38 protein-coding genes and 1 rRNA gene (1 of these 39 only partly in view) are annotated in these 41,819 nt (G+C 74.7%); 26 read left to right on the top strand and 13 right to left on the bottom strand.

Annotated features, from left to right (window positions below; genetic code table 11):
• Positions 1 to 3: 3 nt before the first annotated feature.
• Positions 4 to 120 (top strand): 5S ribosomal RNA (rrf, locus tag ACI8AX_RS13330).
• A 144-nt stretch (positions 121 to 264) separates the two neighbouring features.
• Here the strand turns inward: rrf and ACI8AX_RS13325 are convergent.
• Both ACI8AX_RS13325 and ACI8AX_RS13320 read right to left on the bottom strand, forming a co-directional pair.
• The gene (locus tag ACI8AX_RS13325) at positions 265 to 930 is read right to left on the bottom strand and encodes a DUF2461 domain-containing protein (protein WP_456550307.1); all 666 of its coding nucleotides are present in this window, start codon (positions 928 to 930) and stop codon (positions 265 to 267) included.
• Positions 927 to 1,514 carry an N-acetyltransferase family protein gene (locus ACI8AX_RS13320; protein WP_456550306.1) on the bottom strand — a complete coding sequence of 196 codons (588 nt, stop codon included), beginning with the start codon at positions 1,512 to 1,514 and terminating at the stop codon, positions 927 to 929. Before ACI8AX_RS13320 ends, ACI8AX_RS13325 begins: the two co-directional genes overlap by 4 nt.
• Before the next feature lie 62 nt (positions 1,515 to 1,576).
• On the opposite strand from ACI8AX_RS13320, the gene ACI8AX_RS13315 reads away from it, so the two are divergent.
• A complete protein-coding gene (locus ACI8AX_RS13315; RefSeq protein ID WP_456550305.1) occupies positions 1,577 to 2,797 on the top strand; it encodes a winged helix-turn-helix domain-containing protein in 1,221 nt (406 codons plus the stop codon).
• Here the strand turns inward: ACI8AX_RS13315 and ACI8AX_RS13310 are convergent.
• Positions 2,787 to 3,197, bottom strand: a complete 411-nt coding sequence (locus ACI8AX_RS13310) for a YkvA family protein (RefSeq protein ID WP_456550304.1) — start codon at positions 3,195 to 3,197, stop codon at positions 2,787 to 2,789. The genes ACI8AX_RS13315 and ACI8AX_RS13310 overlap by 11 nt on opposite strands.
• A gap of 46 nt (positions 3,198 to 3,243) precedes the next feature.
• Here ACI8AX_RS13310 and ACI8AX_RS13305 point away from each other — a divergent pair, with 46 nt between their 5' ends.
• Genes ACI8AX_RS13305 through ACI8AX_RS13290 form a run of 4 tightly spaced genes read left to right on the top strand, consistent with a single transcriptional unit; the run spans position 3,244 to position 7,202 of the window.
• Positions 3,244 to 4,062 carry a thymidylate synthase gene (locus tag ACI8AX_RS13305; protein ID WP_456550303.1) on the top strand — a complete coding sequence of 273 codons (819 nt, stop codon included), beginning with the start codon at positions 3,244 to 3,246 and terminating at the stop codon, positions 4,060 to 4,062.
• A gap of 9 nt (positions 4,063 to 4,071) precedes the next feature.
• Positions 4,072 to 4,557 (top strand): dihydrofolate reductase, encoded by a 486-nt coding sequence (locus ACI8AX_RS13300; protein ID WP_456550302.1) that lies wholly within the window; start codon positions 4,072 to 4,074, stop codon positions 4,555 to 4,557.
• Positions 4,558 to 4,605: 48 nt separating this feature from the next.
• The gene (dapA, locus tag ACI8AX_RS13295) at positions 4,606 to 5,502 is read left to right on the top strand and encodes a 4-hydroxy-tetrahydrodipicolinate synthase (RefSeq protein ID WP_456550301.1); all 897 of its coding nucleotides are present in this window, start codon (positions 4,606 to 4,608) and stop codon (positions 5,500 to 5,502) included.
• Positions 5,499 to 7,202, top strand: a complete 1,704-nt coding sequence (locus tag ACI8AX_RS13290; RefSeq protein ID WP_456550300.1) for a ribonuclease J — start codon at positions 5,499 to 5,501, stop codon at positions 7,200 to 7,202. The genes dapA and ACI8AX_RS13290 overlap by 4 nt, the downstream gene beginning before the upstream one ends.
• A 42-nt stretch (positions 7,203 to 7,244) precedes the next feature.
• Here the strand turns inward: ACI8AX_RS13290 and ACI8AX_RS13285 are convergent, their stop codons facing one another.
• Positions 7,245 to 9,203: a prolyl oligopeptidase family serine peptidase gene (locus ACI8AX_RS13285; RefSeq protein WP_456550299.1), complete on the bottom strand. Its 1,959-nt coding sequence runs from the start codon at positions 9,201 to 9,203 to the stop codon at positions 7,245 to 7,247.
• A 74-nt stretch (positions 9,204 to 9,277) separates the two neighbouring features.
• Between ACI8AX_RS13285 and ACI8AX_RS13280 the strand changes: the two genes are divergently transcribed.
• From ACI8AX_RS13280 to ACI8AX_RS13235, 10 genes are all read left to right on the top strand, one after another.
• On the top strand, positions 9,278 to 11,857 hold the full coding sequence (locus ACI8AX_RS13280) for a DNA translocase FtsK (RefSeq protein ID WP_456550298.1): 2,580 nt from the start codon (positions 9,278 to 9,280) through the stop codon (positions 11,855 to 11,857).
• 130 nt (positions 11,858 to 11,987) lie between these two features.
• Positions 11,988 to 13,433, top strand: a complete 1,446-nt coding sequence (rimO, locus tag ACI8AX_RS13275) for a 30S ribosomal protein S12 methylthiotransferase RimO (RefSeq protein WP_456550297.1) — start codon at positions 11,988 to 11,990, stop codon at positions 13,431 to 13,433.
• On the top strand, positions 13,430 to 14,098 hold the full coding sequence (pgsA, locus tag ACI8AX_RS13270; RefSeq protein ID WP_456550296.1) for a CDP-diacylglycerol--glycerol-3-phosphate 3-phosphatidyltransferase: 669 nt from the start codon (positions 13,430 to 13,432) through the stop codon (positions 14,096 to 14,098). Before rimO ends, pgsA begins: the two co-directional genes overlap by 4 nt.
• A 162-nt stretch (positions 14,099 to 14,260) precedes the next feature.
• On the top strand, positions 14,261 to 14,662 hold the full coding sequence (locus tag ACI8AX_RS13265) for a helix-turn-helix domain-containing protein (protein WP_456550295.1): 402 nt from the start codon (positions 14,261 to 14,263) through the stop codon (positions 14,660 to 14,662).
• 37 nt (positions 14,663 to 14,699) lie between these two features.
• On the top strand, positions 14,700 to 15,200 hold the full coding sequence (locus tag ACI8AX_RS13260; RefSeq protein WP_456550294.1) for a TetR family transcriptional regulator: 501 nt from the start codon (positions 14,700 to 14,702) through the stop codon (positions 15,198 to 15,200).
• Between the two features lie 107 nt (positions 15,201 to 15,307).
• Positions 15,308 to 16,537, top strand: a complete 1,230-nt coding sequence (locus ACI8AX_RS13255) for a DUF4032 domain-containing protein (RefSeq protein ID WP_456550293.1) — start codon at positions 15,308 to 15,310, stop codon at positions 16,535 to 16,537.
• Between the two features lie 165 nt (positions 16,538 to 16,702).
• The gene (locus ACI8AX_RS13250) at positions 16,703 to 17,959 is read left to right on the top strand and encodes an extracellular solute-binding protein (protein WP_456550292.1); all 1,257 of its coding nucleotides are present in this window, start codon (positions 16,703 to 16,705) and stop codon (positions 17,957 to 17,959) included.
• Positions 17,956 to 18,915 (top strand): carbohydrate ABC transporter permease, encoded by a 960-nt coding sequence (locus tag ACI8AX_RS13245; RefSeq protein ID WP_456550291.1) that lies wholly within the window; start codon positions 17,956 to 17,958, stop codon positions 18,913 to 18,915. Before ACI8AX_RS13250 ends, ACI8AX_RS13245 begins: the two co-directional genes overlap by 4 nt.
• Positions 18,915 to 19,748 (top strand): carbohydrate ABC transporter permease, encoded by an 834-nt coding sequence (locus ACI8AX_RS13240; RefSeq protein WP_456550290.1) that lies wholly within the window; start codon positions 18,915 to 18,917, stop codon positions 19,746 to 19,748. The genes ACI8AX_RS13245 and ACI8AX_RS13240 overlap by 1 nt, the downstream gene beginning before the upstream one ends.
• 60 nt (positions 19,749 to 19,808) lie before the next feature.
• Positions 19,809 to 21,110, top strand: coding sequence for an ABC transporter ATP-binding protein (locus ACI8AX_RS13235; RefSeq protein ID WP_456550289.1), 1,302 nt, complete (start codon positions 19,809 to 19,811; stop codon positions 21,108 to 21,110).
• Positions 21,111 to 21,137: 27 nt separating this feature from the next.
• On the opposite strand, the gene ACI8AX_RS13230 is transcribed toward ACI8AX_RS13235, so the two are convergent.
• Positions 21,138 to 22,154, bottom strand: coding sequence for a carbohydrate kinase family protein (locus ACI8AX_RS13230; protein WP_456550288.1), 1,017 nt, complete (start codon positions 22,152 to 22,154; stop codon positions 21,138 to 21,140).
• Positions 22,155 to 22,297: 143 nt separating this feature from the next.
• Here ACI8AX_RS13230 and ACI8AX_RS13225 point away from each other — a divergent pair, with 143 nt between their 5' ends.
• A complete protein-coding gene (locus tag ACI8AX_RS13225) occupies positions 22,298 to 23,143 on the top strand; it encodes a PspA/IM30 family protein (protein ID WP_456550287.1) in 846 nt (281 codons plus the stop codon).
• Positions 23,144 to 23,209: 66 nt separating this feature from the next.
• Here the strand turns inward: ACI8AX_RS13225 and ACI8AX_RS13220 are convergent, their stop codons facing one another.
• The 3 genes from ACI8AX_RS13220 to ACI8AX_RS13210 all read right to left on the bottom strand — a co-directional run bounded on the left by ACI8AX_RS13220 (position 23,210) and on the right by ACI8AX_RS13210 (position 26,669).
• The gene (locus tag ACI8AX_RS13220; protein WP_456550286.1) at positions 23,210 to 24,067 is read right to left on the bottom strand and encodes a DNA-formamidopyrimidine glycosylase family protein; all 858 of its coding nucleotides are present in this window, start codon (positions 24,065 to 24,067) and stop codon (positions 23,210 to 23,212) included.
• An 84-nt stretch (positions 24,068 to 24,151) separates the two neighbouring features.
• Positions 24,152 to 25,750, bottom strand: coding sequence for a VWA domain-containing protein (locus ACI8AX_RS13215; RefSeq protein WP_456550285.1), 1,599 nt, complete (start codon positions 25,748 to 25,750; stop codon positions 24,152 to 24,154).
• Positions 25,751 to 25,760: 10 nt separating this feature from the next.
• Positions 25,761 to 26,669 carry an AAA family ATPase gene (locus ACI8AX_RS13210; protein WP_456550284.1) on the bottom strand — a complete coding sequence of 303 codons (909 nt, stop codon included), beginning with the start codon at positions 26,667 to 26,669 and terminating at the stop codon, positions 25,761 to 25,763.
• A 154-nt stretch (positions 26,670 to 26,823) separates the two neighbouring features.
• Here ACI8AX_RS13210 and ACI8AX_RS13205 point away from each other — a divergent pair, with 154 nt between their 5' ends.
• Entirely contained in the window at positions 26,824 to 27,471 is a 648-nt protein-coding gene (locus ACI8AX_RS13205; RefSeq protein WP_456550283.1) for an antibiotic biosynthesis monooxygenase, read from the top strand.
• 4 nt (positions 27,472 to 27,475) lie between these two features.
• Here the strand turns inward: ACI8AX_RS13205 and ACI8AX_RS13200 are convergent, their stop codons facing one another.
• A complete protein-coding gene (locus ACI8AX_RS13200; RefSeq protein WP_456550282.1) occupies positions 27,476 to 32,074 on the bottom strand; it encodes an ATP-dependent helicase in 4,599 nt (1,532 codons plus the stop codon).
• A gap of 116 nt (positions 32,075 to 32,190) precedes the next feature.
• On the opposite strand from ACI8AX_RS13200, the gene ACI8AX_RS13195 reads away from it, so the two are divergent.
• The 8 genes from ACI8AX_RS13195 (at position 32,191) to ACI8AX_RS13160 (ending at position 38,829) form a co-directional block, all read left to right on the top strand.
• The gene (locus ACI8AX_RS13195; RefSeq protein WP_456550281.1) at positions 32,191 to 33,336 is read left to right on the top strand and encodes an acyl-CoA dehydrogenase family protein; all 1,146 of its coding nucleotides are present in this window, start codon (positions 32,191 to 32,193) and stop codon (positions 33,334 to 33,336) included.
• Between the two features lie 7 nt (positions 33,337 to 33,343).
• Complete coding sequence (locus ACI8AX_RS13190) at positions 33,344 to 34,609, top strand: MFS transporter (RefSeq protein WP_456550280.1); 1,266 nt, start codon at positions 33,344 to 33,346, stop codon at positions 34,607 to 34,609.
• 32 nt (positions 34,610 to 34,641) lie between these two features.
• On the top strand, positions 34,642 to 35,406 hold the full coding sequence (locus ACI8AX_RS13185; RefSeq protein ID WP_456550279.1) for a crotonase/enoyl-CoA hydratase family protein: 765 nt from the start codon (positions 34,642 to 34,644) through the stop codon (positions 35,404 to 35,406).
• A 181-nt stretch (positions 35,407 to 35,587) separates the two neighbouring features.
• Entirely contained in the window at positions 35,588 to 36,040 is a 453-nt protein-coding gene (locus ACI8AX_RS13180) for a MarR family winged helix-turn-helix transcriptional regulator (RefSeq protein WP_456550278.1), read from the top strand.
• Positions 36,037 to 36,675 carry a hypothetical protein gene (locus ACI8AX_RS13175; protein WP_456550277.1) on the top strand — a complete coding sequence of 213 codons (639 nt, stop codon included), beginning with the start codon at positions 36,037 to 36,039 and terminating at the stop codon, positions 36,673 to 36,675. The genes ACI8AX_RS13180 and ACI8AX_RS13175 overlap by 4 nt, the downstream gene beginning before the upstream one ends.
• A 10-nt stretch (positions 36,676 to 36,685) precedes the next feature.
• Positions 36,686 to 36,880, top strand: coding sequence for a DUF3046 domain-containing protein (locus tag ACI8AX_RS13170; protein ID WP_456550276.1), 195 nt, complete (start codon positions 36,686 to 36,688; stop codon positions 36,878 to 36,880).
• A gap of 230 nt (positions 36,881 to 37,110) precedes the next feature.
• Positions 37,111 to 38,145 (top strand): recombinase RecA, encoded by a 1,035-nt coding sequence (gene recA / locus ACI8AX_RS13165; RefSeq protein ID WP_456550275.1) that lies wholly within the window; start codon positions 37,111 to 37,113, stop codon positions 38,143 to 38,145.
• Between the two features lie 90 nt (positions 38,146 to 38,235).
• Positions 38,236 to 38,829 carry a regulatory protein RecX gene (locus tag ACI8AX_RS13160; protein WP_456550274.1) on the top strand — a complete coding sequence of 198 codons (594 nt, stop codon included), beginning with the start codon at positions 38,236 to 38,238 and terminating at the stop codon, positions 38,827 to 38,829.
• A gap of 96 nt (positions 38,830 to 38,925) precedes the next feature.
• Here the strand turns inward: ACI8AX_RS13160 and ACI8AX_RS13155 are convergent, their stop codons facing one another.
• From ACI8AX_RS13155 to ACI8AX_RS13140, 4 genes are all read right to left on the bottom strand, one after another.
• On the bottom strand, positions 38,926 to 39,306 hold the full coding sequence (locus ACI8AX_RS13155; protein WP_456550273.1) for a hypothetical protein: 381 nt from the start codon (positions 39,304 to 39,306) through the stop codon (positions 38,926 to 38,928).
• A gap of 210 nt (positions 39,307 to 39,516) precedes the next feature.
• Positions 39,517 to 40,422, bottom strand: coding sequence for an amino acid ABC transporter permease (locus tag ACI8AX_RS13150; RefSeq protein WP_456550272.1), 906 nt, complete (start codon positions 40,420 to 40,422; stop codon positions 39,517 to 39,519).
• Positions 40,419 to 41,069 (bottom strand): amino acid ABC transporter permease, encoded by a 651-nt coding sequence (locus tag ACI8AX_RS13145; RefSeq protein WP_456550271.1) that lies wholly within the window; start codon positions 41,067 to 41,069, stop codon positions 40,419 to 40,421. The genes ACI8AX_RS13150 and ACI8AX_RS13145 overlap by 4 nt, the downstream gene beginning before the upstream one ends.
• 86 nt (positions 41,070 to 41,155) lie before the next feature.
• A protein-coding gene (locus ACI8AX_RS13140; protein WP_456550270.1) for a glutamate ABC transporter substrate-binding protein crosses the window boundary here: on the bottom strand, positions 41,156 to 41,819 show its 3' portion. It continues 239 nt past the right edge of the window; 664 of the gene's 903 nt are visible here — the last part of the coding sequence; its start codon lies off the right edge, out of view; its stop codon occupies positions 41,156 to 41,158.

Below are 41,819 nucleotides of genomic sequence, written 5' to 3'. Positions count from 1 at the left end.
AGTTACGGCGGTCATGGCGAGAGGGAAACGCCCGGTCCCATTCCGAACCCGGAAGCTAAGCCTCTCAGCGCCGATGGTACTGCCCTGGAGACGGGGTGGGAGAGTAGGACACCGCCGGACAACCATTCCCAGAAGGGCCCCAGCCACCAGGCTGGGGCCCTTCTGCATGCCCCCTCCGTCGGTCGCCAGGCCCGCGGCAGGATGGCCGCGTCGTGCGCCACGAGCCCGGGCTTCGTACTCGCCGGGCGCGGCCGGGCGCGGCCGTCAGCGGCGGCGGACCTCCCGCGTGGTCGCGCCGACGTTGTCCGCCAGCCAGGCGTTGAGCGCCACCACGTCCCGCCAGGCCTCGCGGACGCGGTCCAGCGCCTCCCGCCCGTGGAGCCACGGCGCCGGCTCGAACTGCTGCGCGACGTGCAGCGAGCGGTGCTTGAGGAGGTCCGCCCGGGCGTCGTCCGGGACGTCGAAGCCGCGGGCCGGACGGGTCAGGCGGTCGCCGCCCACCTCCCAGCCGCGTCCGGTCAGGCGGGCCACCTCCTCGGCGAGTCGGCGTCCCTGGACGTCGTCCACGACGGCGCGGCGGTAGCGGGCCACCTGGTCCGGCTCGAGCCGCCAGCAGCCACCGGCCACCCGCAGGCCGTCGGCGGAGACCTGCACGTACCAGGCGCCCGCGCCCGCTCCCGGTGGCTCGACCACGGCGCCCTGGTGCGTCTTGTAGGGCGTCTTGTCGTTGCTGAAGCGCACGTCCCGGTACGGGCGGAACAGCTTGGCAGGCCCGAACTCCCCGGCCAGCTCGTCGACGAGGGCCTGGAGCGGCGCCCGGACGCACGACTCGTACTGCGGGCGGTGACGGGTCCAGTAGGTCTTGCTGTTGTCGGCCTCCAGGCCCTCGTAGAAGACCAGGCCCTCGTCGGGGAAGCCCTCGAAGGTCACCGGGCCTCCTCCTCGTCGAGCAGCGTGTGCCAGCGGACCTCGCGCAGCGGGTCGCCTCCCGTGTCGAGGGTGCGCACCCACCCCTCCCGGCCCCAGCCGGCCGACTCCAGGAACCGGGCCGTCACCGCGTCGGCCTCCGGCACCCACATCGACAGCCGGCGGGCGCCCGTGGCGACGGCCAGGTCCGACACGGCGGCCAGCAGCCGGCTCCCGTGCCCGCGGCGACCCCACCGCGGCTCGACGAGCAGGGTCGCCACCTCGGTCGTCGGCGCGTCCGCGGTCCGGGGCTCGTCGGGCGACACCTCGGGCGGGCCGTAGGCGGCGAAGCCGACCACCGCCGTGCCGTCCACGGCCACGAGCACACCGTGGGCGGGGGTCGGCGGCGACAGGACGGCGGCGCGCCAGACGGCGGCGGCCGCGTCCTCGTCCCACTCGTCGAGCACCACGGCCGGCAGCACCGACCGGAACGCCGTCCGCCAGGTGACCGCCTGGACGCGGGCCAGGTCCGCCACGTCCCCGGCGCGCGCCGGGCGCACCGAGACGGTCACGTTCCCGGTCAGCCGGGGGAAGGCGGGAGGCTCCACCCGGGCAGCGTAGGCGCAGGTGGAGCCGCGTCCGTCGTACCCGGCAGGCAGGATCGGCAGCCGTGAGCGCCCCCGTCGTCGACCGGCTGCCGGCACCGCTGGCCCGGCGCATCGCGCTGGGGGCGCAGGGCTTCGCCGGTCCCCGCCCTGACGTGGCCCTCGGCAGCCGTCAGCTGAGGCGGGTCACCGACCGGCTGTCGGTCGTCCAGATCGACTCGGTCAACGTCCTGTCGCGGTCGCACTACCTGCCCTACTTCAGCCGCATCGGCGGGTACCCGCGGGCCGCGCTCGACGACTTCGCCAACCGTCGCCACGAGGTCTTCGAGTACTGGGCCCACGAGGCCTCCTACCTGCCCGTGCGGCTGCACCCGTACCTGCGGTGGCGCATGGCGGCGGCCGAGGAGCACGCCTGGGGGAACATGGTGCGGCTGCAGCGGGAGCGCCCGGGCTACGTCGCCGAGGTGCTCGACCGGGTCCGCGAGCAGGGGCCCACGAAGGCCAGCGAGCTGCTCGAGACCCGGCGCGAGCGGCCCGGGACGATGTGGAACTGGCACCCGGCCAAGGTCGCGCTGGAGTGGCTGTTCTTCACCGGGGCCCTCACCGCCCGCAGCCGCACGGCCGGCTTCGAGCGCGTCTACGACCTCACCGAGCGGGTGCTCCCGGCCGCCGTCGTGCAGGCCCCGACCCCGGAGCCGGCCGCGGCCTTCCGGGAGCTCGTGCGCACCGCCGCCCGGGCGCTGGGCGTCGCCACCGAGCGCGACCTGCGCGACTACTTCCGGCTGCGACCGGCCGCGGCGCGCACGGCGATCGAGGAGCTCACCGAGGCCGGCGAGCTGCTGCCGGTGCAGGTCGACGGCTGGGGCGCAGCCGCGTGGCTCGACCCGGCTGCCCGCCGGCCCCGCCGGATCACCGCCCGGGCACTGCTGAGCCCCTTCGACTCCCTGGTCTGGGAGCGGGCGCGCGTGGAGCGCCTCTTCGGCTTCCGGTACCGCCTGGAGATCTACACGCCCGCCGCGCGGCGCGTGCACGGGTACTACGTGCTGCCCTTCCTCCTCGGCGACCGGCTCGTCGCCCGCGCCGACCTCAAGGCCGACCGGAGGACCGGGGCGCTGCTCGTGCAGGCCGTGCACGCCGAGGACGGCGTCGACCGCCCCGCGGTCGCCACGGAGCTGGCCGCCGAGCTCCGGCTGATGGCCGGCTGGCTGGAGCTCGAGCGGGTGGTCGTCGTCGGCGCGGGCGACCTCGCCCCGGAACTCGCCGCCGCCACGGCCGTCAGCCCGTGAGCCGCACCCCGGCCAGGCGCCGCACCACCGCCAGACCGGCGGGGCTGCCCGGCCAGGCCCGGTCCAGCGCCTCGGCGCCCGCCCGGCGCACCACCGCGCGCAACGCCAGCGCCACGACCACGACGTCGTCGGCGTACCCGAGCACCGGGACGACGTCGGGCACCAGGTCCAGCGGCGAGAGCAGGTAGGCCAGCAGGAGCCACAGCCGCACCCGGACCCCGCGAGGAACCGAGCGGTCCCGGGCCAGCCGCCGGACCAGCCGGACCAGGTCGGGCAGCAGCCGGAGCGCCTCGCGCACGGTCAGGTCCTCCGGCCGCGCCCGCCACAGCAGGGCCAGCAGCAGCGCCCACACGAGCAGCAGGCCGCCGACGACGGCCAGCAGCGTGGCCCACCACTCCATGTCGGAGAGTGTGGCCCGTCGCCGTCGGCACGTAGATTGCATCCCCGTGGTGGGGACTGCCGGGCAGCCGGTCGACACGCAGTACGAGGACCTCCTGCGGCGGGTGCTGGAGCAGGGGACGCCGAAGTCCGACCGCACGGGCACCGGCACGGTGAGCCTGTTCGGGGAGCGGCTGCGCTACGACCTGTCCGCCGGCTTCCCGCTGCTCACCACGAAGAAGGTGCACCTGCGCTCGATCGTCGTGGAGCTGCTGTGGTTCCTGCGCGGCGAGAGCAACATCGCCTACCTGCACGAGCACGGCGTCACGATCTGGGACGAGTGGGCCTCCCCGGCCGGCGAGCTCGGGCCGGTCTACGGCGTGCAGTGGCGGTCCTGGCCCACCCCCTCGGGCGAGCACGTGGACCAGATCTCCGGCGTCCTGGACACGCTGCGCCGCGACCCGGACTCGCGGCGCATGGTCGTCTCCGCCTGGAACGTCGCCGCCCTGCCCGACATGGCGCTGGCCCCGTGCCACACGCTGTTCCAGTTCTCCGTCGCGGGAGGACGGCTGTCCTGCCAGCTGTACCAGCGCAGCGCCGACATGTTCCTCGGCGTCCCGTTCAACATCGCCAGCTACGCGCTGCTGACCCACATGGTCGCCGCGCAGGTGGGCCTGGAGCCCGGCGACTTCATCTGGGTCGGCGGTGACTGCCACGTGTACGACAACCACCACGAGCAGGTCCGCGAGCAGCTCTCCCGCCCCGCCCGGCCGTTCCCGACGCTGGAGCTGGCGCCGGCCCCGTCGCTGTTCGACTACACCCCCGGGCACGTGAGCGTGCACGGCTACGACCCGCACCCGGCCATCCGCGCCGCCGTCGCCGTCTGACCCGCGCGCATGATCTCGCTGGTCTGGGCGCAGGCGCGCGCCCGGGTGATCGGCGCGAACGGCACGCTGCCCTGGCACCTGCCCGAGGACCTGCGCAACTTCCGCGAGCTGACCACCGGCTCGGTCGTGGTCATGGGCCGGCGCACCTGGGAGTCGCTGCCGGACCGGTCCCGGCCGCTGCCCGGGCGGACGAACGTCGTCCTCACCGGCGACCCGTTGTGGTGGGCCGAGGGCGCCCGCCCGGCGTACTCGGTGAGCCAGGTGCTCGCCCAGTTCCCCGACTGCTGGGTGATCGGTGGCGGCACCGTCTACGCGGAGTTCCTGCCGCACGCCGAGCGGGCCGTGGTCACCGAGGTGGACCTGGACGTCGAGGGTGACACCCGCGCCCCGGTGCTCGGCACGGGGTGGCGGGTGGTCTCCCGGACGCCGGCCGAGGGCTGGGCCACCTCGCCGTCCACCGGAGTGCGCTACGCGGTCTCCGACCACCGGCGCTGAGCGCCCCGCGCAGCGGGTGGCGTCGGTGCCGCTGGGTAGATTCTCCCCATGACCAGCGACCCCGTCCGGCCCTTCGGCCGCGTGCTCTCGGCGATGGTCACCCCGCTGGCCGAGGACGGGTCGATCGACCTCGCCGGCGCCCAGGAACTGGCCGCGCACCTGGTCGACCGGTGCGCGCACGACGGCCTCGTGGTCGCCGGCACGACGGGGGAGTCCCCGACGACCAGCGACGCCGAGCAGCGCGCCGTCCTGGAGGCCGTGCTCGACGCCGTCGGCGACCGCGCGGTCGTCGTGGCCGGCGTGGGCACCAACGACACGGCGCACTCCATCGAGAAGGCCCGCGACGCCGAGCGCCTGGGCGCCCACGGCCTGATGGTCGTCACCCCGTACTACAACAAGCCGCCGCAGGAGGGCCTGCTGCGGCACTTCACCGCCGTCGCCGACGCCACCGGCCTGCCGGTGATGCTCTACGACATCCCGCCGCGCACCGTGGTGCCGATCGAGGTCGAGACGCTGGTCCGCGCCGCGGAGCACCCGCGGATCGTCGCGGTCAAGGACGCGAAGGCCGACCTCGGCGCCGTCGCCTGGACCCTGGCCCGCACCGACCTGGCCTACTACAGCGGCGAGGACATGCTGAACCTGCCGCTGCTCGCGCTGGGCGCGGTCGGCGTGGTGAGCGTCGCCGGGCACCTGGTCGGACCGCAGCTGGCCGAGCTCGTGGCCGCCGTCGAGTCCGGCGACCTCGTCAGGGCCCGCGCGGTCAACGAGAGGCTGCTGCCGGTCTACACCGGCATCTTCCGCACCCAGGGCGTCATCCTGGTGAAGGCGGCGCTGCGCGAGCTGGGCCTGCCCAGCGGCCCGGTCCGCCCGCCGCTGGTCGACGCCACCCCCGAGCAGCTCGAGCAGCTGCGCCACGATCTCGCCGCCGGAGGCGTCAGCCTGTGAGTGTCCCCACCGCCGCCCAGCCGCACCTGGACCTGAAGACCCCGCCGCCGCTGCCCGCCGGAGGCCTGCGCGTGATGGCCCTCGGCGGGCTGGGGGAGATCGGCCGCAACATGGCCGTCCTCGAGTTCGAGGGCCGCCTGCTGGTCATCGACTGCGGCGTCCTGTTCCCCGAGGCCGAGCAGCCCGGCGTCGACCTGATCCTCCCCGACTTCGGGGTCATCCAGCACCGGCTCGACGACATCGACGCCGTCGTCCTCACCCACGGGCACGAGGACCACATCGGCGCCCTGCCCTACCTGCTCCGGCTGCGCGGCGACATCCCGCTCGTCGGCTCGCGGTTCACCCTCGCGCTGGTCAAGGCCAAGCTGCGGGAGCACCGCATCGACCCGGTGCTGGTCGAGGTGGCCGGCGGCGACGACCACCTCGCCGGCCCGTTCCACTGCGAGTTCATCAACGTCAACCACTCGATCCCCGACGCGCTCGCCGTCGCCGTCCACACGCCCGCCGGGCTGCTCGTGCACACCGGCGACTTCAAGATGGACCAGCTGCCGCTCGACGGCGTCCTCACCGACCTCGGTGCCTTCGCCCGGCTCGGGCTCGAGGGCATCGACCTGCTGCTGGCCGACTCGACCAACGCCGAGATCCCGGGCTTCGTCACCAGCGAGCGTGCGATCGGCCCGGTGCTGGAGGACGTGTTCCGCCGGGCCACGCAGCGGCTGATCGTCTCCAGCTTCGCCAGCCACGTGCACCGCATCCAGCAGGTGCTCGACGCCGCCGAGAAGCACGGCCGCAAGGTCGCCTTCGTCGGCCGCTCGATGGTCCGCAACATGGGCGTCGCCCGCGACCTCGGCCTGCTGCGCATGGCGCCGGGGCTGATGGTCTCCCTGGACGAGGCGACGTCGATGCCGGCCGAGCAGGTCGTGCTGGTCAGCACGGGGTCGCAGGGCGAGCCGCTGTCCGCGCTGGGCCGCATGGCGCGCGGCGAGCACCACCAGGTGACCATCGAGGCCGGCGACACGATCGTGCTCGCGTCGTCGCTGGTGCCGGGCAACGAGACCGCCGTCTACAAGGTCATCAACGGGCTGGCCCGGCTGGGCGCCACCGTGATCCACAAGGAGACGGCGATGGTGCACGTCTCCGGGCACGCGCCCGCCGGCGAGCTGCGCACGCTGCTCAACGTCGCCAAGCCGCGCTACCTCATGCCGGTGCACGGGGAGTGGCGGCACCTGCGGGCGCACGCGGCCCTGGCCGAGCAGACCGGCATGAGCACCGACCGGGTCATCCTCGCCGAGGACGGCGTGGTGGTGGACCTCGTCGACGGCAAGGCCTCCATCGTCGGCACCGTGCCGATCGGCAACGTCTACGTCGACGGGCTCAACGTCGGGGACGTCGGCGAGGAGGCGCTGCAGGAGCGGCGGATCCTCGGCGACGAGGGTTTCGTCGCGGTGACGGTCGTCGTCGAGCCCTCGACCCGCACCATCGTGCGGCCGGTGCACCTGTCCACGCGCGGCTTCTCGGAGAACCCGGCGGCGTTCGACGAGGCGCTGCGGCTGGTCGAGGAGAACCTCAAGCGCACGCTGGACGACGGCGAGGTCGACGCCCACCGCCTGTCCCAGGTGATCCGCCGGACGATCGGCAAGTGGGTGAGCGACACCTACCGCCGCCGCCCGATGATCATCCCCACGGTCCTCGAGGTCTGAGCGGAGTCGCCCGGTGACGGGTCCCGTTCCCGGGCGACTCCGCTACCGCACCACCTCGATCGGCTCGATCCCCTCCGCGGCGGGGAGGTCGAAGCCCCAGACCTGCGCGTAGAAGGACAGCTCGCCGTCCAGCGCGGCGCGGATGTTCTCCGCCCGGCGGAAGCCGTGCTGCTCGCCGGGGAACAGCAGGTAGGCGTGCGGCACGCCGCGCTCGCGGAGCGCGGCGACGATCGCCTCCGCCTGCTCCAGCGGCACGATGCGGTCCTCCTCGCCCTGGAAGACCGCCAGCGGGGTCTCGCAGGCGTGCACGTGCGTCAGGGGCGAGCGCTCCTCGTAGACGTCGGCGCGGTCGGGCCAGGGGGCGACCAGCCCGTCGAGGTAGCGGGACTCGAACTTGTGCGTGTCGCGGGCCAGCGCCCCGAGGTCGGCGACGCCGAAGTGGCTCGCGCCGGCGGAGAAGGTGCCCGGGCGCATCGTCAGGGCCGCCAGCGTCGTGAAGCCACCGGCCGAGCCGCCGCGGATCGCCATCCGGGCGGGGTCGACCCGCCCCGCCTCGGCGAGGAACCGGGCGCAGGCGATGACGTCGTCGAGGTCGACGACGCCCCACCGGCCCTGCAGCGCGTCGCGGTACCGCCGCCCGTAGCCCGTGGAGCCGCGGTAGTCGACGTCGGCGACGCAGAACCCGCGCGAGGTCCAGTACTGCACGTCCAGGTTGAGCACCGGCGTGGCGGCCGCGGTCGGGCCGCCGTGCACCACCACGAGCAGCGGCGGCAGCTCGCCCTCCGGCGGGGCGACGTCGGGGTTGGCCGGCGGGTAGACCAGCGCGTGGGCGGTGGCGATGCCGGTGCCGCCGTCCGGGGTGGGGAAGGAGATCCGCTCGGGCGAGGAGAACCAGGCCGGGTCCAGCCCCAGGTCGCGCGCCGGCCGCAGCACCTCGGCGCCGGAGCCGTCCACCGGCACCCGGAGGACGACGGGCTCGCTGGCCGGGCCCCCGGCCACGCAGACCACGGCGTCCCCGTGCGCGGCCAGCGACCGGAACGCGGCGTACCCGGGCGTGTCCAGCTCCCGCAGCTCCCCGGAGGCCCCGCGCACCGCGAGGCGCTCGCCGGCGCCGCCGCGGACGGCCACGCCGAGCCGCCCGCCGGACAGCAGCGCCACGCGGCTGGCCCCGAACTGCCACTGCGGCCCGGCCAGGTCGGCGCCCGTGTCGAGGACCGGCTCCACCGCGCCGCCGGGCCGCCAGCGGTACAGCGACCAGACGTCGGTGCGGTCGCAGAAGAACAGCAGCGAGCCGTCGGCGTCCCACACCGGCTGCACCACCGACTCGCCGGAGCCGCCGGCCAGGACGTGCTCGGTCCCGTCGCCGGCCCGGACGACGAGCTGCGCGGCGTCCCACGGCATCGAGGGGTGGTCCCACTGCAGCCACGAGAGGGTGACGCCGTCCGGGGCCAGCCGCGGGTCGGAGACGAAGTCCGGACCGCTGACCAGCACCTCGACCGTGCCGTCGCCGGCCACCCGGACGACCTCGTTCACCACGTCGGCCGCGGCCCCTGAGGCGGTGTGGGTCTCCCGGACGGCGAGCAGCCCGCCGGGCACGACCCGCAGGTCGGCGAAGCGCACCCCCGAGGCCAGCTCCGGCTCGGGCGTGACCGCGACCGGCGCGTCGTCCCCCGGGGCCAGCCGGTACAGCCGCTGGTCGGTGAACTCGGTGAACCACAGGACGCCGTCGGCGACCGTCCACGCCCCGCCGCCGTACTCGTGCACGCGGGTGCGGGCGTTCCACGGCGGCGGGAGCACGTCGGCGACCGTGCCGTCGGGGGAGCGGCGCACCGGGGCGGAGCGGCCGGCCTCCTGGGGGCGTGACTCCGACCACCACACGGCCGCGTCGGGGGAGGAGCCGTCCACCACCACCTCGCCGAGCCGGGCGGCCGCGCGGACCACGAGCGCCGAGGTGACCGGCGTGGGCCAGCCGCCGTACGGGACGGTCGTCGGGGTGCTCATGGCCCGACCGTATGCGGGGGACACGTCCGTCCGCCTGCCCGGACCGGGGCCTCCGCGGGCTTACCGTCTGACGCATGCCTGCGCGCGGAACGACGACCCGCCCCGCGGCCGGTCGGGGTGCCGCCCGCGGCCGGTCGGGGTCCACGGCGAGCCGCAAGCGGCCGCCGGCGAAGGGCGGTCGCAAGCCGGCCACCCGCACGACCACCGCCCGCAAGCCCCCGGCCCGGCAGTCGTCCGGGCCCGGCGCGGCCGCCTCCCTGTGGAAGGTCGTGACCGGCGGCTGGTCGCTGCTGGCGCGTGGCGCCGGCGGCCTGGCCCGCTCGGTCGCCCGCCCGGAGGAGACCGAGCCGCTGGCGCCCGAGCACCGCCGCGACGGCGTCGGCCTGGCCGTGCTCGGCCTGGCCGTCGTCCTCGGCGCGGCCGCGTGGAGCGACGGCATCGGCCCGGTCGGCACCGGCCTGGCCGACGGCGTCTCCTTCCTCGTCGGCGTGCTCGTGCTCGTCCTGCCCGTCGTCCTGCTGCTGGCCGCGCTGCGCCTGCTGCGGCGCGGCCCGCGTCCGGAGGCGCGCGGCCGGCTGCTCATCGGCTGGACCTGCGCGCTGCTGTCGGTCGTCGGCGTCGCGCACGTCGTCGCGCTGGACGCCGACATGGCCACCACCGACCCGGGCTCCGGCGGCCTGCTCGGCTGGGCGATCGGCACGCCGCTGGCCGCCGGTGTGGGCCGCGTCGTCGCCGTCGTCCTGCTGGTCCTGCTCGCCGTCTTCGGGCTGCTCGTCATCACCGCCACGCCCGTCCACCAGGTGCCCGAGCGCCTGCGCGGCTGGATGGACCGGGCGCTGGGCCGCGAGGAGTACGACGAGGACGAGGACTGGGACGCCGAGGACGAGGACTGGGACGCCGACGAGGCGGAGGAGCCGCCGGCCCCGAAGCGCCGCGGCCGCAAGGCCCTCGCCGAGGACCTGCTCGCCACCGGCCCGGTCATCGACCACGCCGCGATGGCCGAGGCCCCGGAGGCCACCAAGACCACCGGCCCGGACCACGTCGAGGTCCCGACGGGGCTCCCGCCGGTCCCCGCCCCGGTCGCCCGTCCCAAGGTCGTCGACCGCACGGCGCCGCCGGAGGACCTGCCGCCGATCGACGAGCCGCAGCAGCTGGTCATCCAGCCGGTCGAGGGCGACTACGCGCTGCCCTCGCTGTCGCTGCTGCGGCCGGGCACCCCGCCGCGCGCCCGCTCGCAGGCCAACGACGCCGCCATCGAGGCGATCGCCGGCGTCCTCGAGCAGTTCAACATCGACGCCGCCGTCACCGGTTTCACCCGCGGCCCGACGGTCACCCGCTACGAGGTCGAGCTGGGGCCCGCGGTCAAGGTCGAGAAGATCACCGCGCTCACCCGCAACCTCGCCTACGCCGTCGCCAACGACAACATCCGGATCCTCGCGCCCATCCCGGGCAAGTCGGCCGTCGGCATCGAGGTGCCCAACACCGACCGCGAGACCGTCAGCCTCGGCGACGTCATGCGCTCCAACGCCGCCAAGCAGGACCCGCACCCGATGCTGGTCGGCCTCGGCAAGGACATCGAGGGCGGCTTCGTCTGCGCCAACCTGGCGAAGATGCCGCACCTGCTGGTCGCCGGCGCCACCGGTGCCGGCAAGTCCAGCTGCATCAACTCGCTGCTGACGTCGCTGCTGCTGCGCTCCACGCCGGACCAGCTGCGGATGATCCTGGTCGACCCGAAGATGGTCGAGCTGACGCCCTACGACGGCATCCCGCACCTGATCACGCCGATCATCACCGACCCCAAGAAGGCCGCCACCGCGCTGGCCTGGCTGGTCGAGGAGATGGAGCAGCGCTACCAGGACATGCGGGCCTCGGGTGTGCGCCACATCGACGACTTCAACCGCAAGGTCGAGCGGGGCGAGATCACCGCCCCGCCCGGCAGCGAGCGGGTCTACCGGCCCTACCCCTACATCCTGGCGATCGTCGACGAGCTGGCCGACCTCATGATGGTCGCCCCGCGCGACGTCGAGGAGTCGATCGTCCGGATCACCCAGAAGGCCCGCGCCGCGGGCATCCACCTGGTGCTGGCCACGCAGCGGCCCTCGGTCGACGTCGTCACCGGCCTCATCAAGGCCAACGTCCCCTCGCGGCTGGCGTTCTCCACCTCCAGCCAGACCGACAGCCGGGTCATCCTCGACCAGCCGGGCGCGGAGAAGCTGATCGGCATGGGCGACGCCCTGTTCATGCCGATCGGCGCCGGCAAGCCGGTCCGCGTGCAGGGCGCCTACGTCTCCGACGCCGAGATCGAGGCGGTCGTCGAGTTCACCAAGCGCCAGGCCGAGCCGGAGTACCGCGAGGAGGTCTTCACCGCCGCGGCCGGCGAGAAGAAGGAGATCGACGAGGACATCGGGGGTGACCTCGAGCTGCTGGTCCAGGCCGTCGAGCTCGTGGTCACCAGCCAGTTCGGGTCGACGTCGATGCTGCAGCGCAAGCTGCGCGTCGGGTTCGCCAAGGCCGGCCGGCTCATGGACCTGATGGAGACCCGCGGCATCGTGGGGCCCTCCGAGGGCTCCAAGGCCCGGGACGTCCTGGTCAAGCCCGACGAGCTCGAGGGCACGCTGTTCCTCCTGCGCAACGGCGGAGGAGCAGAGGACTGACGCGCGGCTGCGGTGCGCGGCCGTCCCCGGCCCCTCCTCGCAACGGCGGAGGAGCGGAGGACTGAGCCGTGGGCGCAGCGTCACCCTCCGTTCGCCCGACGGGCGGGCGGGCGGCGACTACGATGGCCCGGTGACACCTCCGCCCAGCCCTGCCCGCACGGTGGCGGTGGTGACCCTCGGGTGTGCCCGCAACGAGGTCGACTCCGAGGAGCTCGCCGGCCGGCTCGCCGCCGACGGCTACCGGCTCGTCGAGGACGCCGAGGGCGCCGACGCCGTCCTCGTCAACACCTGCGGCTTCATCGAGTCGGCCAAGAAGGACTCCGTCGACGCGATCCTGGCCGCCACCGACTCCGGCGCCGAGGTGGTCGCCGTGGGCTGCATGGCCGAGCGCTACGGCTCCGAGCTCGCCGGCGCCCTGCCCGAGGCCACCGTCCTGGGCTTCGACGACTACGCGGCGATCGGCGACCGGCTCGACGACGTGCTCGCCGGCCGCCCGCTCGTGCCGCACACCCCGCGCGACCGCCGCACCCTGCTGCCGATCAGCCCGGTCGAGCGCACCGCCGCGGTCGTGCGCGAGGACGCGCCGGCCATCCCCGGCCACGGCTGGCTGCAGCGCAAGCGGCTGGCCTCCGGCCCCTCCGCCGCGCTGAAGCTCGCCTCGGGCTGCGACCGCCGCTGCGCCTTCTGCGCCATCCCCGCCTTCCGCGGCGCCTTCGTCTCCCGCCCGCCGGCCGAGGTGCTCGACGAGGCCCGCTGGCTGGCCGGCCAGGGCGTCACCGAGCTGGTGCTGGTCAGCGAGAACAACACCTCCTACGGCAAGGACCTCGGCGACCTGCGGGCGCTGGAGAAGCTGCTGCCGCAGGTGGCCGCGGTCGAGGGCATCGCCCGCATCCGGGTCGCCTACCTCCAGCCGGCCGAGCTGCGGCCCGGGCTGGTCGAGGTGATCGCGGGCACCGACGGCGTCGCGCCGTACTTCGACCTGTCCTTCCAGCACTCCTCGCCGTCCCTGCTGCGCCGCATGCGCCGCTTCGGCGGCACCGAGGACTTCCTGCGCCTCGTCGAGCGCGCTCGGGAGCTCGCCCCGACGGCGGGCTTCCGCACCAACGTCATCCTCGGCTTCCCCGGCGAGACCGAGGACGACGTGGCCGAGCTCGAGCGCTTCCTCGCCGAGGGCCGCCTGGACGCGGTCGGCGTCTTCGGCTACTCCGACGAGGAGGGCACCGAGGCCGTGGGCCTGCCCGCCAAGCTGGACCAGCACGAGATCGACGCCCGCGTCCGCCGGATCACCGACCTCGTGGAGGAGCTGACCGCCCAGCGCGCCGAGGACCGCGTCGGCGAGCGGGTCGAGGTGCTCCTGACCGAGGACCTCTCCGCGGAGGAGGGCCCGGGCGTGTGGCTCGGCCACGCCGCGCACCAGGACCCCGACGCCGACGGGACGACGACGGTCACCGGCGTGCCCACCGGCGCCGTGGCCGGCGCGCTGGTGACCGCCGAGGTCGTGGCCAGCGAGGGCGTCGACCTGGTCGCCGCCGCGGCCGTCCCGGCGCTCGCCGACGCGGGACGCCGGGCGCCGTGAGCGACGTCGCCCCCGACCCGGCCGCGACCCCGGTCCAGTCGGCGCGGCTGGTCAACCTGCCCAACGCGCTCACCGTGCTGCGGCTGGCCGTGGTGCCCGTCTTCGCGGCGCTGCTGCTCACCGACGACGGCCTCGACGAGACCCAGCGGGTCTGGGCGACCGTCTTCTTCGGGGCGGCGATCATCACCGACCGCTACGACGGCCTCATCGCCCGGCGCACCGGCCAGGTGACGGAGTTCGGGAAGCTCGCCGACCCGATCGCCGACAAGGCGCTGACCGGGACGGCGCTGATCGGCCTGTCGGTGCTGGCGCTGCTGCCGTGGTGGGTGACGCTGGCCATCCTCGTGCGCGAGGTGGGTGTGACCCTGCTCCGGTTCTGGGTCATCCGGCACGGCGTCATCGCCGCCAGCCGCGGCGGCAAGGCCAAGACCGTCGTCCAGTCGCTGGCCATCGGCCTGTACATCCTGCCGCTGACCGGCCTGCTCGCCTCGGCCCGCTGGTGGGTCATGGCCGTGGCCCTCGTGCTGACCCTCGTGACCGGGCTGGACTACGTCGTCCGCGCGCTCACCCTGCGGCGCACCAGCGCCCGGGCGATGCGCGCGGCCGCCGCCCGGCGTGCGCAGGCGGCCGGCGAGACCGGCGAGCGCACCGACACCGCGGCCTGACACCGGCGGGAAGCAGCGCCCCGACCTCGGCGTTACGCCATGAGCGGACGCGGGTGGGATGGGCGGGCTCCTGTCACCGGCGCCGCGTACCGTGAGCGCACGGCGCCTGGGAGCACCTCCAGCGCGCCGCCGCTTCCGCACAGGCAGGACAGGAGACGGCCGATGACGCTGTTGCGCACCCAGCTCGGGAACACCCTGCGCGGGCACCGGCTGCGGCAGCGGCGCACGCTGCGCGACGTCTCCGGCGCCGCCCGCGTCAGCCTCGGCTATCTGTCCGAGGTCGAGCGCGGGCAGAAGGAGGCGTCCTCCGAGCTGCTCGCCTCCATCTGCGACGCCCTGGACCTCGAGCTCGCCGACCTGCTGGCCGAGGTGAGCTCCGAGCTGCGCGGCGCCGGGAGCGGGCTGCGTCCCGTGCCGCCGGCCGCCGCGGGCGCCCGTCCGGCGACCGAGGCCGCCGAGGCCGCGGAGGTGGCCGCCGCCGAGCCGGCGCTGGCCCTCGTCGGCGCCGGCCAGCCCGCGCGCTCGGCCCTGCGCCGCGGCGAGGCGGTCTCGCTCGCCGCCTAGCCGGCGGGTGCACCCCTCGCCGAGGCCCCGGGCGGCGATGAGCCGCACCCGCGCGGGGCTGCTGCGCGGTGCCGCGGCGGCCTTCGCCGCGGCCGGACTGCGCGCCACCACGATGCAGGCGGTCGCCGCCGCGGCCGGCGTGGCGAAGGCGACGCTGTACAACCACTTCCGCACCAAGGACGACGTCGTCCGCGCCCTGCTGACCGCCGAGCTGGGCCGGCTGGCCGACGGCGCCGCCGCCCTGTCCCCGCCCGAGGCCCTGGTGCTCCTGGCCGACGAGGTCGCCGAGCACCCCGTCCTGCGGGCGATGGCCGGCACCGACCCCGGGCCGCTCGTCGCCCTGCTCACCGCCGGCGCGAGCCGCTGGGCCGAGATGACCGCGCTGCTGGCCGCGGTGCTCCCCGCCGACGCCGACGGCGCCGAGACCGCCGGGCGGTGGCTCCTCGGCCTGGTGCTCCAGCCGGCCGACCCGCCCGCCCGCCGCCGGCAGGCGTGGCGGTTGGCCGCCGTCCTCGGCACGCCGGAGCCCCCGGCCTGACCTGCCGCGGGTGTCCGTGCGCCGCGCCCCGCGCCGTGCCACAGTGATCTCCTCGCCGCGTCGCAACGGAGCGGCGCGACGCCGTCGGCCCCTGCGGAGCACACGCGTTGCGGTACCTCTTCCGACCCCCGGCCACCGACGGCGCGGCCCTGCTGCCGCTGCCGTGGCACCAGCCGCTGGAGGAGTGGGACCCCGAGCTGACGATCGACGTCCCGCAGCGCGGCATCTCCCGCCACGTCGTCCGGTTCGTCGCCGCCGAGGGTCGCGTCTACGCCCTCAAGGAGATCGCCGAGCCGCTGGCCCGGCACGAGTACGCCCTGCTCAGCCAGTTCGAGGAGGAGGGGCTGCCGGCGGTCTCGGTGCTCGGCATCTGCGTGGACCGGCCGCACGACCAGCAGGCCATCCTCGTCACCCGGTACCTCGAGTACTCCATGTCCTACCGGTACCTGTTCTCCCGGCCGACCGGTGACCACAGCGCCGAGCAGTTCCTCGACACGATGGTGGTGCTGCTGGTCCGGCTGCACCTGGCGGGGATCTTCTGGGGCGACTGCTCGCTGTCCAACACCCTCTTCCGGCTCGACGCCGGCACGCTGGCGGCCTACCTGGTCGACGCCGAGACCGTCGACCGGCAGCCCTCGCTCTCGGCCGGTCGCCGGCTGTACGACGTCGAGCTGGCCCGGGAGCGGGTCGGCGCGGAGCTCATGGACCTGATGGCCGGCGGCCTGCTGCCCGCGGGCATCGACCCGATCGAGGTCGCCGACGACCTGCCCAAGCGCTACGCCGCGCTGTGGGACGAGGTGACGCGCGAGGAGTTCTTCTCCCGCGACGAGCAGCGCTACCGCGTCGCCCAGCGGCTCCAGCGGCTCAACGACCTGGGGTTCGACGTCGGCGAGGTCGAGCTGCTCGACACCCCTGACGGGGTGCGGCTGCGGGTCGAGACCCGCGTCTCCGAGCCCGGCGGGAACCGGCGGGAGCTGTTCCGGCTGACCGGCCTGGAGGTGCAGGAACGCCAGGCGCGGCGGCTGCTCAACGACATCCGGGGCTTCCGGGCCTGGCTGGAGCAGAAGACCGGGCGCCCGGTCCCGGAGATCGTCGCCGCGCACCGGTGGCTCGCCGAGGTCTACCAGCCGGTCGTCGACGCGATCCCGCCGGAACTCGCCGGGCGGCTCGCCCCCGCCGAGGTCTTCCACGAGGTCCTCGAGCACCGCTGGTTCCTGTCCGAGGCCGCCGGGCGGGACGTCGGGACCACCCGGGCGGCGCGGTCGTACTACACGACGGTGCTCCCGCGCACCCCCGAGGAACTGACGACGCCCTCGGCGATCGTGAACCGCCCGTGACCTCCGTCGATGCCGCGGTCACGGGCCGGTGACGACCGAGTTGCGGACGCCTGTGAGCCGGGCCACGGTACGAGGACGGTGATCGTCGGAGCTCGCCGGAGACGGAGGCGGTGTCGGATGTCCAACCGGAGACGGAGGCAGGTCGGCGGGGGTGCGGCGGCACTCGTGCTGGCCTCCACGCTGGCCGCGTGCGGCGGGGACTCGGGCGGTCCGCCGACGCTGACCTGGTACACCAACCCGGACTCCGGGGGGCAGGCCGCGATCGCGGAACGCTGCACCGAGGAGGCCGGGGGCGCGTACCGGATCAGCACGTCGGTGCTGCCGCGCGACGCCGCGGGTCAGCGCGAGCAGCTCGTCCGTCGCCTGGCCGCGAACGACGCCTCGATCGACATCATGAGCCTCGACCCGCCGTTCATCCCCGAGTTCGCCGAGGCCGGCTTCCTCGCGCCGGTGCCGGAGGACCTCGCCGGGCGGGTCACCGAGGGCGTGGTGGAGAGCGCGATCCAGGGGTCGACCTGGAACGACGAGCTCGTCGCCGTCCCGTTCTGGGCCAACACGCAGCTGCTCTGGTACCGGGCCTCGGTCGCCGAGGCCGCCGGCCTGGACACCGAGCGGGCGGACGAGTGGACCTGGGACGAGATCATCCAGGCGGCCCAGAGCCAGGACGTGCTGATCGGGGCGCAGGGCACCCGGGCCGAGTCGCTGATGGTCTGGTTCAACGCCCTCATCTCCTCGGCCGGCGGGGCGGTCATCGCCGAGAACTCCGACGACCCCGAGCAGATCCAGCTCGGCCTCGACTCCCCGGAGGGCCAGCGGGCCGCCGAGGTGATGCGGGCCATCGCCGACTCCGGCCAGGTGAGCGCGGCGTTCTCCACCGAGAACGAGGACGCCTCGGCCACCGGCTTCGAGAGCGACCGCGGCGGCTTCATGGTCAACTGGCCGTTCGTCTACGCGCGGGCCCAGTCCGCCGTCGAGGCCGGCACGCTCGACGCGTCGGTCCCCGAGGACTACCGCTGGACGCTCTACCCGCGGGTGGACGCCGACACCGAGCAGGCGCCGCCCTACGGCGGGATCAACCTGGGCATCGGCGCCTTCAGCGAGAACGTCGACCTCGCGTACCAGGCGGCCGAGTGCATCGTCTCGGACGAGAACCAGGCCGAGTACATGATCACCAACGGCAACCCGGCCTCCAGCACCGCGGTCTACGACGACCCGGAGGTCCAGGAGGCCTACCCGATGGCCGACACCATCCGGGACTCGCTGGAGCTGGCGGCCCCGCGGCCGCAGACCCCGTACTACAGCGAGGTCTCCGGCGGGCTGCAGCGCGAGTACCACCCGCCGGCGTCGGTGGACCCGGAGTCGACCTCCCGAGCGGCCACCACTCTGATCGAAGCCGTCCTGGCAGGAGACCAGCTGCTATGACCCAGACGACGCTCCCCCCGGTCGAGAAGACCCAACCCGTCTCGGCGCCTGGCGGGACGCTCAGCGACCGGTCGAAGGCCGAGCGCAAGCTCGGCTGGATGCTGGCCGGCCCGGCGTTCTTCGTCATGCTGGCCGTCACCGCCTACCCGATCCTGCAGGCGGTCTACGAGTCGCTGTTCCAGTACCGGCTCACCGACCCGGACAACCGGTCGTTCAACGGGCTCAGCAACTACTGGGTGATCCTCACCGACTCCCTGTGGTGGACGGCCCTGGGCGTCACGCTGCTCATCACCGTCATCACCGTGGCCGTGGAGCTCGTGCTCGGCTTCGCGCTGGCGATGGTGATGGCCAAGGCGCTGCGGTCGATCCGCCCGGTGGTGCGGGCCGCGATCCTCATCCCGTACGCCGTCATCACGGTCGTCTCGGCCTTCGCCTGGCAGTTCGCCTTCGACATCAACACCGGGTTCGTGAACAGCTGGTTCTCCTGGATACCCGGGGTGGCGGCCGACACCGACTGGTTCGGCGGCACGGGCAGCTCGCTGTTCGTCGTGTGCCTCGCCGAGATCTGGAAGACGACGCCGTTCATCTCGCTGTTGCTGCTGGCCGGCCTCGCCCAGGTGCCGGAGGTGCTGCAGGAGGCGGCCAAGGTCGACGGCGCCACGTGGTGGCAGCGGCTGTGGCGGGTGACGCTGCCGAACATGAAGGCCGCGATCATGGTCGCGCTGCTCTTCCGCACGCTGGACGCGTTCCGCGTCTTCGACAGCATCTTCATCATGACGGCGGGGGCGAACAACACCGAGTCGGTGTCGTTCCTGGCCTACCGCCAGACGATCTCGAGACTCGAGATCGGGCTGGGGTCGGCGGTCTCGGTGCTGCTGTTCCTCTGCGTGGTGCTGCTCGCGGCCCTCTTCATCAAGGGCTTCAAGGTCGACCTGGCTCAGGCGAGGGGTGAGTGATGTCCCGCAAGGAGAAGACCTGGTGGTGGATCGGCGGTCTGGCGATCGTCGTCTACTGCCTGTTCCCGATCGCGTGGATCGTCTCGGTGTCGTTCAAGGCGCCGTCGGACCTGGCCAACGGCCAGTTCCTGCCGTCGGACTGGACGAACGCGAACTACTCCCAGATCCTCACCGGTGACGCCAGCGACCTGTTCCTGCCGGCGCTGCGCAACAGCTTCGGGATCTGCCTGATCGCGACGGCGATCTCCTGCCTGCTGTCGATGTTCGCGGCCTACGCGATCGCGCGGCTGGACTTCCCCGGCAAGAAGCTGATCCTGTCGACGGCGCTGGTCGTGGCGATCTTCCCGGTCATCTCGATCGTGACGCCGCTGTTCAACGTGTGGCGGCAGATCGGCCTCTACGACACCTGGCCCGGGCTGATCATCCCGTACCTGTCGCTGACGCTGCCGATCTCCATCTGGACGATGTCGGCGTTCTTCCGCGAGATCCCGTGGGAGATGGAGCAGGCGGCCCAGGTCGACGGCGCCACCACCTGGCAGGCGTTCCGGAAGGTGATCGTACCGCTGGCGGCGCCCGGGGTGTTCACCACGGCGATCATCGCCTTCTTCATCGCCTGGAACGACTTCGTCTACGGCATCTCGCTGACGTCGACCGACGCGGCTCGCCCGGTGCCCGCGGCGCTGGGTCTGTTCTCCGGTGCCTCGCAGTTCGAGGACCCGACCGGTGCGATCGCCGCGGCCGCGGTCATCGTCACCATCCCGGTCGTCGTCCTGGTCCTGCTCTTCCAGCGGCGCATCGTCGCCGGCCTCACCAACGGCGCGGTCAAGGGCTGACGCGGCCGTGACCACCCAGCAGCTCCCCACTCCACCGACCTCCCGAGGGGACGAGAACTGATGGCCTCCATCGAGATGCGCAACATCGTCAAGCAGTACGGCGACGGCTACCCGGCGGTCAACGACGTCAGCCTCGACATCGCCGACGGCGAGTTCATGATCCTCGTCGGCCCCTCCGGCTGCGGGAAGTCCACCCTGCTGCGGATGATCGTCGGGCTCGAGGACATCACCAGCGGCGACATGGTCATCGGCGGCAAGCGGGTCAACGACCTCGCCCCCCGCGAGCGCAACCTGTCGATGGTGTTCCAGAACTACGCCCTGTACCCGCACCTGACGGTGTTCGAGAACATCGCCTTTCCGCTGCGGCTGTCCAAGACGCCCGACGACGAGGTCCGCCGCCGCGTGGCCGAGGCCGCCGACGTGCTCGAGCTCAAGGACCACCTCGAGCGCAAGCCGGCCAACCTCTCCGGTGGCCAGCGGCAGCGGGTCGCGATGGGCCGGGCGATCGTCCGTCAGGCCGAGGCGTTCCTGTTCGACGAGCCGCTGTCGAACCTCGACGCCAAGCTGCGCGGCCAGATGCGCACCGAGATCTCGCGCCTGCAGCGCCGGCTGGGCATCACCACGGTCTACGTCACCCACGACCAGACCGAGGCCATGACGCTCGGCGACCGGGTCTGCGTGCTCCGCAAGGGCCGCATCCAGCAGGTCGCCTCCCCGCGCGAGCTCTACGAGCAGCCGGTCAACCTGTTCGTCGCCGGCTTCATCGGCTCGCCGCCGATGAACTTCCTGCCGGCGTCGCTGGAGGGCGGCAACCGGCTGTCGACGCCGTTCGGGCCGATCGAGCTCGACGAGCGGCGGGCGGCGGCGGTGCGCGGCAAGGGCGAGCTGCTCCTGGTCGGCATCCGGCCGGAGTACTTCGAGGACGCCTCGCTGGTCGACGAGGCCAAGCGGCCGCACGGCTCGACGTTCCGCGCCCGGGTCGACGTCACGGAGTGGCTGGGCGACTCGCAGTTCGCCTACATCCCCTACGAGGCACCCGAGCAGATCCGCAACCAGCTGCGCGACCTGTCGCGCGAGCTGGACTCCGAGGAGCTGCGCACCCAGGCGATCGTCTCGATCGACTCGACCAGCCGGATCCGGGAGGGGCGCGAGGCGGAGTTCTGGCTCGACAGCCGCAAGGTCCACGTCTTCGACCCGCAGTCCGGTGAGAACCTCACCCGCGACGCCGAGGCCGGCGCCCGGCTCACCGAGATGGCCGCCGAGGACCGCCTGGAGCAGGTGGAGCACGCCCAGACGACCGGGCAGACGGTCAGCGGCACCAGCGGCGGCGGGGGTGGCGCCACCCGCGCCGGCGCCGCCTGACCTGCACCACCCGGGGCCGGTCCGTCGTCAGGCGGGCCGGCCCCGCGCCGCGTCCAGCTCCGCCCGCGTAGGCGGGTCCGCGCCGGCGCGGGTGCAGTTGAGGGCAGCCACCAGCGCCGCCTCGTCCACGACCTCGAGCAGTGCGTCGTCGGAGAGCCCCGAGAGCGCCGCACGGGTGGCCACCCCCCGGCGCAGCAGACCCGCGAAGAGCCCGGCCGCCAGCGAGTCCCCGGCACCGACGGTGTCCACCACGGACACCCGGGGGATCTCCCGCCGCAGCAGCGGCCGGCCCGGGCGGGCCACCCGCAGCGGCTGCCCGCCGTCGGTCATGACCACCAGGGCGGGGCCGCGCTCGGCCCAGACCGAGGTCCCGAGGTCCCGGTCGGCGCGGGGGTGCAGCCACTCGAAGTCCTCGGCGCTCACCTTGACGACGTCGGCGTGCGCCAACAGCCGCTGCAGCCGTGTGCGGACGGCGTCCGGGTCGTTGCCCAGCGAGGCGCCCACCGGCCCCTCGGCGAGCATCGGCCGGATGTTCGGGTCGACGCTGACCAGCAGCCGGCCGCTGACCCGCTCCACGAGGCGGGCGATCGCCTCGCACCCGGGCGGGGTCCAGCTCGAGATCGAGCCGACGTGCAGGACCGCCGTCGCCTCGGGGAGGGCGGTGGCCAGCTCGTCGTCGGTCCACTGCCAGTCGGCGGCGCCGGCCACGTGGAAGCCGTAGTCGGCCGATCCGTCGGGACCCAGGCCGACGACGGCGAGGCTCACCGGCTCCGTGGCGGTGACGAACCGGCTGACGTCGACGCCGGACTGCTCGGCGTGCCGGCGCAGCGGCGCGGCCAGCGGGCCGGTGCCCAGCCGGGCCAGCAGCGTCACGGGGGCGCCGAGGCGGCCGGCCGCCACCGCCACGTTGAGCGCGTTGCCTCCCGGCGCGGCGACGTAGCGCGGCGCGGTGCCGTGCGGGCCCGCGTCGCCGCCGGGGTCGGGGAGCATGTCGACCACCAGTTCGCCGAGCACCGTCAGCTGGGGTTCGCCCGCGACCGCCATCGGGCGAGCGTAGCCAGCGCAGCCGCCGCGCGGCCTCTGGTGGTCGCAGAGCGTGCGCACCTGGGACGATGAGGGGGACGACGTCCGCAGCGCCCTGCCGGGTGGCGGGCGGGACGCAGCCGGCGACTGACAGCGGAGGACCCATGCCCAACCCGTTCGTGAAGCTCTGGAAGTACCTCACGGCGTCGGCGAACGCGAAGATCGACGAGAAGGCCGACCCGAAGATCCAGATCGCGCAGGCCATCGAGGCCGAGCAGCAGCGGCACCAGTCCCTGGCCAACCAGGCCGCCGCGGTGCTGGGCAACCAGCGCCAGCTGGAGATGCGGCTCAACCGGCAGCTCGGGGAGGTCGAGAAGCTGCAGGCCTCGGCCCGCCAGGCCCTGGTGCTCGCCGACCAGACCCGGGCCAAGGGCGACGCGGCGAAGGCCGCCGAGTACGAGCAGGCCGCGCAGGCGTTCGCCACCCAGCTCGTCGCCGCGGAGCAGGCCATGGAGGACCTCAAGCGCAGCCACGACGAGGCGCTGCAGGCCGCCGAGCAGGCGCGCGGCGCCGTGGAGCAGAGCCGGATGCGGCTGCAGACCACGCTCGCCGAGCGCACCAAGCTGATGAGCCAGCTCGAGCAGGCGAAGATGCAGGAGCACGTGGCCGACTCGATGCGGCAGGTCAACGAGCTCTCGGCGCCGGGCAACACGCCGAGCCTGTCCGAGGTCCGCGACAAGATCGAGCGGCGGTACGCCAACGCCCTGGGCCAGGCCGAGCTCGCCCAGAACTCGGTCGAGGGCCGGATGCTCGAGGTGCAGAAGGCGACCCTGGACGTCGCCGGCGCCTCGCGGCTGGACCAGATCCGCGCCTCGATGGGCGGCGGGCCGGCCGCGGTGACCGGCACGTCCGCGGCCGGCGCGATCGAGCAGGGCACCCCGCCGGTGGCGCAGCCGGCCGCCGCCGACCCGGTCGCCCAGCCCGCCGACCGCCCCGCCGACCCGGCGTAGCGCTCGCCGTCCGCGTGCCGCGGCGGCCTCCGGTCCCTCCGGAGGCCGCCGCGTCGCGTGTGCGGGCTAGCCCGGGGTGGCGGTGGGCCGCGGGCGGCCCGGCTCCCCGGTGCGCGCCAGCGGGTCGATCGGCGTCTGCGCCGCCTGGCAGTTCGGGCACCAGTAGGTGACGCGTTCCTGCAGGTCCGGACCCTGGTCGCCCATGAGGATCGGCGTGCCGCACCGGCGGCAGGGCTTGCCCCTGCGCCCGTACACCCAGTGGTCGAAGCCCTTGCGCAGGTCGCCGGTGGTGCTCTGCTCCGGGTGGTCGCGGTTGGCCAGCATCAGCGTGCGCGCGCGGGTCACCAGGGGCTCCAGCCGGTCGTCGACGTCCCCCACCCGCGCCCACGGGTGGACGCCGGTGAGGAAGAGCGACTCGACCTTGTAGAGGTTCCCGGGACCGGCGAGGTTGCGCTGGTCGAGGACGGCGACGCCGACCTGCTCGTCGGGGTCGGACCGCAGCCGCCGCAGTGCCTCGTCGAGGTCCCAGTCCGGGCCGAGGACGTCGGGGCCGAGGTGCCCGACGAGCGTGTCCTCGTGCTCGGTGGGGACGAACGCCATGTCGTGCAGCCGGTAGCCGACGCACTCCCACTCGTCGGTGGCCAGCACCGCCCGCACGGAGAACGCCGGCCCGCCGCGCCACCGGGTGCCCGGCCGGTAGACGTGCCAGCTGCCGTCCATCCGGTAGTGGGTCCGCAGCGTCCAGCCGTCGGCCAGCCGGATGAGCATGTGCTTGCCGCGGGGCACCACCTCGCGCACGGTGCGGCCGGCGAGGTCGGTGGCCGCCAGCTGGGGCACCCGCAGCTCGCCGCGGCGCAGCGTCGCGCCGGCCAGGGCCTGGTCCATGCGCTTGGCGGCCAGCCAGACGGTGTCTCCCTCGGGCACGTCCTCCAGTGTCCCCGCCGCGCCTCGCCCGGGCCCGGGCGCGCTGTCCCCGCGCTGCCCACGACCGTGGTGCGATCGCTGCTCTCAGTGCGCGTGGTGGTGGTGGTGCCCGGCTCCGGAGTCGTGCCGACGGCGCCGCGCGTCCTCCACGGCCGCGTGCACCCCGGGAGCGGCCGGGGCGCCCGATCCGGCCAGGCGTTCGGCGAAGGCCCGCAGGTCGCGGAGCGTGCGGCACTCCACGACGGTGTCGCAGTGCGCGGCGTACCGGTCGATGTCCGAGTCGCCGGTGCCCCACGACTCCCGTGGCTCGGGGTTCAGCCAGTGCACCGCCCCCGCCGCCCGGCGCACGGTGGCGAGCGCCTCGGTCCGCGGGTCGAGGTCGTTGCCGCGCGCGTCCCCGAGCACCAGGACCGTGGTGCGCCGGGTCAGCTGCGGTGCCCACCGCTCGGCGAAACCGGCCAGGGCGTTGCCGTAGTCGCTGCGCCCGTTGAACCCCACGCCGGCTCCGGCCTCGTTGAGCACGTGCGCGATCTCGGTGGGGTCCGCGGCCCCGTCGATCAGGTCGGTGACCTCCTCGACGGCGTCGACGAAGGCGAAGCTGCGGATGGAGGTGAACTCCGTGCGCAGCGCGTGGACCAGCTGCAGCGTGAAGGTGGCGAAGGTCGACACCGACCCGGAGATGTCGGCGAGGACGACCAGCTGCGGCTTCGCCGGGTGCGGCCGGCGGAAGACCGGCGTCACCGGCACGCCGCCGGTGCTCATGGCGGTGCGCACGGTGCGGCGGACGTCGAGCGGGCCGTGCCGGTGCTGGCGACGCCGTTGGGCCAGCTGCGCGGCGAGGGAGCGGGCGAGCGGTCGCAGCGCCTCGCGCATCGCGGCCACGTGCATCGGCGACGCACCCAGGAACGCCATGTTCTCGGGCAGCGGGGTCCGCAGCGTCCTGGCCACGTCCTCCGCCCCCCGGTCGGCGACCAGGCGTCGGCGGATCTCGGTCTCCAGCGCCCGTCCCAGCACCTGCGCCTGCGCCCTGGCCGCCAGCCGGGCGACCTCGGACGGCACGCGGTCTCCGCCCGCCTCCGGGTCCGCCGCGTAGGCGAGGCGGACGACGATCTCGTTGGAGTCGATCATGCGCAGGGCCCGGTAGAGGTTGTAGCCGGCCTCATGGGGCCGGTCGGGCTTCACGGCGGCGTGCCGGTCGACCACCACGCGGGCGAGGGCCCGCAGCAGGACGGCGTCCTCCTCCCGCAGGCTCTGCACCAGCAGGTCGCGCAAGGCGTCGTCGTCGAGGTGCTGGAGGCCGCCCGCCGGACCGCGCCGCGGCCCCCGGTGGCCGCCGTCCCCGCCGTCGCCGGTCCCCGGTTCGCTGCCGTCGTCGGCCCCGGCGGTGGCACTGTCGGTGGCACTGTCGGTGGCAATGTCGGCGGCACTGTCGGTGGCCCCGTCGGGCTCCTCGTCCTCGGCCGCCGGCTCCTGCAGTGCGAAGAACGTGTCGAAGACGGTGTCGTAGGTCGTGAGGTGTCCGGCGTCCTTGATCAGGACCGCGCGCAGGGCGACCCGCACCGCGCCCCGGTCGAGGACGTCGATGCGGGTCATCGCGCGGGCGGCGTCCACGACAGCACTCACCGGGACCGGCACGCCGACCTCGCGCAGCTCGGCGACCAGGCCCTCCACGGCGGTCAGCACGCCGGTGCCCTCAGCGGGGCCGCGTGCCGGAGCCGAGCCGGGTCCGCGCCAACTCGATGTCGCTCTGGTGCTTGAGCAGCACGGACAGGTGCCGCAGCAGCGCCTCGCCGTCGACCTCCGCGACGCCGAGCAGCAGCAGCGTCCGCGCCCAGTCGATCGTCTCCGACACCGAGGGCCGCTTCTTGAGGTCCAGCTGGCGCAGGCCGGCGACCGCGTTCGCCACCTGGCCGGCCAGCTCCTCGGAGATCCCCGGCACGCGGGCGAGGACGATCTCCCGCTCCCGCTGGGGTGAGGGGTAACCGACGTGCAGGAACAGGCACCGGCGCTTGAGCGCCTCGGACAGCTCGCGGCTGTTGTTCGAGGTCAGGAACACCAGCGGCCGGCGGCGGGCGGTCACCGTGCCGAGCTCGGGGATGGAGACCTGGTAGTCGGAGAGGACCTCCAGCAGGAGCGCCTCGGTCTCGACGTCGAGCCGGTCGACCTCGTCGATCAGCAGGACGACGTCGTCCTCGGCGCGGATGGCCTCGAGCAGCGGCCGGCGCAGCAGGTAGTGCTCGCTGAAGATGTCACCCTCGACGTCGTCCCAGCGCTCGCCGGTCGCCTGCCCGACGCTCCCGGCCTGGATGCGCAGCAACTGCTTGCGGTAGTCCCACTCGTAGAGCGCCTTGGCCTCGTCGAGGCCCTCGTAGCACTGCAGGCGGATCAGCCGGGCGCCGGTGGCGCGGGCGACCGACTTGGCCAGCTCGGTCTTGCCCGTCCCCGCCGGTCCCTCGACGAGGACGGGCTTCTCCAGCGCAGCCGCCAGGTGGACGGTCCCGGCGATCGTCTCGTCCGGCAGGTAGGCGACCGCGCGCAGCGCCTCGGTCACCGCCTCCGGGGTCGCGACCGCGGTGGACGGCTCGACGAACGTCTCCGACATCGGTGCCTCTCGGCCAGGACGGCGCGGCCGTCACCCGTGACCGCCCCCCGGGCCGGCCGCCGGCCAAGGTAGCCGACCGGCTGGGCCGGGCTCCGGTCCCGACGCCCCGGCCCCGCGGGCGCGGCGGCGGTGCGGCCGGGGACCGGTCGGGCACGTGCCCTGTGAGACCGCCGACACCGGGATGACCACGCCGCGGGTGCGCATTGACCCGGGCGTGCAGGCCCTCGCTCTCCGTTCCCGGCTTGCCCGGACCGACGTCGTCGCGCACCGCCCCGAGCCGGTCACGGTCACTGCTGCCCGCGTCGTGCGACCGCACCGGCGGCAGGCCTTCGAGGAGTGGGCCGAGGACGTCCTGCGGGTGGCCCGGACCTTCCCCGGCAACCTCGGCGGCACGCTGCTGCGGCCGGGGCCGGGCAGCTCCGAGTACCACCTCGTCTACCGGTTCACCGACGACGCCGCCCTGGCCGCCTGGGAGCGGTCCCCGCAGCGGCAGGCGGCCCTGGCCTCGATGCGCGAGATGGTCGACGGCGAGCGGATCTCCCGGGTGGCGGGCCTCGACAGCTTCTTCACCCGCCCCGCGCGGCCGGGCCCGCGCTGGCGGTCGACCGTGCTCACGGTGTTCGCCGTCTTCGTGATCACGCTGGGGTTCCAGCTCCTGGTGGCGCCGCACGTCGGCAGCTGGCCGCTGCCGGCGCGGCTGCTGCTGTCGGCCTGCGTCGTGGTGCTGCTGCTCGGCTACGTCGTCATGCCGGCGCTGACCCGGCTGCTGCGCGGCTGGCTCCAGCCGCCGGCCGGCCGCTAGGGGATCAGCCCCGCAGCCGCAGGCCCCGGGGCGTCGCCGCGAATCCGGCGGCCTGCAGCGCGGACGACAGCGGCGTGGACTCGTGCACCGACGCGCCGTCGGCCTTCTGCACGACCATCCGGCCCAGCGCCCCGGCGGCGACCGCGCCCGACAGCGCCGTCGCCGCCTCCTTGAGCGCCTGCTCGTCCTCGGTCCACGACAGCAGCGTCTTGCCGCCGCGCTCGACGTAGAGCACCAGGTCCCCGTCGACGAGCACGACCAGGGCCCCCGCCTTGCGTCCGGCCCGGTGGCCGCTGCCGCGCCTGGTGGCCGTCCCCTCGCCGATGTCCACGGCGCCGCCCGCGTCGTCGGGGCCCTCGGCGCCGGCCTCGGCCCGCTCCGGCCACGGCAGCGCCGCGCCGTAGACGTTGGCCGGGTCGGTCGCCGCCAGCACCACCGTGCCGGCCGGGGGGCGGTCGGGGGCGGCGAAGCCGCGTAGCCGGTCGACCGAGCCGGGGGTGCCGAACTGCGCGGCCCCGAGCGTCTCGACGAAGTAGCCGCGCCGGGCGCGGCCGTTCTCCTCGAACGCCCGCAGCACCGGGTAGACGGCGGAGAAGCCGCCGGCCACCTGCTCGGCCATGACCGCGCCGCGGGTGAGCACGCCGTGCCGCTCGAGCAGCGCCTCGGCGCGGGCGGTGGTGCGGCGCGTCGGGTCGGCCTCCCGGTCGGGCAGCCGCGACCAGCGGCCGGCCACCGTGGGCGGCCCGCCACGGGTCGGCATCGCGGGGCGGCCCAGCCGCGGGCGGCCGTAGCGGGACACCCGGGCGCGCGGCGGTGCGGGCGCCTTGCGGTGCGTGCCGGCGCCGGCCAGCCGGGTGCGCAGCGGCGCCAGGGTGTCGTTGGTGAGGTGCCCGGACCACACGAGGTCCCAGACGGCGTCGGCCAGGGCGGTGTCGTCGGTGGCGCCGACGAGGTCGGACAGGCCGCGGAAGAACATCGCCTGCCCGCCGGACAGCCCGTCGAGGACGGCGGCGCCGTACCCGCCCTCCTCCGGCGGCTCCAGCGGCTCGGGGAGCAGCAGGTGGGCGACGTCGGCGGGCACGAGGCTCACCCAGCCGTCGTTGCCCGGCAGCGCGCCCGCGCCGGCCCACAGCACCTCGCCGGCGCTGGTGAGCTCGTCGAGCATCGCGGGGGAGTAGTCGCGCACCCGGGAGGGGAGCACCAGCGACTCCAGCGCGCTGGCCGGTACCAGCGCCCCGGCCAGCTGCTCGACGACGGCGAGGACGCCGTCGGGCCCGCGCAGCCGGCTGCCCACCGACTGCCAGGCGGGGGTGAACCGGGCGAGGGTGCCGATCGGGACCGGCTCGACCTCCTGGCGCAGCTTGGCCAGGCTGCGCCGGCGCACCGAGCGCAGCACGTCGGCGTCGCACCACTCCTGGCCGGTGCCGCCGGGCCGGAACTCGCCGGTGACCAGCCGCCCGGTGCCGACCAGCCGCTGCAGCGTCGCGGTGACCACGGCGACGCCGAGGCCGAGGCGGCGGGCCACCTCGTCGGGCTGGAACGGGCCGTGGGTGCGGGCGTAGCGGCCGACGATGTCGCCGAGCGGGTCGGCGACCGGCTCGGTGAACGCCTCCGGCACGCCCACGGGCAGCGCCGTGCCCAGCGCGTCGCGCAGCCGGCCGGCGTCCTCGATGGCGACGTGCCGCTCCTCGCCGGCGATGCGGACCACGATCGCCCGCCGGGACGCCACGAGCTCCGCCATCCACTCCGCCGGCACGCCGCGGGCCGCCGCCTCGGCGGGGGTCAGGTCGCCGACGTACCGGAGCAGGTCGGCCGCGCCGTCGACGTCTCGCGGGTGCCGCGGCGCGGGCAGCCGCTGCAGCTCGGCCTCGACCTCGGCGAGCGCCTCCGCGTCGAGCAGCTCGCGCAGCTCGGAGCGGCCGAGCAGCTCGGCGAGCAGGCCGGTGTCGAGCGCGAGCGCCTGGGCGCGGCGCTCGGCCAGGGGCGCGTCGCCCTCGTAGAGGAACTGGCCGACGTAGCCGAACAGGAGCGAGGTGGCGAATGGGGACGCAGCCTGGGTCTGGACGTCGACGACCTTCACCCGGCGGGCCTGCACGTCGCGCATCAGCTCGACCAGCCCGGGGACGTCGTAGACGTCCTGCAGCACCTCGCGGGCGGCCTCGAGCGTGATCGGGAAGCCCGGGTACTCGCTGGCCACCGAGAGCAGCTGGGCCGCGCGCTGGCGCTGCTGCCACAGCGGGGTGCGCCGGCGCGGGTCGCGGCGGGGGAGGAGCAGGGCGCGGGCGGCGCACTCCCGGAACCGGCTGGCGAACAGGGCCGAGTCGCCGACCTGGGCGGTCACCTCGCGCTCGACGTCGTCCGGGTCGAGCACCGCCAGGTCGGCCTCGGGCGGCTCGCCGGTGGTGTCGGGCAGCCGCAGCACGATGCCGTCGTCGGAGTGCATGGACGCGACGTCGACCCCGTACCGCTCGCGCAGCCGGGCGGCGAGCACCAGGGCCCACGGGGCGTTCACCTGCGCGCCGAAGGGGGAGTGCACGACCAGCCGCCAGTCGCCCAGCTCGTCGCGGAAGCGCTCGACCAGCAGCGTGCGGTCGTCGGGCAGGTGGCCGGTGGCGGCCTTCTGCTCGGCGAGGTAGGCGAGCAGGTTGTCGACGCCCCACTCGTCGAGCCCCGCGGCGCGGGCCCGATCGCGCGCGGCGTCCGGGCCGGACGAGCCGACCTCGCGGAGGAACGCGCCCAGCGCCCGGCCGAGCTCCAGCGGGCGGCCGGGGGCGTCGCCGTGCCAGAACGGCATCTTCCCGGGCTGGCCGGGGGCGGGGGAGACGAGCACCCGGTCGTGGGTGATCTCCTCGATCCGCCAGGACGACGACCCGAGCAGGAAGACGTCGCCCACCCGCGACTCGTAGACCATCTCCTCGTCGAGCTCGCCGACCCGCCGGCCACCCGTCTCGCCGCCGACGAGGAAGACGCCGAACAGCCCGCGGTCGGGGATGGTGCCGCCACTGGTGACCGCCAGCCGCTGGGCGCCGCCGCGGGCGGTGAGCGTGTCGGTCACGCGGTCCCAGGTCAGCCGCGGCCGCAGCTCGGCGAACGCGTCGGAGGGGTACCGGCCGGCCAGCATGTCCAGCACCGCGTGCAGCGCCGACTCGGGCAGCCCGGCGAAGGGCGCCGAGCGGCGGACCAGCGCGCCGACCTCGTCGACCGTGCGCGGCCGCTCCGAGACGATGGCGACGATCTGCTGGGCGAGCACGTCGAGCGGGTTGCGCAGGTAGCGGATCGACTCGATCGCGCCGGCCTTCATCCGCTCGGCGACCAGCGCGCACTGCACCAGGTCGCCGCGGTACTTGGGGAACAGCACGCCGCGGCTGACCGCGCCGACCTGGTGCCCGGCCCGGCCGACCCGCTGCAGGCCCGCCGCCACCGTGGGCGGCGCCTCGACCTGCACGACCAGGTCGACCGCGCCCATGTCGATGCCCAGCTCCAGGCTGGAGGTGGCGACGACGGCGGGCAGCTGGCCGGACTTGAGCGCCTCCTCGACCACCGCCCGCTGCTCCCGGGAGACCGAGCCGTGGTGCGCGGCGGCGACCGGCTTGAACGCCTCGGGCACGCCCCCACCGGCGCCGGCCTGCGCCATCAGCTGGGCCGGGGTCGAGCCGGCCGGCACCGGCTCGCCGGTCTGCCGCTCGTAGGCGAGCTCGTTGAGCCGGCTGGTGAGCCGCTCGGCCAGCCGCCGGGAGTTGGAGAAGACGATGGTGCTGCGCGAGGCCTCGACCAGGTCGAGCACCCGCTCCTCGACGGCGGGCCAGATCGACGCCCGCGGCTGGTTGCCCGCCGCCGAGCCGTCGAGCTCGCCGGTGGGCTGGCCCAGCGCGCTCATGTCCTCGACCGGGACGACGACCGACAGGTCCCACTGCTTGGCCGAGCCCGGCGCCACGACCTCCACCGGCCGCCCGCCGGCGAGGAAGGTGGCCACCTCCTCGATCGGCCGCACCGTGGCCGACAGGCCGATCCGCTGCGCCGGGCGCTCGAGCAGCTCGTCGAGCCGGTCGAGGGTGACCGCCATGTGCGCGCCGCGCTTGGAGTCGGTGACCGCGTGCACCTCGTCGACGATCACCGTCTCCACCCCGCGCAGGGCCTCGCGCGCCTGGCTGGTGAGCAGCAGGAACAGCGACTCCGGCGTGGTGATCAGGATGTCGGGCGGCCGCTTGGCGAAGGCCCGGCGCTCCTCGGCCGGGGTGTCGCCGGAGCGGATGCCCACGGTGATCTCCGGCCGGGGCAGGCCCAGCCGCATCGCGGCCTGGCCGATGCCGGTCAGCGGCGCGCGCAGGTTGCGCTCGACGTCGACCGCGAGCGCCTTGAGCGGCGACACGTAGAGGACCCGGCAGCGGCGGACCTCCTCGGCCGGCGGCGGGGTGCTGGCCAGCCGGTCGAGCGACCACAGGAAGGCGGCCAGGGTCTTGCCCGAGCCGGTGGGCGCGACGACGAGCGCGTGCCCACCGGTGCTGATCGCCGACCAGGCGCCCTCCTGGGCGGCCGTCGGCTCGGCGAAGGCGCCGGTGAACCAGGCCTTCGTGGCCTCGGAGAACCGGTCGAGAGCGGACACGCAGCCAGTGTCACCCCGGGGTACGACACTCCGCCGTGCGCAACCGGACCTCCGCCCTGCGCGTACCCCCGATCGGGTCCCGCGGCGGGGTCGGTGGCCTGGGGCACACTGCCGCCATGCGCTCCACGCTCTACGAGGCCGACCACGAGGACTTCCGGGCGACGGTGCGCGCCTGGGCGGAGAAGACCGTCGCGCCCTTCCACGCCCAGTGGGAGGCCCAGGGCATCGTGCCGCGGGAGGTGTGGACCTCCGGGGGCGAGCAGGGCCTGCTCGGCATGGACCTCGACGAGGAGCACGGCGGCGGCGGGGTGCGCGACTACCGCTACAACGCGGTCGTCGACGAGGAACTCGCCCGCGTGGGCGCCTCCGGCGTCGGCTTCACCCTGCACAACGACGTCGTCGGCCCCTACCTGCGCGACCTGGCCACCGACGAGCAGAAGCGGCGCTGGCTGCCCGGCTTCTGCAGCGGCGAGCTGGTCACGGCGATCGCTATGACCGAGCCGGGCACCGGCAGCGACCTTCAGGCGATCACCACCAGCGCCCGCCGCGACGGCACCGACTGGGTGCTCTCGGGCGCCAAGACCTTCATCACCAACGGGATCAACGCCGACCTCGTCGTCGTGGTCGCGCGGACCGACCCCGACGCCCCCGGCTCCCGCGGCACCAGCCTGCTGGTGGTCGAGCGCGGCATGCCCGGCTTCACCCGCGGTCGCAACCTCGAGAAGGTCGGGCTGAAGGCGCAGGACACCGCCGAGCTCTTCTTCGACGAGGTGCGGGTGCCGGCGGAGAACCTGCTCGGCACCGAGAACCGCGGGTTCGCCCACCTCATGGACAACCTGCCGCAGGAGCGGCTGTCGATCGCGGTCACCGCGGTCGCCTCCGCCGAGACGGTGCTCGCCCAGACCCTCGACTACGTCCGGGAGCGGACGGCGTTCGGCCGGCCGGTCGGCAGCTTCCAGCACAGCCGCTTCGTCCTCGCCGAGCTGCACACCGAGACGACGATCGCGCGCACCTTCGTCGACGAGTGCGTGCGGCGGCTCAACGCCGGCGAGCTGTCGGCGGTCGACGCGTCGATGGCCAAGTACTGGACCTCGGAGCTGCAGAACAAGGTGGCCGACCGCTGCCTGCAGCTGCACGGCGGCTACGGCTACATGGACGAGTACCCGGTCTCCAAGGCGTGGCGCGACGCGCGGGTGCAGTCCATCTACGGCGGCACCAACGAGATCATGCGCGAGATCATCGGCCGCTCGCTGGGCCTCTGAGACGCCGGTGGACACCGCGACCGCGCCGGACCTGGTCCGGGTCCAGCGCCGCACGGTCGCCGTCCTCGGCAGCGGGACGGCGCTGAGCGGGCTCGGCGTCACGATCGGCATCACCCTCGGCGGACTGCTGGCCCGCGACGTCGCCGGCAGCGACTCCGCCTCCGGGCTGGGCCAGACCGCCGGCGTGCTCGGCGCGGCGGTGCTGGCCGTCCCGCTGGCCCGGGTCAGCGACCGCGCCGGGCGCCGTGCGGGGCTGGCCGCGGGCTTCGCCGTCGCCGTCGCCGGGGCGGTGGTCACCGTCGTCGCCGCGGCGCTGTCGTCCCTCCCGCTGCTGCTCGCCGGGTTGTTCGCCTTCGGCGCGGCCACCGCCTGCGGCCTGCAGGCGCGCTACGCCGCGGCCGACCTGGCCACGCCCGAGCGCCGCGGCCGCGACCTGTCGCTCGTGGTCTGGGCGACGTCCGTCGGCTCGGTGCTCGGCCCCAACCTCGCCGGGCCGGGAGCCGACCTGGGCGCCCGGCTGGGCCTGCCGGCGCTGGGCGGCGGGTTCGCGCTGTCGGCCGCCGTCTTCCTGCTCGTCGCCGCGCTCTTCCTGGCCCTGCTGCGGCCCGACCCGCTGCTGCTGGCCCGCCGGTCGCGGGGTGGGGGCGCCGGGGCGCCCGTGCGCACGCGGCGGGCGACGCGGTCGGCGCTGGCCGCGGTGTGGGCCGATCCGGGTGGGCGGCTGGGGCTCACCGCCGTGGTCGTCTCGCACGCGGTGATGGTCGGCGTCATGGTCATGACGCCGGTGCACATGGGCCATGCCCACGGCCCCGAGGGGACGACGCTGCGACTGATCGGCCTGGTCATCAGCGTGCACGTGGCCGGCATGTACCTGTTCTCCCCGCTGGTGGGCTGGCTGGCCGACCGGGCCGGCCGGCGGGCGGTCGTGGTGCTGGGCGCCGGCCTGCTCCTCGCCGCGGCGGCGCTGTCGGGCACCGCTGGCCCGGCCGACGCGGGGCAGCTGGGCGCGGGGCTGTTCCTGCTCGGTCTGGGCTGGTCGTGCGGCCTGGTCGCCGGCTCGACGCTGGTCACCGAGTCCGTCGGTGCCGGGCAGCGGCCCACCGCGCAGGGCGGGACCGACCTGCTCATGGGGCTGGGCGCGGCGCTGGCCGGCGTCGTCGGCGGGCCGCTGCTGAGCTGGGGCGGGTACGGGCTGGTCGCCGGGGTCTCGGCGGCGCTGGTGCTCCCGCTGGTCGCCGTCCTGCTGGGCACGGCCGTCCCGCGGCGCGGGTGACCCGTGCCCGCCGATGCGCCAGGCTGGCGGGTGTGACCGACGAACTGCTGGTGGAGCGCCGCGGCGCCGTCCTCGTCCTGACCATCAACCGGCCCGAGGCGCGCAACGCCGTCTCCCTCGCCGTCGCCGAGGGCATCGCGGCCGCCGTCGACGAGCTCGACGGGGACGACGACCTGCGGGTGGGCGTCCTGACCGGCGCCGGCGGCACCTTCTGCAGCGGGATGGACCTCAAGGGCTTCCTGCGCGGCGAGCTGCCCGTCGTGCCCGGCCGCGGGTTCGCCGGCCTGGTCGAGGCCCCGCCGCGCAAGCCGCTGATCGGCGCGGTCGAGGGATGGGCCCTGGCCGGTGGGTTCGAGCTGCTGCTCGCCTGCGACCTGCTCGTCGCCGCCGAGGACGCGCGCTTCGGCGTGCCGGAGGTCAAGCGCTCCCTGGTGGCCGCCGGCGGCGCCGCGCTGTGGCTGACCGAGCGGATGCCCCGCGCGCTGGCCCTGGAGATGCTGCTGACCGGGGAGCCGATCGACGCCGCCCGGGCCGCGGAGGTGGGGCTGGTGAACCGGCTGACCGCGCCCGGCGGCGCGCTGGCCGGCGCGCTGGAGCTCGCCGGGGTCGTCGCCGCGAACGGGCCGCTGGCGGTGGCGGCGACCAAGCGGATCGCGGTCTCCGCGCGCAGCTGGGACACCGGGACCGCGTGGCGGGAGCAGGCCGCCATCAACGGGCCGGTGCTCGCCAGCGAGGACGCCCGCGAGGGCGCGGCCGCGTTCGCCGAGAAGCGCGCGCCGGTCTGGCGCAACCGCTGAGCGCGCGGACCCGCGTCAGCGGCCGCGGTAGTTGCGCCAGAGGAGCACCAGCGACAGCAGCAGGCAGACGGCGATGCCGATCTCCAGTGCCGTGTCGAGTGCGGCCGAGCCGGTGGTGATCACGCAGCCAGCCTAGGCGCGGGTATATCGTGAAGCGACTTCACGATGAATGGAGTGCACGATGTCCCGCACCGCCGACCCGGTGGCCGCGCTCGACCGGCTGCTCGAGGTCACCGTCCTGCTCGGCCGCGACATGGCCGAGGGTCTGGCCGCCCTCGGGCTCACCGTGCCGCGGGCCACCCTGCTGTGGCACCTGCGCGCGCACGGCCCCAGCACCCAGCGGGCGATCGCCGACGGGCTCGGCGTGACCCCGCGCAACGTCACCGGCCTCGTCGACGGGCTGGCCGACGCCGGTCTCGTCGTCCGCGCGCCGCACCCCTCCGACCGGCGGGCGACCCTGGTCTCGCTCACCGACCGCGGGTCGCGGCTGGTCGCCGACCTCGGCGCCGGGCAGGCCGAGCTGGCCGGCCAGCTCCTCGGCGGCCTCGACCCCGACCGCCTGACGGCCCTCGTGGCTGGGCTGGACGAGGTGCTCGGCCGCCTGCGGGAGCTCGTCCCGGCAGCGGCCTCGTGAGCGCCGGTGTGCCCGCCGTCGCCGACGCGGCCCGCCGGGCGCTGGCGCTCGAGCTCGCGATGTGGCAGGCGCTGTCCCGCTGGGTGCTCCGCCGCCGCCGGGTGCCCGAGGGTGCGGAGGCCTTCCCGTACGCGAGCGCCTCGACCCCGGTGATCTGGGTGTTCGTCGTCGTCTCGGCGATCGAGGTCGTCGTCGTCCACGTGGTCGTGCCGTGGGAGACCCTGCGGTTCGCCCTCGACCTGGCCGGCGTCTACGGGGTGCTGTGGATGCTCGGCCTGCTCGCCGCCCTGCGGACGACGCCGCACTGGGTGGACGACACCGGACTGCGGGTCCGCCACGGCTTCGCCGCCGTCGACCTGCACGTGCCGTGGGAGGACATCGCCGCGGTGCGGGTGCGCCGCCGGTCGGTCGAGGGGTCGCGGACGGTGCACCTGCACGTCGACGGTCCGCGGCGCGCGGTGTCGGTGAACCAGGCCTCCTCGACGCAGGTCGACCTCGAACTGCGGACCCCGCGCGTGGTCCCGCACCGCCGCGCCGGCTCCGAGCCCGTGGCGGAGCTCCGCATCGCCGCCGACGACCCCGCCGCGCTCGTCCGGCGGCTGCGCGCCGGGATGGGTGCGGCGCGGGCGCGCTAGCGTCGGAGGCGTGCGTCTGCAGGAGTTCTGGGCCAGGCTCGACGAGCAGTTCGGGTCGATGCGGGCGCAGAGCGTCGTGCGCGACCACGTGTTCTCCGCGCTCGGGGGCCGGACGGCGGCCGACGCGATCGAGGCCGGGCTCCCGGTGCGGCGGGTGTGGCTGGCCATCTGCGAGGAGTACGAGGTCCCCGTCAAGGACCGCTGAGCGACCGCCGGCCGCCTCCACCCGGGGGCGGTGGCACGGGCTCCTGTGGCGGCTGTGGCCGGTGGCGTGTCGGGCTGGCGGTCGAACACGTGTTCGGCCTACTGTGTTCCACAGGCCGGGTGTTCCTCCACAGGTGCGGTCGGTCCCCCGGAAGTGTCAGACCCCGTCTCTAGCGTCGGCACCGATCCGCTCGACACACACGACACCGTGACTTCCCGAAGGTGAACACCATGGCAACGCTCGACCGCGACAAGGCCCTCGACATGGCCCTCGCCCAGATCGACAAGCAGTTCGGCAAGGGCTCGGTCATGCGGCTGGGCGACAGCGCCGCGCAGGCGATCAAGGTCATCCCGACCGGCTCGATCGCCCTCGACATCGCGCTGGGCATCGGCGGCCTGCCGCGCGGCCGGGTCATCGAGGTGTACGGCCCCGAGGCCTCCGGCAAGACAACCGTCGCGCTGCACGCGGTGGCCAACGCCCAGGCCGCCGGCGGCATCGCGGCGTTCATCGACGCCGAGCACGCCCTGGACCCCGAGTACGCCCGGGCCATCGGCGTCGACACCGACGCCCTCCTGGTGAGCCAGCCCGACACCGGTGAGCAGGCGCTGGAGATCGCCGACATGCTCATCCGCTCCGGCGCGCTCGACATCATCGTCATCGACTCGGTGGCCGCCCTCGTGCCCCGTGCCGAGATCGAGGGCGAGATGGGTGACAGCCACGTCGGTCTGCAGGCCCGCCTCATGAGCCAGGCGCTCCGCAAGATCACCGGTGCCCTGAACAACTCCGGGACGACGGCGATCTTCATCAACCAGCTGCGCGAGAAGGTCGGCGTCGTCTACGGCTCGCCCGAGGTCACCACCGGTGGCCGCGCGCTGAAGTTCTACTCCTCGGTGCGCCTGGACGTGCGCCGCATCGAGACGCTCAAGCAGGGCACCGACGCGGTCGGCAGCCGGGTGCGCGTCAAGGTCGTCAAGAACAAGGTGGCCGCGCCGTTCAAGCAGGCCGAGCTCGACCTGCTCTGGGGCGTCGGCTTCAGCCGCGAGGGCGGCCTCATCGACATCGGCGTCGAGCAGGGCATCGTCCGCAAGTCCGGCGCCTGGTACACGTACGAGGGCGACCAGCTGGGCCAGGGCAAGGAGAACGTCCGCGGGTTCCTGCGCGACAACCCCGACCTGGCCGACGAGATCGAGAAGAAGATCAAGGAGAAGCTGGGCATCGGCCCGCAGGTCGACGCGCCGGCCGTCGCCGACGCCCCCGACTTCTGAGCCGGTGGGGGAGGAGCTCGACGGCCTCGGCCCCGAGGGCCCTGCTCCGTACCGGTCGCGCCGGCGGACGACCCCGGTGACCCCGAGGCCGTGGCCCGGGCCATCTGCCTGCGGGCGCTGACCGGAGCCGCGAAGACGCGCCGCCAGCTGGCGGACCTGCTGGCGCGCAAGGGCGTCCCGGCCGAGGCGGCCGCCGCGGTCCTCGACCGCTTCGGCGAGGTCGGCCTGATCGACGACGCGGCCTTCGCCCGCGCCTGGGTGAACTCGCGGCAGGCCGGCCGGGGGCTGTCCCGGCAGGCGCTCAAGTCCGAGCTCCGCGCCAAGGGCGTCGAGGCCGAGGACGCCGAGGAGGCGCTGGCCCTCGTCGACGACCAGGACGAGTGGGACGCCGCCCGGCGGCTGGTCGCCCGCCGGGTGGGTGGGATGCGGCGGCTGGACCGGGAGACCGCCCACCGCCGCCTACTGGGCATGCTCGCCCGCAAGGGCTACGGCTCCGGCCTGGCCGGCATCGTCGTCCGCGAGGCCCTGGACGCCGAGTGGTCGGGCACCGGGTCGTCCGGCGCCGGGGCGTCCGACGGCGGGTGGGACGACGAGGCGGAGGTCGACACCGGTGTCCGCGCAGCGGTCAGCGGGAGGGGCGGCGCCGGTCACCCCGAGCTCGGGCTCGACGCGTTCCTGCCCTGACCCGCGGGATCCGCGTCCCCCGCGACGCGACGACGGCCCCGCACCTCCTCGAGGGGGTGCGGGGCCGTCGTCCTGCCGGGCGAGCGGGCGGTGGGCTCAGACCGCCTCGGGCCGGCCGAGCTTCGCCCACGCGGTCACGTCGACGGCCAGGCCGTCGGGCGACTCGTCGTCGGGCACCAGCCAGGCCTGCTCGTTGCTGCGGTCGCCGGCCAGCCAGGTCTGGATCTGGCCGTCGAAATCGCCCTCGGCCGTGCCGGGACGGCTGACCGGGCCCAGGAAGGTGAGGTCCACCTCGACCTCGCCGGGGAGCCGGAGCACCAGCCGGCAGCGGGAGCGGCGGTGACGGGCCGGGGGGACGACCTCGCGCACGACCGCCGTGTCGGCGCCGGCGGCCAGCGCGAAGGCCGGCGCGGCCGCGCGCAGCCGGTTGACGAACTCCTGGGCGGCGTCCGGCTGGCCGTCGGACAGCCGCGTCACCGCGGGCAGCGGCGGCACAGCGGGGCGAAGAGCGGTGTCCACGTCAGCCCTACTCGGCAGCACCGGGGCCTGGGATGACCCCGGGTCGTCCCACCCGTCACCGCGGTCCCGCCCGGCGCACGGCGGCCCCTCCGGTCCGGTACGGGGCCGGCCGGCCAAGGCCGGTCGACCGTCCTCGTGCGCCGGCCGGCCGACCTCGGGCGCCGTGGGTCAGGCCCCGGTGCGCACGGGGGCCGCCTCACCCGGCTCCCCGACCTCGGCGGCGCGGCTCGACCGGCCGGCCCGCTGCTGCCGGCGCTGGACGAACTCGGCGAGCTTCCCGAGCGTGTAGTTGATCGCGACGTAGATGACCGCGACGACGAAGAACGTCTGGATCGGGTTGTCGAGGTTGCGCTGGATGCTCTCGCCCTGGCTGAGCAGCTCGTCGAAGTTGGCCACGAAGGTGACCAGTGAGGTGTCCTTGAGGACGACGACGAGCTGACTGATGATCGCCGGCAGCATCACCCGGAACGCCTGGGGCAGCAGCACGAGGCGCATCGTCTGACCGTTGGTGAGGCCGGTGGCCAGGGCCGCCTCCCGCTGGCCACGGGGCAGCGAGGCCACCCCGGCCCGGATGACCTCGGCGAAGACGACCATGTTGTAGGCGGTCAGGCCGATGACCAGCCCCCAGAACACCTGGCCGCCGGGGAGTCCGCTGAGGTCCACGCCGACGTCGTCGAGGACGCGGGCGCCGAAGTACACGAGCACGACGACGGGCAGGCCGCGGAAGAGCTCGACGAACCCGATCAGCGGGATGCGCGCGACCCGGCCGAGGGAGAGCCGGGCGACGGCGATGAGCGTCCCGAGGACGACCGACAGGACCATGGCGACCGCCGCGGCCTTCAGCGTGTTGACGATCCCCTCGCGGATGAGCCGCCACACGGCGTCGAACGCCTCGTTGTCGGGGTCGATGAGCGGACCCCACTTCTCCATCGTGAACTGCTCGCGGTCCACCAGCCGGCGGACGGCGAGGAACACCAGCCCGGCCAGCACGAGCAGCGCCACGACCGTCCCGATCAGCGTCCGGCGGCGGCCCCGCGGGCCCTGGGCGTCGTAGAGGACCGACTGCTGGCTCATCGTGCGATCGCCACCCTCCGCTCGATGACCTGCAACAGCGCCCCGGCCGGCAGGGTGATCAGCAGGAAGCCGATCGCCACGCCCGTGAAGACGGGGAGGGTCTCCAGGCCCCGGGCGCTCGTGAGCGTCTGCCCGGTGCTCCACAGGTCGCCGCCGACGCCGAAGGCGCCCACCACGGCGGAGTTCTTGAACATCGCGATGAGGACGCTGCCCAGCGGCGGCACCACGGTGCGCAGCGCCTGGGGCAGGACGACCAGGCTCAGGTTCTGGGTGAAGGTCAGTCCCAGCGAGCGGGCCGCCTCGGCCTGGCCGGCCGGCACCGCGTTGATCCCGGAGCGGACCGCCTCGCAGACGAAGGCCGACGTGTACAGGACCAGCCCGAGGACGCCGAAGAAGAAGAAGCTGTTGTTGATCCCGAGCTCGGGCAGCCCGAACGCGCACATGAACAGCACGACGCTCAGCGGCGTGTTGCGGAACGTCGTGACCCAGGAGGCGCCGAACGCCCGCAGCGGGGGCACCGGCGAGACCCGGCAGGCCGCGATCACCACGCCCAGGAGCAGCGACCCGACGAGGGCCCACAGGATGATCTCGAGCGAGGTCAGGAAGCCGTCGACGAAGAGGTCGAGGTTGTCGAGGACAGGGCTCACGGGCGCTCCTCCCGGCCGGCCGGACGATGTCGGACGCCGTGCTGCGGCCGGCCGCCGCAGCGGCCGGCCGCAGCACGGTCAGGCGGTCAGGAGCAGGGCTGCGGCTCGGGCAGCTCGGGGGTCTCGGTGCCCTCGACCTGGCCCGCGGTGCTCTCCCAGGCCTCGGTGTAGGCGTCCTCGTTGGCCGCGAGCGTCTCGTTGATGAACTCGCAGAAGGCCACGTCGCCCTTCGTGATGCCGATGCCGTAGGGCTCCTCGGTGAACTGCTCGCCCACCAGCTTGAAGTCGCCGTCGGACTCCGAGACGAAGCCCAGCAGGATCACGTTGTCCGTGGTCACCGCGTCGACCTGCCCGTTGCCGAGGGCGTCGGCGCACTGCGAGTACTCGTCGAACAGCACCAGCTGGTCGTCGCTGGCGAGGTACTGGCGGATGGTCTCCGACGGGGTCGAGCCGGTGACCGAGCAGACGGTGGCGTCGGGGTTCTCGGTGAACGACTCCGGGCCGGTGATCTCGTCGTTGTCCGAGGAGACCATGATCTGCTGGCCGGCCTCGTAGTAGGGGCCGGCGAAGGAGATCCGCTCGCGCCGGGTGTCGTTGATCGTGTAGGTCGCCACCACCATGTCGACCTCCCCGCCCTCGAGGACCTCCTCGCGGACGGCCGACGGGGTCTGGACCCACTCGATGTCGCCCTCCTCGATGCCCAGGGCGCCGGCGATGATCTTCGCGATCTCGACGTCGAAGCCCTCGACC

It is taken from the genome of Blastococcus sp. SYSU D00813, assembly GCF_054050735.1.
Note: the sequence above shows the minus strand (reverse complement) of the source record. Positions and strands in the feature narration are given on the sequence as shown.

Coding starts and splice junctions, on each gene's coding strand:
- ACI8AX_RS13280 (WP_456550298.1), top strand. CDS start 9,278: ATGCCTGCGCGCGGAACGACGACCCGCCCCGCGGCCGGTCGGGGTGCC.
- dapA (WP_456550301.1), top strand. CDS start 4,606: ATGACCAGCGACCCCGTCCGGCCCTTCGGCCGCGTGCTCTCGGCGATG.
- ACI8AX_RS13240 (WP_456550290.1), top strand. CDS start 18,915: ATGTCCCGCAAGGAGAAGACCTGGTGGTGGATCGGCGGTCTGGCGATC.
- ACI8AX_RS13235 (WP_456550289.1), top strand. CDS start 19,809: ATGGCCTCCATCGAGATGCGCAACATCGTCAAGCAGTACGGCGACGGC.
- ACI8AX_RS13230 (WP_456550288.1), bottom strand. CDS start 22,154: ATGGCGGTCGCGGGCGAACCCCAGCTGACGGTGCTCGGCGAACTGGTG.
- ACI8AX_RS13265 (WP_456550295.1), top strand. CDS start 14,261: ATGACGCTGTTGCGCACCCAGCTCGGGAACACCCTGCGCGGGCACCGG.
- ACI8AX_RS13245 (WP_456550291.1), top strand. CDS start 17,956: ATGACCCAGACGACGCTCCCCCCGGTCGAGAAGACCCAACCCGTCTCG.
- ACI8AX_RS13180 (WP_456550278.1), top strand. CDS start 35,588: ATGTCCCGCACCGCCGACCCGGTGGCCGCGCTCGACCGGCTGCTCGAG.
- recA (WP_456550275.1), top strand. CDS start 37,111: ATGGCAACGCTCGACCGCGACAAGGCCCTCGACATGGCCCTCGCCCAG.
- ACI8AX_RS13210 (WP_456550284.1), bottom strand. CDS start 26,669: ATGTCGGAGACGTTCGTCGAGCCGTCCACCGCGGTCGCGACCCCGGAG.
- ACI8AX_RS13195 (WP_456550281.1), top strand. CDS start 32,191: ATGCGCTCCACGCTCTACGAGGCCGACCACGAGGACTTCCGGGCGACG.
- ACI8AX_RS13285 (WP_456550299.1), bottom strand. CDS start 9,203: ATGAGCACCCCGACGACCGTCCCGTACGGCGGCTGGCCCACGCCGGTC.
- ACI8AX_RS13225 (WP_456550287.1), top strand. CDS start 22,298: ATGCCCAACCCGTTCGTGAAGCTCTGGAAGTACCTCACGGCGTCGGCG.
- ACI8AX_RS13310 (WP_456550304.1), bottom strand. CDS start 3,197: ATGGAGTGGTGGGCCACGCTGCTGGCCGTCGTCGGCGGCCTGCTGCTC.
- ACI8AX_RS13300 (WP_456550302.1), top strand. CDS start 4,072: ATGATCTCGCTGGTCTGGGCGCAGGCGCGCGCCCGGGTGATCGGCGCG.
- ACI8AX_RS13150 (WP_456550272.1), bottom strand. CDS start 40,422: ATGAGCCAGCAGTCGGTCCTCTACGACGCCCAGGGCCCGCGGGGCCGC.
- ACI8AX_RS13260 (WP_456550294.1), top strand. CDS start 14,700: ATGAGCCGCACCCGCGCGGGGCTGCTGCGCGGTGCCGCGGCGGCCTTC.